This window comes from Micromonospora sp. NPDC005237 (genome assembly GCF_040607775.1).
In the GTDB taxonomy this organism is placed as follows: domain Bacteria; phylum Actinomycetota; class Actinomycetes; order Mycobacteriales; family Micromonosporaceae; genus Micromonospora.
In genome coordinates this window covers 56,753-114,043 of record NZ_JBEXHJ010000003.1, presented here as the reverse complement: position 1 = coordinate 114,043, position 57,291 = coordinate 56,753, and the positions used below count along the sequence as shown (strand labels likewise).

The 57,291-nt window shown below is 72.1% G+C and carries 50 protein-coding genes (2 of these 50 only partly in view); 29 read left to right on the top strand and 21 right to left on the bottom strand.

Annotated features, from left to right (window positions below):
* On the top strand, positions 1-279 hold the final stretch of the coding sequence (polA, locus tag ABZT87_RS09400) for a DNA polymerase I (protein WP_355134734.1). Its footprint begins 2,421 nt before the window's first position; 279 of the gene's 2,700 nt are visible here — the last part of the coding sequence; its start codon lies off the left edge, out of view; the stop codon is at positions 277-279.
* Between the two features lie 170 nt (positions 280-449).
* Here the strand turns inward: polA and ABZT87_RS09395 are convergent, their stop codons facing one another.
* The 4 genes from ABZT87_RS09395 to ABZT87_RS09380 form a co-directional block, all read right to left on the bottom strand.
* On the bottom strand, positions 450-797 hold the full coding sequence (locus ABZT87_RS09395) for a DUF3140 domain-containing protein (protein WP_354863268.1): 348 nt from the start codon (positions 795-797) through the stop codon (positions 450-452).
* A complete protein-coding gene (locus tag ABZT87_RS09390) occupies positions 784-1,002 on the bottom strand; it encodes a DUF2945 domain-containing protein (RefSeq protein ID WP_354863267.1) in 219 nt (72 codons plus the stop codon). Before ABZT87_RS09390 ends, ABZT87_RS09395 begins: the two co-directional genes overlap by 14 nt.
* Positions 1,003-1,038: 36 nt before the next feature.
* A complete protein-coding gene (locus tag ABZT87_RS09385) occupies positions 1,039-1,590 on the bottom strand; it encodes a Uma2 family endonuclease (protein WP_354863266.1) in 552 nt (183 codons plus the stop codon).
* Between the two features lie 108 nt (positions 1,591-1,698).
* Positions 1,699-2,505: a class I SAM-dependent methyltransferase gene (locus tag ABZT87_RS09380; protein WP_355068195.1), complete on the bottom strand. Its 807-nt coding sequence runs from the start codon at positions 2,503-2,505 to the stop codon at positions 1,699-1,701.
* A 470-nt stretch (positions 2,506-2,975) separates the two neighbouring features.
* Between ABZT87_RS09380 and rpsA the strand changes: the two genes are divergently transcribed.
* Together rpsA and coaE are read left to right on the top strand one after the other, a co-directional pair.
* Positions 2,976-4,475 (top strand): 30S ribosomal protein S1, encoded by a 1,500-nt coding sequence (rpsA, locus tag ABZT87_RS09375; RefSeq protein ID WP_109819865.1) that lies wholly within the window; start codon positions 2,976-2,978, stop codon positions 4,473-4,475.
* A gap of 458 nt (positions 4,476-4,933) precedes the next feature.
* Positions 4,934-6,118, top strand: a complete 1,185-nt coding sequence (gene coaE / locus ABZT87_RS09370) for a dephospho-CoA kinase (RefSeq protein ID WP_355134732.1) — start codon at positions 4,934-4,936, stop codon at positions 6,116-6,118.
* Between the two features lie 31 nt (positions 6,119-6,149).
* Here coaE and ABZT87_RS09365 read toward each other — a convergent pair whose 3' ends face one another.
* A complete protein-coding gene (locus tag ABZT87_RS09365) occupies positions 6,150-7,712 on the bottom strand; it encodes a hypothetical protein (RefSeq protein ID WP_355134730.1) in 1,563 nt (520 codons plus the stop codon).
* Positions 7,713-8,081: 369 nt separating this feature from the next.
* Between ABZT87_RS09365 and uvrB the strand changes: the two genes are divergently transcribed.
* Together uvrB and ABZT87_RS09355 are read left to right on the top strand one after the other, a co-directional pair.
* A complete protein-coding gene (gene uvrB, locus ABZT87_RS09360) occupies positions 8,082-10,190 on the top strand; it encodes an excinuclease ABC subunit UvrB (protein ID WP_355134728.1) in 2,109 nt (702 codons plus the stop codon).
* 141 nt (positions 10,191-10,331) lie between these two features.
* The gene (locus ABZT87_RS09355; RefSeq protein ID WP_355134726.1) at positions 10,332-11,189 is read left to right on the top strand and encodes a helix-turn-helix transcriptional regulator; all 858 of its coding nucleotides are present in this window, start codon (positions 10,332-10,334) and stop codon (positions 11,187-11,189) included.
* Positions 11,190-11,302: 113 nt separating this feature from the next.
* Here ABZT87_RS09355 and ABZT87_RS09350 read toward each other — a convergent pair whose 3' ends face one another.
* Positions 11,303-11,596 (bottom strand): antibiotic biosynthesis monooxygenase family protein, encoded by a 294-nt coding sequence (locus ABZT87_RS09350; protein ID WP_354861409.1) that lies wholly within the window; start codon positions 11,594-11,596, stop codon positions 11,303-11,305.
* A gap of 387 nt (positions 11,597-11,983) precedes the next feature.
* Here ABZT87_RS09350 and ABZT87_RS09345 point away from each other — a divergent pair, with 387 nt between their 5' ends.
* Positions 11,984-12,982 carry a TerC family protein gene (locus ABZT87_RS09345; protein WP_355068201.1) on the top strand — a complete coding sequence of 333 codons (999 nt, stop codon included), beginning with the start codon at positions 11,984-11,986 and terminating at the stop codon, positions 12,980-12,982.
* A 37-nt stretch (positions 12,983-13,019) separates the two neighbouring features.
* Here ABZT87_RS09345 and ABZT87_RS09340 read toward each other — a convergent pair whose 3' ends face one another.
* Positions 13,020-13,937: an NlpC/P60 family protein gene (locus tag ABZT87_RS09340; RefSeq protein WP_355134724.1), complete on the bottom strand. Its 918-nt coding sequence runs from the start codon at positions 13,935-13,937 to the stop codon at positions 13,020-13,022.
* Positions 13,938-13,996: 59 nt separating this feature from the next.
* On the bottom strand, positions 13,997-15,094 hold the full coding sequence (locus ABZT87_RS09335; protein WP_355134722.1) for a dipeptide epimerase: 1,098 nt from the start codon (positions 15,092-15,094) through the stop codon (positions 13,997-13,999).
* Positions 15,095-15,138: 44 nt separating this feature from the next.
* On the opposite strand from ABZT87_RS09335, the gene ABZT87_RS09330 reads away from it, so the two are divergent.
* Complete coding sequence (locus tag ABZT87_RS09330; RefSeq protein ID WP_355134720.1) at positions 15,139-15,936, top strand: tyrosine-protein phosphatase; 798 nt, start codon at positions 15,139-15,141, stop codon at positions 15,934-15,936.
* Here ABZT87_RS09330 and ABZT87_RS09325 read toward each other — a convergent pair.
* The 3 genes from ABZT87_RS09325 to typA all read right to left on the bottom strand — a co-directional run bounded on the left by ABZT87_RS09325 (position 15,905) and on the right by typA (position 19,495).
* Positions 15,905-16,606 carry a lysoplasmalogenase gene (locus ABZT87_RS09325; RefSeq protein WP_355134718.1) on the bottom strand — a complete coding sequence of 234 codons (702 nt, stop codon included), beginning with the start codon at positions 16,604-16,606 and terminating at the stop codon, positions 15,905-15,907. The two genes, ABZT87_RS09330 and ABZT87_RS09325, sit on opposite strands and share 32 nt — an antisense overlap.
* A gap of 55 nt (positions 16,607-16,661) precedes the next feature.
* Positions 16,662-17,513 (bottom strand): serine hydrolase, encoded by an 852-nt coding sequence (locus tag ABZT87_RS09320; protein ID WP_355134716.1) that lies wholly within the window; start codon positions 17,511-17,513, stop codon positions 16,662-16,664.
* A gap of 113 nt (positions 17,514-17,626) precedes the next feature.
* Positions 17,627-19,495, bottom strand: coding sequence for a translational GTPase TypA (gene typA / locus ABZT87_RS09315; protein WP_354861421.1), 1,869 nt, complete (start codon positions 19,493-19,495; stop codon positions 17,627-17,629).
* A 132-nt stretch (positions 19,496-19,627) separates the two neighbouring features.
* On the opposite strand from typA, the gene ABZT87_RS09310 reads away from it, so the two are divergent.
* Both ABZT87_RS09310 and ABZT87_RS09305 read left to right on the top strand, forming a co-directional pair.
* Complete coding sequence (locus ABZT87_RS09310) at positions 19,628-21,043, top strand: DedA family protein (RefSeq protein ID WP_355134714.1); 1,416 nt, start codon at positions 19,628-19,630, stop codon at positions 21,041-21,043.
* Between the two features lie 33 nt (positions 21,044-21,076).
* Complete coding sequence (locus tag ABZT87_RS09305) at positions 21,077-21,961, top strand: lytic transglycosylase domain-containing protein (protein WP_355134712.1); 885 nt, start codon at positions 21,077-21,079, stop codon at positions 21,959-21,961.
* A 58-nt stretch (positions 21,962-22,019) separates the two neighbouring features.
* Here ABZT87_RS09305 and ABZT87_RS09300 read toward each other — a convergent pair whose 3' ends face one another.
* Positions 22,020-24,146, bottom strand: coding sequence for an efflux RND transporter permease subunit (locus tag ABZT87_RS09300; RefSeq protein ID WP_355134710.1), 2,127 nt, complete (start codon positions 24,144-24,146; stop codon positions 22,020-22,022).
* 122 nt (positions 24,147-24,268) lie between these two features.
* Here ABZT87_RS09300 and ABZT87_RS09295 point away from each other — a divergent pair, with 122 nt between their 5' ends.
* From ABZT87_RS09295 to ABZT87_RS09275, 5 genes are all read left to right on the top strand, one after another.
* Positions 24,269-24,784 carry a MarR family transcriptional regulator gene (locus tag ABZT87_RS09295; protein WP_354861427.1) on the top strand — a complete coding sequence of 172 codons (516 nt, stop codon included), beginning with the start codon at positions 24,269-24,271 and terminating at the stop codon, positions 24,782-24,784.
* A gap of 56 nt (positions 24,785-24,840) precedes the next feature.
* Positions 24,841-26,466 (top strand): CocE/NonD family hydrolase, encoded by a 1,626-nt coding sequence (locus tag ABZT87_RS09290; protein WP_355135376.1) that lies wholly within the window; start codon positions 24,841-24,843, stop codon positions 26,464-26,466.
* A gap of 161 nt (positions 26,467-26,627) precedes the next feature.
* Positions 26,628-27,509 carry a hypothetical protein gene (locus tag ABZT87_RS09285; RefSeq protein ID WP_355134708.1) on the top strand — a complete coding sequence of 294 codons (882 nt, stop codon included), beginning with the start codon at positions 26,628-26,630 and terminating at the stop codon, positions 27,507-27,509.
* A gap of 108 nt (positions 27,510-27,617) precedes the next feature.
* The gene (locus ABZT87_RS09280; RefSeq protein WP_355134706.1) at positions 27,618-28,193 is read left to right on the top strand and encodes a metalloregulator ArsR/SmtB family transcription factor; all 576 of its coding nucleotides are present in this window, start codon (positions 27,618-27,620) and stop codon (positions 28,191-28,193) included.
* On the top strand, positions 28,190-29,470 hold the full coding sequence (locus ABZT87_RS09275; protein ID WP_355134704.1) for an MFS transporter: 1,281 nt from the start codon (positions 28,190-28,192) through the stop codon (positions 29,468-29,470). Before ABZT87_RS09280 ends, ABZT87_RS09275 begins: the two co-directional genes overlap by 4 nt.
* A 48-nt stretch (positions 29,471-29,518) precedes the next feature.
* Here the strand turns inward: ABZT87_RS09275 and ABZT87_RS09270 are convergent, their stop codons facing one another.
* On the bottom strand, positions 29,519-29,722 hold the full coding sequence (locus ABZT87_RS09270) for a cold-shock protein (RefSeq protein ID WP_007462771.1): 204 nt from the start codon (positions 29,720-29,722) through the stop codon (positions 29,519-29,521).
* Positions 29,723-29,917: 195 nt separating this feature from the next.
* Between ABZT87_RS09270 and ABZT87_RS09265 the strand changes: the two genes are divergently transcribed.
* Together ABZT87_RS09265 and ABZT87_RS09260 are read left to right on the top strand one after the other, a co-directional pair.
* Complete coding sequence (locus tag ABZT87_RS09265) at positions 29,918-30,601, top strand: 50S ribosomal protein L11 methyltransferase (RefSeq protein ID WP_354863203.1); 684 nt, start codon at positions 29,918-29,920, stop codon at positions 30,599-30,601.
* Between the two features lie 101 nt (positions 30,602-30,702).
* Positions 30,703-31,311: a VTT domain-containing protein gene (locus ABZT87_RS09260; RefSeq protein ID WP_355134702.1), complete on the top strand. Its 609-nt coding sequence runs from the start codon at positions 30,703-30,705 to the stop codon at positions 31,309-31,311.
* A gap of 311 nt (positions 31,312-31,622) precedes the next feature.
* Here the strand turns inward: ABZT87_RS09260 and ABZT87_RS09255 are convergent, their stop codons facing one another.
* Positions 31,623-32,276 (bottom strand): MBL fold metallo-hydrolase, encoded by a 654-nt coding sequence (locus tag ABZT87_RS09255; RefSeq protein ID WP_355067594.1) that lies wholly within the window; start codon positions 32,274-32,276, stop codon positions 31,623-31,625.
* 294 nt (positions 32,277-32,570) lie between these two features.
* On the opposite strand from ABZT87_RS09255, the gene rsgA reads away from it, so the two are divergent.
* From rsgA to ABZT87_RS09230, 5 genes are all read left to right on the top strand, one after another.
* Positions 32,571-33,641 carry a ribosome small subunit-dependent GTPase A gene (rsgA, locus tag ABZT87_RS09250; RefSeq protein ID WP_354862803.1) on the top strand — a complete coding sequence of 357 codons (1,071 nt, stop codon included), beginning with the start codon at positions 32,571-32,573 and terminating at the stop codon, positions 33,639-33,641.
* Positions 33,642-33,821: 180 nt separating this feature from the next.
* Positions 33,822-36,767 (top strand): excinuclease ABC subunit UvrA, encoded by a 2,946-nt coding sequence (uvrA, locus tag ABZT87_RS09245; protein ID WP_355134700.1) that lies wholly within the window; start codon positions 33,822-33,824, stop codon positions 36,765-36,767.
* 160 nt (positions 36,768-36,927) lie between these two features.
* The gene (locus tag ABZT87_RS09240; protein WP_354862806.1) at positions 36,928-37,413 is read left to right on the top strand and encodes a Rieske (2Fe-2S) protein; all 486 of its coding nucleotides are present in this window, start codon (positions 36,928-36,930) and stop codon (positions 37,411-37,413) included.
* Positions 37,414-37,553: 140 nt separating this feature from the next.
* On the top strand, positions 37,554-39,542 hold the full coding sequence (gene uvrC, locus ABZT87_RS09235; protein ID WP_355134698.1) for an excinuclease ABC subunit UvrC: 1,989 nt from the start codon (positions 37,554-37,556) through the stop codon (positions 39,540-39,542).
* A gap of 1,124 nt (positions 39,543-40,666) precedes the next feature.
* Positions 40,667-41,326, top strand: coding sequence for a C39 family peptidase (locus ABZT87_RS09230; RefSeq protein WP_355134696.1), 660 nt, complete (start codon positions 40,667-40,669; stop codon positions 41,324-41,326).
* 60 nt (positions 41,327-41,386) lie between these two features.
* Here the strand turns inward: ABZT87_RS09230 and recQ are convergent, their stop codons facing one another.
* On the bottom strand, positions 41,387-43,228 hold the full coding sequence (gene recQ / locus ABZT87_RS09225; RefSeq protein WP_355134694.1) for a DNA helicase RecQ: 1,842 nt from the start codon (positions 43,226-43,228) through the stop codon (positions 41,387-41,389).
* A 70-nt stretch (positions 43,229-43,298) separates the two neighbouring features.
* Positions 43,299-43,634 (bottom strand): hypothetical protein, encoded by a 336-nt coding sequence (locus ABZT87_RS09220; protein ID WP_355134692.1) that lies wholly within the window; start codon positions 43,632-43,634, stop codon positions 43,299-43,301.
* 211 nt (positions 43,635-43,845) lie between these two features.
* On the opposite strand from ABZT87_RS09220, the gene rapZ reads away from it, so the two are divergent.
* The 8 genes from rapZ to ABZT87_RS09180 all read left to right on the top strand — a co-directional run bounded on the left by rapZ (position 43,846) and on the right by ABZT87_RS09180 (position 50,958).
* Entirely contained in the window at positions 43,846-44,751 is a 906-nt protein-coding gene (gene rapZ, locus ABZT87_RS09215; RefSeq protein ID WP_234588457.1) for an RNase adapter RapZ, read from the top strand.
* Positions 44,748-45,803 (top strand): 2-phospho-L-lactate transferase CofD family protein, encoded by a 1,056-nt coding sequence (locus ABZT87_RS09210; protein WP_355134690.1) that lies wholly within the window; start codon positions 44,748-44,750, stop codon positions 45,801-45,803. Before rapZ ends, ABZT87_RS09210 begins: the two co-directional genes overlap by 4 nt.
* 54 nt (positions 45,804-45,857) lie before the next feature.
* Entirely contained in the window at positions 45,858-46,838 is a 981-nt protein-coding gene (gene whiA, locus ABZT87_RS09205) for a DNA-binding protein WhiA (protein ID WP_354860370.1), read from the top strand.
* 261 nt (positions 46,839-47,099) lie between these two features.
* A complete protein-coding gene (gene gap, locus ABZT87_RS09200; RefSeq protein ID WP_354860371.1) occupies positions 47,100-48,104 on the top strand; it encodes a type I glyceraldehyde-3-phosphate dehydrogenase in 1,005 nt (334 codons plus the stop codon).
* Positions 48,101-49,324 carry a phosphoglycerate kinase gene (locus ABZT87_RS09195; protein ID WP_354860373.1) on the top strand — a complete coding sequence of 408 codons (1,224 nt, stop codon included), beginning with the start codon at positions 48,101-48,103 and terminating at the stop codon, positions 49,322-49,324. Before gap ends, ABZT87_RS09195 begins: the two co-directional genes overlap by 4 nt.
* Before the next feature lie 2 nt (positions 49,325-49,326).
* The gene (tpiA, locus tag ABZT87_RS09190; RefSeq protein WP_354860375.1) at positions 49,327-50,118 is read left to right on the top strand and encodes a triose-phosphate isomerase; all 792 of its coding nucleotides are present in this window, start codon (positions 49,327-49,329) and stop codon (positions 50,116-50,118) included.
* Between the two features lie 95 nt (positions 50,119-50,213).
* Positions 50,214-50,474, top strand: a complete 261-nt coding sequence (gene secG / locus ABZT87_RS09185) for a preprotein translocase subunit SecG (protein ID WP_354860376.1) — start codon at positions 50,214-50,216, stop codon at positions 50,472-50,474.
* A gap of 139 nt (positions 50,475-50,613) precedes the next feature.
* The gene (locus ABZT87_RS09180) at positions 50,614-50,958 is read left to right on the top strand and encodes an RNA polymerase-binding protein RbpA (protein ID WP_354860378.1); all 345 of its coding nucleotides are present in this window, start codon (positions 50,614-50,616) and stop codon (positions 50,956-50,958) included.
* Positions 50,959-50,991: 33 nt separating this feature from the next.
* Here ABZT87_RS09180 and pgl read toward each other — a convergent pair whose 3' ends face one another.
* The 5 genes from pgl to tal all read right to left on the bottom strand — a co-directional run.
* Positions 50,992-51,762: a 6-phosphogluconolactonase gene (gene pgl / locus ABZT87_RS09175; protein WP_355134688.1), complete on the bottom strand. Its 771-nt coding sequence runs from the start codon at positions 51,760-51,762 to the stop codon at positions 50,992-50,994.
* Between the two features lie 134 nt (positions 51,763-51,896).
* Entirely contained in the window at positions 51,897-52,913 is a 1,017-nt protein-coding gene (locus ABZT87_RS09170) for a glucose-6-phosphate dehydrogenase assembly protein OpcA (RefSeq protein ID WP_354860381.1), read from the bottom strand.
* Positions 52,910-54,460: a glucose-6-phosphate dehydrogenase gene (gene zwf / locus ABZT87_RS09165; RefSeq protein ID WP_354860403.1), complete on the bottom strand. Its 1,551-nt coding sequence runs from the start codon at positions 54,458-54,460 to the stop codon at positions 52,910-52,912. The genes ABZT87_RS09170 and zwf overlap by 4 nt, the downstream gene beginning before the upstream one ends.
* Before the next feature lie 63 nt (positions 54,461-54,523).
* Positions 54,524-56,173: a glucose-6-phosphate isomerase gene (locus ABZT87_RS09160; protein ID WP_354860383.1), complete on the bottom strand. Its 1,650-nt coding sequence runs from the start codon at positions 56,171-56,173 to the stop codon at positions 54,524-54,526.
* 37 nt (positions 56,174-56,210) lie between these two features.
* A protein-coding gene (gene tal, locus ABZT87_RS09155; RefSeq protein WP_355134686.1) for a transaldolase crosses the window boundary here: on the bottom strand, positions 56,211-57,291 show its 3' portion. Its footprint extends 95 nt past the window's final position; the window shows 1,081 of its 1,176 coding nt (coding positions 96-1,176); its start codon lies off the right edge, out of view; it ends in the stop codon at positions 56,211-56,213.

Sequence of the window (57,291 nt, the reverse complement as noted above, 5' to 3'; positions counted from 1 at the left end):
ATCGCCGAGCGGATGGCTCTCAACGCCCCCATCCAGGGGTCGGCCGCCGACATCATCAAGGTGGCGATGCTGCACGTCGACACCGCGCTCGCCGACGCCGGCCTGCGCTCCCGGATGCTGCTACAGGTGCACGACGAGCTGGTCTTCGAGGTCGCCCCGGGTGAGCGGGAGGCGTTGGAGGCGCTGGTGCGGCGTGAGATGGGTGGGGCGTACCCGCTGTCGGTGCCGCTGGAGGTGTCGGTCGGCGAGGGCCGGGACTGGAACAGCGCTGATCACTGATCTGGTTGTTGGTTGCGGTGGGGGGTTCCGGGGCAGCCCGACCCGCTCCGGGCGGTCAGGCTTGATCCCTGCGCGGGTCGGGCTGCCCCGGAACCCCGACCGGGTCGCCCTGGTCGGGGTCGCCGGCCTCGCCCTTAATGTGATCTTGAAAGTGATCCTTGGTCGCTGGGTTACTTCATGGGGTCGTGGCCCCAGTTCATGAGGGACCAGCGCCACTTGGTGTCGCGGACGTCGCCAGAGGGGCGCTGGGCCATGTGCCGGCGGACGTAGCCGACCACCTTGCGCATGTGCTTGTAGTCGCCCTCGGACAGGTCGGCGCGCTTTCGACGCAGCAAGTCGACGATCTTCCGACCCGAGTCGTGGCCGACGGACTCGCCACCGCCGGAGCGGCCACCCTTGTGCCAGCCGACCTGCTTCGACTCGTCGGTCTCCAGCCAGGTCGACAACTCGCGGGGCTTCATGTTCACCGCCTCGGTGAACTCCCGGTAGGTGTCCCGGCCGTCGTCACCTCTGCTCATGGCGCAACGCCTCCGGTCGGTGGGCCACGTCGCGGCCCGTACCGTCACTGCGGACCCGGTACTGCGGGTCGTCGGGAGCCGCGTTCACGGCCCGCCCCCGGATCCGAATCCGGTCGGTGATCTCCTCCTGCACCACGCCGTACGCGCGGCTTCCGTGGGCCGACCAGGAGACGTGGTCGCCCGTGTGGAACCTCTGCTCGGCCATGCGCCTCGGCTACCCGACCCGGTCGGGGTGAAACGGCTACGGGGTGATCTCGGCGATGGGCAGCTTGATGTCGAACGGCTCAGTCAGCTCGATCACGTCAGGCCCGTCGGCGACCAGCTCGTACTGCCGCTCACCGCCCGGCCCGACCCGGTCGCCGATCCGGTACGCGTACACGTGCACCGGGTCCTGCTCGATCCGCCAGTAGAACGCGATGCCGGCGGCGGCGTACTCCCCGGGCTTGGCGAACCGGTCGATCCGCCGCGTGCCCGGCGAAACGACCTCGACGGCGAGCACCACATCCTTCGGTTGCAGGATGGAATGGACGGACGCCACGCCGGCACGGTGCAACAGCACGTCGGGCTGTCGGCTCGTGTTGTGGCTGAGCTTGACACCGATGGCTTGGGCGGCGCCGAGGTGCTGCGGTGCGTGGCTGTGCAGCCAGAGCCACAACAGGCTGGAGATGTTCTGGTGGCCCAGGGTGGGGGAGGGGGTCACCTGGATAACTCCGTCGACGAGTTCGACGCGGGGGGCGTCGTCCGGCAGGGCGAGCAGGTCCTCCAGCGTGTAGTCGGCACGCTGCTGCCGCATCGGATCCGGACACCAGGGGCCAGGTGATGTCGGGATGGGCTCGGCGCTCATGCAGCCGAGCCTACCGGCGATCGATGGTATGCAGGTCGGACCACGGGTGCGACGCGGTCAATCGAGCGGCTTCTCGGTGACGAAGATGGCGGTGCCGGGGAAGAGCCGTCCGCGCAGCGGGCTCCACTGCCCCCAGATCCCCTCGTGTCCCTCCGGCCACTCCGGCTCGACCAGGTCCAGCAGCCGGAACCCGGCGCCGACCAGCTCGCGGATCCGGTCGCCGAGGGTGCGGTGCTGCTCGACGTAGGTGGCGACGCCGGTCTCGTCCTGCTCGACGTAGGGGGAGCGGTCGAAGTACGAGTGCACGGCCGTCAGACCGCCCTCGCCGGGATCGTCGAGGAAGATCCAGCGCATCGGGTGGGTCACGGAGAACACCCACCGGCCGCCCGGGCGCAGCACCCGGTGCACCTCGGCGAGCAGGGTCGCCGAGTCGTCCACGAAGGGGATCGCGCCGAACGCCGTGCAGGCCAGGTCGAACGAACGGTCGGCGAACGGCAGGGCGAGCGCGTCGGCCTGCACCAGCGGTACGCGTACCCCGGTGCGGTCGGCGGCCTGCGCGGCGTGCCGCAACATGCCGGCGGACAGGTCGAAGGCGATCGGACGCGCGCCCTGGGTGGCGAGCCAGCGGGCGGCGGCCGCGGCGCCGCAACCCACCTCCAGCACCCGCCGCCCCGACACGTCGCCGAGCAGGCGGGCGTCGGCCTCGCGCAGCCCCTCCGGACACCAGACGAAGTCCACGTCGCCGAGGAACCCCCCGTGCTCGGCCTGGTAGTCGTCGGCGTCGGTGTCCCACCAGCCGCGGTTGGCCCGCCGGGCTTCGGCGTCACCCACCCGGCGCCGGGTCACCCGGCTGTCGTCATCCACGCGCCCACGCTAGGCCCCGGTCAACCCGATGGGGGCGGCGGCGCGGCCTGATCGACTCGGTTTCCGCGAAGTCGTGGTGCCCGGGCCGGTGGGAAGCGCTGATTTTCCGGAAACCACGTCGATGAGGCGTGGTGCGCGGCCCGTCCGGCCGGCCCGCCCGGCGGGGTGCCTGGGGCCCCTGTGACGTACGAGACAGGAGGGGTCGTTTCCGGGCGATTGTTCGGCTTTCGCAGGTCATGGTGCGGCGACGAGTCGGGAGGGCTTGCACGCTGTGGTAATGCGCACGGTAGGCTAGACGATGCGCTCGCGGATCGTGTGTCTCGGCAGGGAGCAGGTGCGCGGTCGACGGAGCACATCATGATCCCACTAGGTGATCGTTCGGTGTGCCCGGCGACGGATCCGCTGGCGCGAACAGGTCACCGCGACACCAGCCTGCTGTGACAACCCATCCGACCGGAGCAACCGCCCACATGACGAGCAGCATCGAGGCCCCCTCGAGCGCCACCCGGGTCACCCACGACGATCTCGGTTCCGAGGAGGCATTCCTCGCCGCGATCGACGAGACCATCAAGTACTTCAACGACGGCGACATTGTCGAAGGCACCGTCGTCAAGGTCGATCGGGACGAGGTCCTGCTCGACATCGGCTACAAGACCGAGGGTGTCATCCCCTCTCGGGAGTTGTCGATCAAGCACGACGTGGACCCCGCCGAGGTTGTGACGGTTGGTGACCACATCGAGGCCCTGGTCCTCCAGAAGGAGGACAAGGAGGGTCGTCTGATCCTCTCCAAGAAGCGGGCGCAGTACGAGCGGGCCTGGGGCACGATCGAGAAGATCAAGGACGAGGACGGTGTCGTCCGCGGCTCGGTCATCGAGGTAGTCAAGGGTGGCCTCATCCTGGACATCGGGCTGCGCGGCTTCCTGCCCGCGTCCCTGGTCGAGATGCGGCGCGTGCGCGACCTGCAGCCGTACGTCGGGCGTGAGCTCGAGGCCAAGATCATCGAGCTGGACAAGAACCGCAACAACGTGGTCCTGTCCCGCCGGGCCTGGCTGGAGCAGACGCAGTCCGAGGTGCGCACCGAGTTCCTCAACAAGCTGCAGAAGGGCCAGGTCCGCAAGGGCGTCGTGTCCTCGATCGTCAACTTCGGCGCCTTCGTGGACCTCGGCGGCGTCGACGGTCTGGTGCACGTCTCCGAGCTGTCCTGGAAGCACATCGACCACCCGTCCGAGGTCGTCGAGGTCGGCCAGGAGGTCGAGGTCGAGGTTCTGGACGTCGACCTGGACCGCGAGCGCGTCTCGCTGTCGCTGAAGGCGACGCAGGAGGACCCGTGGCGGCAGTTCGCCCGCACCCACGCGATCCAGCAGATCGTGCCGGGTAAGGTCACCAAGCTGGTGCCGTTCGGTGCGTTCGTCCGGGTGGACGACGGCATCGAGGGCCTGGTCCACATCTCCGAGCTGGCCGAGCGCCACGTGGAGATCCCGGAGCAGGTCGTCCAGGTTGGCTCCGAGGTCATGGTCAAGGTCATCGACATCGACCTGGAGCGCCGCCGGATCTCGCTGTCGCTGAAGCAGGCCAACGAGGGCTTCGTCGAGGGCGAGGAGCACTTCGACCCGACCCTCTACGGCATGGCCGCGACGTACGACGCCGAGGGCAACTACATCTACCCGGAGGGCTTCGACCCGGAGACGGGCGAGTGGCTCGAGGGGTACGACAAGCAGCGCGAGACCTGGGAGAACCAGTACGCCGAGGCCCGTCAGCGTTGGGAGGCCCACACCAAGCAGGTGCAGACCTCTCGCGCCGCCGACGCCGAGGCCGCTGCCAACCCGACTCCGGCCGTTCCGGCCGCCGGTGGCGGCACCACCTCCTCGTCCAGCCCGGCCCCGAGCCGGCAGGCCGAGGAGCCGGCCGGCACCCTGGCCACCGACGAGGCGCTCGCCGCTCTGCGGGAGAAGCTCGCCGGCGGTAAGTGACCCGCTGAACGACGACGGGCCCCGTCCCCGCGATCTTTCCGATCGCCGGGGGCGGGGCCCTCGCCATACCCGCACCCGCTCAACGCTGGCCGCCCGCGCCTCGCGCCCGCGCCCGCGCGTCGCGCTCGTGCCCGGCACTCCGCGCTGTAGTGGCCTTGCGGCAAGATCGCGCTCGATCGTGGATGTAGGGGCCTCTGAGCGGTCGGGATGCCACTACTTCCTGGATCGAGCGCGATCTTGCGGGCGGCGGGCGGCCGGCACACGGCCGGGACGGCCGTGTGGGGAGCACGGGAGCGCGTGGGCGGCACGGGGGCGCGTGGGCCGCGCGTCGATGACACGGTGCGCGCGGGCGGCGTTGGCGCGGGCCCTGCGGGCCAAACCGGCCTACGGGGGCCGTGGGCTGGGGACGGGTGCGGGTGGGTTTGGCGGGGAGGCTCGTGATCCGGTTGACTGGTCGGGTGCTGAGGGTGGGTTTGACCGGCGGAATCGGGTCGGGCAAGAGCGCGGTGGCCGCGCGGCTGGTGGAGTTGGGCGCGGTGCTCGTCGACGCGGACCAGATTGCCCGGGAGGTCGTCGCGCCGGGCACGGAGGGCCTCGCGGAGATCGTCGCCACCTTCTCGGAGAAGGTGCTGGGCGCCGACGGCGCGCTGGATCGCGCCGCGTTGGGCGCCGTGGTGTTCTCCGACGAGGCCGCCCGCCGCCGGTTGGAGGCGATCACCCATCCCCGGGTGCGGGCGCGTACGGCCGAGCTGGTCGCCGCGGCGGCACCGGACGCGATCGTGGTCAACGACGTACCGCTGCTGGTGGAGGTGGGGCTCGCGCCGACGTACCACCTGGTGGTCGTGGTGCAGACGGCCGTGCCGACCCGGCTGGAGCGGCTGATGCGCGACCGGGGGATGGACCGCGCGGAGGCCGAGCGGCGGATCGCCGCGCAGGCCGACGACGCCCGTCGGCGTGCCGCGGCGGACGTGGTGCTGACCAATGACGGCAGTCTGGTGGCGCTGCACGCCGCGGTGGATTCGCTGTGGCGGCAGCGGCTGCGACCCTACGAGCACAACCTGCGGCAGCGGCGGGTCGTGCCGCTGCCGAGCCGAGGCGACGGGGTGGAGGCTGATCCGAGCTGGCCCGAGCAGTACGCGCGGCTGGCCGCCCGGATCCGTCACGCGCTGGCCCCGGCGGATCTGCGGATCGACCACATCGGTGCGACCGCGGTACCCGGGCTCGCCGCCGACGACGTCATCGACGTGCAGGTGGCCGTGCCCAGCATCGCCGACGCCGACGGGCCGTTGGCCGACCGGCTGGCGAACGCGGGGTTTCCCCGCGTGCCGGGGCACTGGTGGGACGATCCGCGCCCGGCCGGCCGAGGTCGGTGGGAGAAGCGGCTGCACGGCAGCGCCGACCCGGATCGCCCGGTGCGCCTGCACGTGCGGGAGGTCGAGTCGCCCGGCTGGCGGTATGCGCTGCTCATGCGTGACCACCTCCGCGCCGACCCGGATCAGCGGGGCAGGTACCTGCTGTTCAAGCGGGATCTGGTCGACGCGGCGCCGCACGTCGGTGGCTCCGGCACGGCCCGCGATCCCTGGTTCGACGAGGAGTACCTGCGGGCCGAGCAGTGGGCCACGCGGACCGGCTGGCGACCCTGAGAGCCGTGCCACCACACCCGAGTGCGTGTGGTCAGCGTGCTCCGGGTCGGGGCGGGCGGCTCGGTGCTGTGGCGCGCGGCGGCGGGCTGAGGCGGGGCACCACGGCGGGGCTGAGGTCCACCTGCGCCCACGCGCCGGGGCCGGTGTGCAGTTCCACCCGGCGCAGCGACCCGTCGCGGTCGATCCAGTAGCGCAGGCGCGCGTCGGCCGTGCGAAGTTCCACGACGTCCACGGTCCGTCCGGCGGCGAGGTCCTCGCGTACCCGCACGGCCGCGCCGCGCCGCGTCACCGGTCCGGCGGCGGCCACTGCGGCGTCGACCAGCAGGTCGAGGTCGTCGCGGGGGGACCGGGTGGGCCGCCACGACCCGGCCGGGACCGGAAACGGCGGCCGGCCCGGGGCCTCGGCGGTGCCACCGCCACCGGTCTCGGCCGGCACGTCCGTCCGGGACAGGCCGGTGGCGTCGCGGTGCAGCAGGGTCCGGCGGCCCGGTACGCCCAGGTCGGCGACCGCCACGTACGCGGTGCGGGCGGCCCAGCTCAACCAGCCGGCACCCCGCAGGTTGGTGTCCGTGCCCACCGGCGCGGTCAGCGTCAGCGTGGCACCGCCCTGGCCGCGCAGCCGGGCGGCCAGCCGGTCCAGCCGGCGCTGCTCCGCGTCCGTGAGCGCGCGCGGCAGCCCGGGTCGGCCGCCGAGCGCGTCGACCGGGCGCAGCGTGGGACGGTCGATCCGGTTGAGGAGGACCGTGACCGGCCCGACGCCGGGCAACCGGGTCACCAGTTTGTGCAGTCGGCCGTCCCGGTCGAGCCAGTAGCGGGTCGACCCGTCCGGCCCGGTCGCCGCCGTGCCGCCCGTCGCGGCGCTGCCGGGGCTGGGTGGGGTCGGGGCGGGAAACGGCGCCTGCAGGACGTCGACCGGCCCGGCCGCGACCACGTCCCGGGCGACCCAGCGGGCTTCGCCGCCGTCCATCGCCGGGGTCGGGTCCGGCCGGTCGGCGGCGAGGCCGAGGAGCAGGTCGAGGACCGGTGCCAGGCCCGCGCCGGGCGTCAGGTGGTGCAGGCGCCAGCGGTCCGCCGGTGGCACCAGAGGCGGCGCGGCCGGGGTGGGCACGGCCGCCGGGTCCGGTCGGGTGACCAGCACCGACCCGGCGCTCTGCAGCAGGCCACGCTCGGCCCCCGCCCCAGGCCCGCCCACATCCAGGTAGAGCAGGGGCCGCGACCAGTCCACCCACCCCACCAGTTCGGTACGGGCGGCGCCGGCGCCGACCGTGACCTGGACGCCGGCGCGCAGGTCCCGAAGGTTGGTGACCCGCATGGCGGCCAGCCGCTCGGCCTCGGAGAGGGTCAGCGGTCGGGCCGGCGCGGGTGGGTCGGGAGTCCAGCTCAGCAGCCCTGCCACCAGCGCCGTCGCGGACGTCACAGCGGTCAGGGCGAGCAGCAGCAGCACCGTACGCCGACGACGGCCAGCTCGGGAGGGTCGGGCGCTGCCGGTGTCGGGGGCGGCCGTCTCGCGCGGGTGCCCGTCGGTGCGGACTGCGTTGCCAGCGCGGGTGGTGTCGGGGGAGGGGCCGCGCGCCGGGGCCGGAGAGGTGTCCACGGATGTGAAACGGGCGGGACGGCACGGGGTGACGAGCTGGGGGTGACGAGCTGGGGGTGACGAGCTGAGGGTGACGAGCTGAGGTGACGCGGCAGGGGGTGACGCGGCAGGGGCGCTCGCGGCGGCCGGTCTGCGCCTCGAGCGCGACCACACGGGTGCGCACGCCGGACGAGCCGGGTGCTGCGACCGCTGTGCCGGGGGCGGCCGGCCGTGATGACGGCCTGGCCTCCGGCCCGGTCGGCCGCCGCGAGCGGCCTACATGAAGAGGGTAGCCCCGGTGACATGGGCCACACAATGGGAATATCGAAGCCGATCACGCACCATGCGCGACGGCCGAACCTGTCGGACCTGCGGCGTACCGTTGAGGTCATGGCGCTCGACATTCCCCGGCTCGACGGCCGCTTCCAGGTCGTCAGTGAATTCCAGCCGGCCGGCGACCAGCCGGCCGCCATCGACGACCTTGAGCGCCGGGTGCGGCGCGGCGACCGCAACACGGTGCTCCTCGGCGCGACCGGCACCGGCAAGAGCGCCACCACCGCGTGGCTGATCGAGCGGCTGCAGCGCCCCACCCTGGTGCTCGCCCCGAACAAGACGCTCTGCGCGCAGCTGGCCAAGGAGTTCAGCGAGCTGCTGCCGCACAACGCGGTCGAATACTTCGTCTCGTACTACGACTACTACCAGCCCGAGGCGTACATTCCGCAGACCGACACCTACATCGAGAAGGACTCCTCGATCAACGAGGAGGTCGAGCGGCTGCGGCACTCGGCGACGATGTCGCTGCTCACCCGCCGCGACGTGATCGTGGTGGCGACCGTCTCGGCGATCTACGGTCTGGGCACCCCGGAGGAATACCTCAACCGGGCGGTCCGGGTCGAGGTCGGGCAGGATCTCGACCGCGACCAGCTGCTGCGCCGACTGGTCGACATCCAGTACACCCGCAACGACATGGCCTTCCAGCGGGGCACCTTCCGGGTCCGCGGCGACACGCTGGAGATCATCCCGGCGTACGAGGAGCTGGCGGTCCGCATCGAGCTGTTCGGCGACGAGGTGGAGAAGCTCTACTACCTCAACCCGTTGACCGGTGACGTGGTCCGTGAGGTCGACCAGCTGGTGATCTTCCCGGCGACGCACTACGCGGCCGGCCCGGAGCGGATGGAGCGGGCGATCCGCGACATCGAGGTGGAGCTGGCCGAGCGGCTGGCCGAGCTGGAGCGCCAGGGCAAGCTGCTGGAGGCGCAGCGGCTGCGGATGCGCACCACGTACGACATCGAGATGATGCGGCAGGTGGGCTTCTGCTCCGGCATCGAGAACTACTCGATGCACATGGACGGGCGGCTGCCCGGCAGCCCGCCGCACGCCCTGCTCGACTACTTCCCGGACGACTTCCTCACCGTGGTCGACGAGTCGCACGTGACGATCCCGCAGATCGGCGGCATGTACGAGGGTGACGCCTCTCGCAAGCGGATGCTCATCGACCACGGGTTCCGGCTGCCCAGCGCCGCCGACAACCGGCCGCTGCGTTTCGACGAGTTCCTGGAGCGGGTCGGCCAGATGGTCTATCTGTCGGCGACCCCGGGCACATGGGAGCTGGAACAGGCCCAGGGTGAGTTCGTCGAGCAGGTCATCCGCCCCACCGGGCTGGTCGACCCGCAGGTCGTGATCAAGCCGACCAAGGGGCAGATCGACGACCTGATGCACGAGATCAAGCTGCGGACCGACCGCGACGAGCGGGTGCTGGTCACCACGCTGACCAAGAAGATGGCCGAGGACCTGTCGGACTACCTCCTGGAGAACGGCGTCCGGGTGCGCTACCTGCACTCCGAGGTCGACACCCTGCGCCGGGTGGAGCTGCTGCGCGAGCTGCGTAAGGGCGAGTACGACGTGTTGGTCGGCATCAACCTGCTCCGCGAGGGTCTGGACCTGCCCGAGGTGTCGCTCGTCGCGATCCTCGACGCCGACAAGGAGGGCTTCCTGCGCAGCGGCCGGTCGCTGATCCAGACCATCGGGCGGGCCGCCCGGAACGTCTCGGGCCAGGTGCACATGTACGCCGACAAGATCACCCCGTCGATGGCGGCGGCGATCGACGAGACCGACAGACGTCGCGCCAAGCAGATCGCGCACAACGAGGCACACGGGATCAGTCCGGAGCCGCTGCGCAAAAAGATCCACGACATTCTGGACGACATCTACCGCGAGGCGGAGGACACCGAAAACTCCCGGGTCGGCGGCGCGGCGCGTCAGCTGTCCCGGGGCAAGGCGCCGGTCAAGGAGACCCGCAGCCGCAGTCGGTCCACCGCCACCACCCCGTCCCGGGAGGGGATGGCCCGCGCCGACCTCGCCCAGCTCATCCAGGAGCTCAACGACCAGATGCTGGCCGCCGCCCGCGAGCTGCAGTTCGAGCTGGCGGCGCGGATCCGCGACGAGGTCGCCGACCTGAAGAAGGAACTACGCGGCATGGACGCCGCAGGCGTGAAGTGAGGGCGGCCCGGCCGGCGTCGGCCGGGCTGCCCGAACGGCGTCCTCGCCCGGCCCGCCGGCCGACCGTTCGATTGCGGTGCGCAAGCGAAGTATTGCACTGGGTGATCGTCCTGCGTACGCTCCCTCGATGGGGAGGCCGGGATGCCGTTGCCAACAAGTCCTGTCATTCGACGCGCGCGGCTCGGCGCCGAGCTGCGCCAGTTGCGTCGGCGCGAGGCGCTGACCCTGGAGCAGGTCTGCGACCGGCTGGGCTGGGCGTCGACGTCGAAGCTGTCCCGCATCGAGCTGGGGCAGAGCCGTCCGGATCTCGCCGACGTGCTGGACCTGCTCGACATCTACCAGGTGCCGGCGTCGGCCCGCGACGCGCTGATCGTGATCGCGCGGGATGCGGCCACCAGTCGCGGCTGGTGGAAGACGCTCGGCGAGATGAGCGAGCGGCAGCGCATCTACGCCGAGTTGGAGGCGGGCGCGGCCGACATCGTCGAGTACCAGCCGGCGGTCGTGCCGGGGCTGCTGCAGACGCCGGCGTACGCCCGCTCGCGGGTCGCCGCCGGCGTTCTGCTCGCGCCGGAGGTCGACGTGGAGGCGGAGGTGCGCGCCCGGGCGCTGCGGCAGGAGGTGCTGCGCCGGGCCGAGCCGCCGCGCTACACGGCGGTGCTCGCCGAGACGGTGTGCGACCCGGCTGACCTGCCGGTCGAGGTCTGGCGTGAGCAGTTGCGGCACCTGGTGGCGGTGACCGGGTTGGCCCACGTGACGGTGCGACTTCTGCCCCGCGGGGCGGCCGGCAGCGGCCTGCACCCGCTCACCCCGTACTCCTGGTATGCCTTCCCCGACCCGGCGGATCCGCGGACGGTGATGCTGGAGGCGTTGACCACCGACGTCCGGCTGGCGACCGTGCTCGACGTCGACCGGTACGAGCGGATGACGGAGGCGCTGCTGGCGGCCGCCCTGTCACCGGAGGAGACGGTCACCGCGCTGGCCCGCCGCGTCGGCGAGTGAGGGCCGATGCGGTGCCGCCCGCGCGGCCCCCGGACCCGGCGCCCCCGAGCCCGTCGGGGCCGGTGGCCGGCGCGTGCGCAAGGCACGATAACCGCGGGGTACGACAGTTTCCGTCAGGCCGGTACGTCGTGGAAGTGCTCGACCAACGGTGGCCCGGCGAAGTGCGGCCCGATCAGCGCCCGCCATTGGGCGAACCGTTCGGTGTCCCGGAAGTTCTTCTCGTGCGCCTCGACCGAGTCCCACTCGACCAGCAGCACGAACCGGGTCGGGGACTCGATGCCCCGGGTCATCCGCACCGACCGGCAACCGGGCGTCCCGGCGAGCACCGGGTGACCCTGGGCGTACGCGGCGACGAAGGCGTCCTCGTGTCCGGGCAGTACGTCGATCAGCGCGACTTCAAGCACCATGCCGCAAAGCCTCCCACGGGCCAGGAGCGCAGGGGCGTGCGGGTGTAGCGGCGTCCACACACTAGCCTCCTAGGACGCCGGAGGGGGTGTGCCGGTATTCCCGGCGACCCGGGTGCGCGTTCACACCCAATGCCCGGGGTGTGATCACGGCGAGTGGTGGGCAACAATGGTCATCGAGGAGGGGAGTATTCCCCCGCGACGAAGTCGTCAGCACGGACGATCGCCGGCACCTCGGCGTTCGACCCGGCTTCGTCGGTCGCCGTCCCGTTCGCGGGTCGGGGGCGGAAGAGACCTCCGACAGTCACCAGAGTGAGCGACAGCGGCACGCCAGCCCTCATGGGGGCGTACGGTGTGCCCGACGCCGCGTGTCTGCCGGAGGAATGAACGTTGGACGTGTCCGGATTGGTGTGGGCGGGGACCCTCGTCGCACTGACTGCGGTGCTGCTCGTCGACCTGTTGATCATTGGTCGGCGCCCGCACGAGCCGAGCGTGCGCGAGTCGAGTCTCTGGGTCGCCTTCTACGTGGGCCTCGCTCTGCTCTTCGGCGTCGGCGTCTGGCTGACCGCCGGGGCCAGTTCGGCGGGGCAGTTCTACACCGGCTGGCTCACCGAGTACAGCCTCTCGGTGGACAACCTCTTCGTCTTCGTGATCATCATGGCCCGCTTCGGGGTGCCCCGGCAGTACCAGCAGAAGGTGCTGCTCATCGGCATCGTGCTGGCGCTGGTGATGCGCGGTGGCTTCATCGCCGCCGGCGCGGCGTTGATCTCGCAGTTCTCCTGGGTCTTCTACATCTTCGGCGCGTTCCTGATCTACACGGCGGTCAACCTGGCCCGCCAGGGTGAGCCGGACGAGGACGAGTTCTCGGAGAACCTGCTGATCCGGTGGAGCCGCCGGGCGCTGCCGATCTCCAAGGGCTACGACGACGCCAAGCTGATGACCCACGAGAACGGGCGTCGGCTGTTCACGCCGATGCTCATCGTGATGATCGCGATCGGCACCACCGACCTGATCTTCGCGCTGGACTCGATCCCGGCGATCTTCGGCATCACGCAGGAGCCGTACCTGGTCTTCACCGCGAACGTCTTCGCGCTGATGGGCCTGCGGCAGCTCTACTTCCTGCTCGGCGGCCTGCTCGACCGGCTGATCTACCTGAGCTACGGGCTGGCCGTCGTGCTGGGCTTCATCGGCGTCAAGCTGGTGCTGGAGGCGCTGGCCGACAACAACCTGCCGTTCATCAACGGCGGGGAGCACGTCGGGTGGGCGCCGCACATCCCGATCTGGCTGTCCCTGCTGGTCATCCTCGGCACGCTGGGCATCGCCACCATCGCCAGCCTGGTCAAGTCCGCCCGGGACCGGCGCCGCGAGCTGGCCGGGGTCCGGCGCTGAGTCACCGCCGGTCGGGCCCGAAGAGGGGCCCGACCGGTCAGACCCGGTGGACGCCGACGAGGGTGGCGGCCCGATCGGCCGGTAGCTGTTCCTCCAGCACCCGTCGCCGCCGGTAGCAGGCGTGCAGCATCCGCCGGTCCGTCGGGTCGTCGGCGACGGCGGTGACGATGCCGATGTGGTGGATCTTGCGGCCGGGGCGGGCGAAGAAATAGAGGTCGCCGGGGCGTTCCGCGCCGAGGGGCAGCGGGGTCGTGGCGACGGCCTGGTCGTCGGCGTCGCGGGGCAGCAGCACGCCGAACCGGCGCCAGGCCAGGTGGACGAGGCCCGAGCAGTCGATGCCGTACGCGGAGAGCCCGCCCCAGATGTAGGCGACGTCCAGCAGCCGCTGGGCCACCGCGAGCGCGTCGGCGGCGGTGGGCGGCTCAGACGGCACCGGGACGAGCTGCCCGTCGGGCAGCCAGAGCGGCGTGGCCTGGCCGGGGACGTGGACTTCTCGCCAGCCGTCGCGGGCCGGGCCGGCCGGGACGAGGCGCGTGCCGACGACGACGCCCGCCAGCGCCACCGGTCCGCCCGGGGCGGCGTGCAGCCCGGTGACTGTGGCGTCCACGACCAGCGGGTCGCCGCTGACGCTGGGATCCACGGTGGTCAGCTGGTCGGCGGGGAGCCAGCCCGGGTAGCCGCGGGGATCGAGCTTGGCGGCCGGCTGCTCGACGGCGACGACCCGTGCCCAGCCGTCCGGGCGCAGCTCGTCGATCAGCACCCGTTCGCCGAGCAGGAGCTGGCTCAGCACGCAGTCGCCGACCTGCTGGTCGGTGTCCATGCCGCGAACCCAGGTCGGGATGTCGGCGCCGGCGGTGAGCGCGGGACCGTCGACCGGCCGGACCGCCTCGGGGGAGGACCACAGCGTCGCGACGGCGACCCGGACGATGGCCTCGCGGCCCGGTTGCAGCTCCACGTCAACCCCCAGCTCGTGTCGGCTGTTCAGGGGAACCCTATGAAAGAAACCAACGGTCATCAACCGCGGGTCTGCATCTTTACTTCAGCCAGGCCGGAGATGCCCAGGCCAGGCGCATCCGGCAGCACCACGGTCGGCCCCTCGTAGCGGATTCCTCCCTGGACCGGCGACCAGGCCAGCCACCAGGCGGCGTCCAGGTCGGCGACCGCCGTGGTGCCGTACGCGGCGACCAGGCTCGCCGCCGCGCCGATGCCGACCTGACTCTCCATCATCGACCCGACCACCGTGCCGAGCCCGTGCGCGGTGGCCAGCTCCAGCAGGGTGCGCGCCGGTTGCAGGCCGCCGCACTTGGCCAGCTTGACGTTGACCAGGTCGGCGGCCCGGCGACGGATCACCTCGACCAGGTCGCGGACCCCGAAGACCGCCTCGTCGGCCAGGATCGGCACGGACACCCGGTCGCTGACCCAGGCCAGCCCGTCCAGGTCCCAGCGGGCCACCGGCTGCTCGACCAGTTCCACGTCCAGCCCGGCGTCCTCGATGCCACGGATCACCCGGACCGCCTCGCGTGGCGTCCAGCCCTGGTTGGCGTCGAGTCGGATCCGGACCCCGGCGCCGACCGCCGCGCGGACCGCCCGTACCCGGTCCAGGTCGCCGGCCGCGTCCGTGCCGACCTTGAGCTTCAGCACGCCGAAGCCGTCGGCCTGCCGCTGGCGCGCGGCCGCCGCCAGGTCCACCGCGTCGCCCGCGGCGAGGGTGACGTCCGTCGGAACCCGCAGGGTGGTGCCGCCGAGCAACCGCACCAGGGGTACGCCCAGCCGCTGCGCGGCCAGGTCGTGCAGGGCCACGTCCATGGCCGCCTTCGCCGCCTCGTTGCCGACCACCGCGCGCTGCACCTCGGCGCAGCGGGCCACCAGGTCGTCCGGGTCACGTCCGGTGAGCAGCGGGCCGAGCAGTTCGCGTACGCACGCCTGCGCGCCGGCGACCGACGCGCCGGTGACCTGCCACACCTGCGGCGCCTCGCCGAAGCCGGACCGACCGTCGGCATCGACCAGTTCGACGATCAGGGTGTCCACGGTGGTGGTACTTCGCAGCGCGGTGACGAACGGGGTGTGTAAGGGGGCAGAAACCCGGTGGGTGCGTACCGCCGAGATCGTCATGTGGGGCACCCTATACGCAGGCACGCGGCGAGAGGGGACACCGGATGGTCGTGCGGGACTGGGAGCTGGTGGGCGCGCCGAACGCCCGTGACCTGGGCGGGCTGCGCGGCGTCGACGGCCGGAAGGTGCGCGCCGGACGGCTGATCCGCACTCCGGCTCTGGGTCGGCTCACCGACGAGGATCTGCCGGTGCTCGCGAAGCTGGGGCCGGCCTGCGTGCTCGACCTGCGCGCCGCCGCGGAGATCGCACTCGCCCCGACCGATCGGCTGGCGGGCGAGCCGCGGGTCGTGCACCTGCCGGTGCACGACCCGGAGCACCCGGTCTTCACGTACGTCTCGGCGGTGCTGCTCGGCCACGACCTCGACGCGTACGCGGAGCTGGCCCGGCAGGGCACGGCGGGAGCGATGGCCGAGATCTACCGATGGTTCGTCACCGGCGAGTCGGCCCGGGTCAACTTCGGCGCGGCGGTGCGGCTGGCCGCCCAGCCGGAGAACCTGCCGCTGCTCTACCACTGCTCCGCCGGCAAGGACCGCACCGGCTGGCTCACCGTCATCCTGCTCACCGCGCTCGGTGTGGACGAGGCCGCGATCCGCGCCGAGTACCTGCGCAACAACGCGCTGACCGACAGCCTCCGCGCGGTGATCATCGAGGCGATGCGACGCCGGCAGCCCGGCCTGGACGTCGACGCGGTGCTGCCGGTGCTGGAGGTTCGCGCCGAGTACCTCGACGCCGCCTACCAGGAGGTGCGCCGGGTGCACGGCTCGTTCGACGGCTACCTGCGCGACGGGTTGGGGCTGACCGACGAGGTCCTCACGGCGCTGCAGGCGCAACTGCTGGAGTGACCGCCACGCCGGGCGGCACGTCGGCGCGGGCGACCCGCCCGATGACGATCAACGCCTGGCCGGCCGCGTACGTCGCCATCACGAGCACCGGCGCGCCGGGCGGCTGGGCCACGTCGGCCACCCCGGCGGCGATCAGCAGATCGGAGCCGAGGAACAGCGCGGCGCCCACACCGACCCGCCAGCCCTGGGTCACGGCGGTGGTGGCCATCGCCGCCAGCGCGACGGCGTAGCCGGCCACCGGCACGGCCAGCCCGGCCTCGGTCAGCCCCGCCCACATCCAGGCCAGCGCGGCGACGGTCAGCACCGCGTACACCAGCGGCATTGCGACCAGCGGCGGACGACGCAGCCGCGTCGCGGCGCCGTGCCGGGTGAAGGCCACGAGGTAGCAGACGTGGGCGGCGAGGAAGCAGACCATGCCGGCCATGAACCAGCCGGTGCCGGAGGCCAGCAGCGCCACGTCGCCGGCCGTGGAGCAGGCCAACGCGGCGAGCACCAGCCGGTCCGGCCGGGCGCCGCGTTCGGTGGCCGCCCGCCAGAGGTACGCGGCCAGCAGCGGCATCAGCAGCGGCTTGGTGAGCAGCTCGGCCACTGGACTGTCGACGGCGTTGGCCACCAGGTTCGCCGCCGTCACGACCAGGAAGACGACGAGCAGGGTACGGCTGCGAGGCATCAGCGGCTCCGAGGTGGGGGTGGCAGCAGCCTAGCCGGATCGGCGGGCGCCGGCCTCAGAGCCGGTGGCGGGCGGCCCAGACCTGCGCCGAGACGTGCGCGATCAGGCGGCAGGCGTCGTCGACGACCCCCTCGTCGCTGTCGGCCAGGTCGGTGGTGGTGCACACGGCGATGACGTACGGCGGGGCGTCGTCGGGCAGCACCACGCCGACGCTGTGGCGCACGCCGCGCACCCAGCCGTTCTTGAGCGCGACGCGGGTGCCCTCGGGCAGGCCGGCGGCCAGGTCCTCGCGGTGCTCCTGGGCGAGCAGCACGTCCAGCATGGCGGCGCAGCCGGCCGGCGAGGCGAGGCGGCCGGGAGTCGTGGCGCCGCTGGCCAGCGCGCCCAGCAGGGCGGCCAGGTCGGCGGCGGTGACGGTGTTGGTGATGCCGGCCTCGCGGGCGGCGAAGTCCTCGATGCCCCGGCCGGTGACGCTGTTGCGGGCGCCGGCGAGCCTCCACACCTCGGCCACCGCGGGCAACCCGACGTGCCCGATGACCAGGTTGGTGGCCAGGTTGCTGGACCGCACGATCATCCGCTCGGCGAGCCAGCGCAGGGGCGCGGTGCCGCCGAGCCGGTCCCACACGGCGTCGTCGTTGTCGTAGTGCTGGGCGCAGGAGAAGCGGGGCGCGCCGGGTTGAGCCGAGTCGAACTCGTTGACCACCGGGACGTCGGCGTCCAGCTCCAGCGTGCCGGCCTCGGCGGCGCGGTGCAGCGCGGTCAGCACCCCCACCTTCATGGTGCTGGCGGCGTAGTGGCCGGCGTCGGCGTGGCGGGTCCAGGTCGGGGGCGCGTCGAGTCGACAGACGTACGCCGAGACGGTGCCCGGCACCCTTTCCAGATGGGCGTCGAGATCATCCCAGGTCATGCCGGTGACCGTAGCTGATCACGGGGCGGGCGGGCCCGCGTACCCCCGCCGGAAAGCGGACGGGCGCGCCGGCCGCAAGCGGCCGACGCGCCCGGTGCCGGGTGCTGGTGTCCTCAGCCGGCGTGCTTGCGGCGGGCGGCGGCCCGACCGCGCTGCTGCTGGTCGAGCACCACCTTGCGGATGCGCACCGCGGTCGGGGTGACCTCGACGCACTCGTCCTCGCGGCAGAACTCCAGCGCCTGCTCCAGCGAGAGCTTGCGCGGCGGGATCAGCTTCTCGGTCTCGTCGGAGGTCGAGGCCCGCATGTTGGTGAGCTTCTTCTCCTTGGTGATGTTGACGTCCATGTCGTCGGAGCGCGAGTTCTCCCCGACGATCATGCCCTCGTACACCTCGGTGGTCGGGTCGACGAAGAGCTGGCCGCGCTCCTGCAGGTTGATCATCGCGAAGGCGGTGACCGCGCCGGCCCGGTCGGCGACCAGCGAACCGTTGTTGCGGGTGCGCAGCTCGCCGAACCACGGCTCGTACGACTCGAAGACGTGGTGCAGGATGCCGGTGCCCCGGGTGTCGGTGAGGAACTCGGTGCGGAAGCCGATCAGGCCGCGCGCCGGGACCAGCCACTCCATCCGGATCCAGCCGGTGCCGTGGTTGACCAGCTGCTCCATCCGGCCCTTACGGGTCGCGAGGAGCTGGGTGATCGCGCCCAGGTACTCCTCGGGCGCGTCGATGGTCAACCGCTCGACCGGCTCGCAGGTCCTGCCGTCGATCTCCTTGGTGACGACCTGCGGCTTGCCGACGGTCAGCTCGTAGCTCTCCCGGCGCATCTGCTCGACCAGGATGGCCAGCGCCAGCTCACCACGGCCCTGCACCTCCCAGGCGTCCGGCCGCTCGGTGGGCAGCACCCGCAGCGACACGTTGCCGACCAGCTCCTTGTCGAGCCGGTCCTTGACCATCCGCGCGGTGACCTTGGAGCCCTTGACCCGGCCCACCAGCGGTGACGTGTTGGTGCCGATCGTCATCGAGATGGCCGGCTCGTCGACGGTGATCAGCGGCAGCGCGACCGGGTTCTCCGCGTCGGCGAGGGTCTCGCCGATCATGATGTCGGAGATGCCGGCGACCGCGATGATGTCGCCCGGACCGGCCGTCTCGGCCGGCTTGCGCTCCAGGCCCTCGGTCATCAGCATCTCGGAGATGCGGACCCGCTGGGTGCTGCCGTCGGTGCGGCACCAGGCCACCGTCTGGCCCTTGCTGATCGTGCCCTGGCGGACCCGGCACAGCGCCAGCCGGCCGAGGAACGGCGAGGCGTCGAGGTTGGTGACGTGCGCCTGCAGCGGAGCGCCATCCTCGTACGCGGGGGCCGGGATGGTGTCCAGCAGGGTGCGGAACAGCGGCTCCAGGGAGGTGCTGTCGTCGGGCACCGAACCGTCGGCGGGCTGGGTCAGCGAGGCGACGCCGTCGCGGGCGCACGCGTAGACGATCGGGAAGTCGATCTGCTCCTCGTCGGCGTCCAGGTCGAGGAAGAGCTCGTAGGTGTCGTCCACGACCTCCTTGATCCGGGCGTCGGGGCGGTCGACCTTGTTGATCACCAGGATGATCGGCATCCGGGCCTGCAGCGCCTTACGCAGCACGAAGCGGGTCTGCGGCAGCGGGCCCTCGCTGGCGTCCACCAGCAGCACCACGCCGTCGACCATGGTGAGGCCGCGCTCGACCTCGCCACCGAAGTCGGCGTGGCCGGGGGTGTCGATGATGTTGATGGTGACCGGGTCGGAGCCGTCCGCCGGCAGGTAGCGCACACCGGTGTTCTTGGCCAGGATCGTGATGCCCTTTTCCCGCTCCAGGTCACCCGAGTCCATCACCCGCTCGGTGTTCTCGCCCCGGGCGCCGTACGCCCCGGCCTGCCGCAACATGGCGTCGACCAGGGTGGTCTTGCCGTGGTCGACGTGAGCGATGATGGCGACGTTGCGGAGGTCGGTGCGAAGCTGCATACCCTCTATCCTTCCGCCTGCGCGCGCGCAGGCTGCGTCGGGGTCACCCCCAGGTGCCCCTGATCTATGGTGAAACTGCTGTCCCGGTCGTTGCACCGGCTGGCATGCTGGCTCCCGGTCCCGGGGGCCTGAGTGCACGACCTGCTGACCTGGGTGCAAGGTCTGCCCACCCTGTGGATCTACCTGGTCGCCGCGCTGATCGTGGCGGGCGAGACCGCGGTGATCTTCGGCCTGCTGGTGCCGGGTGAGGCTACCCTGCTGCTCGTCGGCTTCCTCACCTACAACGGTACCTTGCGGCTCGGACCGGCGTTGCTCGCGATGATCGTCTCGGCGTTCGTGGGCGATGCGCTGGCCTTCCGCGCCGGGCGGCGCTTCGGCCCGAAGCTGCGTGCCGGGCTGGGCCACCGGGTCGGGCCCGAGCGGTGGCGCCGGGCCGACGCGATGCTCGCCCGGCTGGGCGGCCGGGGCGTGTTCGCGGCGCGCTGGGTGGCCTTCGCCCGCACCCTGGTGCCCCGGCTGGCGGGGTCCGCCGGCATGTCGTACCGGCGGTTCGCGCCGTGGAACGTGGCCGGCATCGTCACCTGGGTCGGCTGCTCGGTGCTGCTCGGCCACCTCGCCGGTGAGTCGTACGACACGGTCTCCCGGCTGCTCGGCCGGGCCACCGGCGCCGCACTGGCGTTGCTGGCGGGGCTGCTGGGGGTGGTGCTCTCCGGGCGGTGGCTCGGCCGCAACCCCGACCCGGTACGCGCGCTGCTGTCCCGGGCCGCCGCGCTGCCGCCGGTGCGCTGGCTCAGCGCCCGCTACGGGGTGCTGTTCTTCCTGGTGGCCATGCGGATCGGGCCGGCCTGGACGCTGCTGCTCAACCTGGCCGCCGGGCTGCTGCTGCTCTTCGCCGCCGGGCTGGCCATCGCCGGCCTGCTCGCCGTCGTGGTGCGCAACAGCGGGCTGGCGGCGCTGGACGGGGCGATCGGTGCCTGGTTCACCGCCCGCCGGACCCCGGACGCCGCCGACGCCACCCTGGTCGTGGTGTCGTTGGTACGCGGGTGGGTGCTGATCGTGTTGGTGGCGCTGGTGGCGGCGGTGCTGGCGTGGCGGAACCGCCCCTGGCGCGCGGATCTGCTCAGTGTGGTCGGCACCGTGGGCGCGTTCGTGCCGCTTGTGGTGCTGGCCGTGGTGGCCGAGTTGACGCCGACGCCCGGTGGCGGTCCAGGTGGGCACGAGGCCGTCCCCTTCTCGACCCAGAACGCCGTGGTCGCGGCGAGCCTGTGCACCCTGGCGTGGCTGGTGTCGCGCAGCGCCCACTGGCCGGTGGCGGTGGCCGCGTGGACGGCCGCCGCCGCGGGCGTGCTCGGGGTCGGCGCCGCACGGCTCTACCTCGGCCTGGACACGGCGAGCGGCACTGCCGCGGCGGTGCTGCTCGGGGTGCTGTGGACTGTGGTGTTCATGGTCGCCTGGGCCACCAGGGACCGGGCGGTGGGCCACCGGGCGCAGCCGGCCGACCCGGCCCGGCCGCCGCAGGGGCCCCGTCGTCCGGTCGAACCTTGCTAATCTGCGGCGACTGTCAGACGGGGGAGGACCACCATGCGTGAACGGACCGGTCGGGTGGGCGCACTCGTGCTCGCCGGGCTCCTGCTCGCCGGCGGGGCGGTCGGCTGCGCCGGTAAGGGGGAACGCCCGCAGGACCAGGCCGCCCCCGTCTCGGTTACCGAAGCGCCGACGGAGGAGACCCCGATCGACGAGGCCGCTGGCGAGCCGAGCCCCTCGCCGAGCGCGGTGGCGGCGATGGGTGCCGCCCCGAGCCGCAGCGCCTCGGCCTCCCCGACGCCCTCGAAGAAGCCGACCCGTACGACGGCGGCCCCGAAGCCGCGCGCGGTCGCCAAGCCGCCCACCGAGACGCAGGTCCCGCCGGCGCCGCCGAAGCCCGCCCCCTCGTCCTGCAAGCCCAGCTACAAGGGCACCCAGGCGAGCCGCGCCGACGTGAAGGCGGCGCTGACCGATGCCGCCAGCCGCACGTACTGGCCCGGCTCCGCACCGGAGCTCAAGATCCCGCTCAACCTGGTCAAGGCGACCGCCTGGCAGGAGAGCGGCTGGCAGTCCAACATCTACGCCTGCGACGGTGGCGTCGGGCTGATGCAGGTGATGCCGGGCACCGCCACCTGGATGAACCAGCGGTTCGAGCAGAGCTACGACATCGCCGACTACCGGGACAACGCGTACCTGGGTGCCAACTACCTGGCCTGGCTGACCAAGTACATCGGCGACATGTACTTCGAGTCCGACTTCCGACTCGACGCGGACCTGTGCACCGCCGAACTCGACTCCTGCCTGCTCAACGCCGTCATCTCCGCGTACAACTACGGGCACGGGGCGGTGGCGCAGGAGGGCGAGCCCCTCGCCATCCCCAATCCGTCGTATGTGCGCAACGTGCGGGCGTTGATGACCGAGTGCGTCTGCCTGGGGTACTGAACACGTCGACGGGGGCGGGGTCGGGTGGTTCCCGGCCCCGCCCCCGTCGCGTGGGCGGTCAGTCCCGCGCGGCCACCGGCTCACGCGTCGTCGGGACGTCGACGCCCGGGTGGGCGTCGACGCGGCCTGGCCACCAGAAACGGTCCCCGAGCAGGAACGCCAGCGCCGGCACCAGGACCGTGCGGACCAGCAGCGTGTCCAGCAGGACGCCGATGCAGACGATGATGCCGATCTGCGTGAGCGTGATCAGCGGCAGCACACCGAGCACGGCGAACACCGCGGCGAGCAGCACTCCGGCGCTGGTGATCACACCTCCGGTGACCCGCAACGCGGACAACATCCCGGCTCGGGTGCCCGTGCTGCGGGCGTCCTCCCGAGCACGGGTGACCAGGAAGATGTTGTAGTCCACGCCGAGGGCGACCAGGAACACGAAGGCCAGCAGCAGCACGCCGCTGTCGAGCGCCGGGAAATCGAGCACGTGGTCGAAGAGCAGCCACGCCGCGCCGAGGCTGGCGAAGAACGACGCGATCACGGTGAGCACCAGCAGCACCGGCGCCAGCAGCCCCCGCAGCAGCAGCACGAGCACCGCGCCGACGAGCAGCAGGATGATCGGCAGGATCAACCGCAGGTCGCGGTCGTTGGCCTGCTCGGAGTCGTACGTGGCGGCCACCGAACCACCGACGATCGCCCCGGCGGGCGCGTCGGCGCCGGCGACGGCCGGGGGAGCGGAGTCGGGAACGGCGGCGACCGCGTCGCGCAGCGCCTCGATCGTGCGGTCCGAGGCGGTCGTGCCGGGTTCGGCGTCCAGCACCACGTCGACCTGGGCGACGGCCTCGCCGGCGTCGCCGGGTCGCGCGGAGGCGACGCCGGGAACGGCGGCGGCGACGTCGGTGACCGCCCGCACCGCCGCCGGGGTGGTGAGCACGGCCACCGGTTGGGTGCTGCCGGCGGGGAACGCCCGGGCCAGGGTCTGCGCGCCGGTCACCGCCTCGGGCTGGGCCCGGAACTGCTCGGTCTCGGACAGGCCGGTGCGGATCCCGAGCCCACCGAGCGCCAGGCCGCCGAGCAGCAGGGTGGCCAGCACCGCGACGACCACCGGACGGCGTTGCACGGCACTGCCGAGCCGACCCCAGAGCCGGCCCTCGCGCACCGGGCCGCCGACGCGGGGTACGAAGGGCCAGAACAGCCCGCGACCGAAGAGCACCAGCACGGCGGGGAGCACGAACAGCGCCGAGAGCATGGCGAAGACCACACCGGTGGCGCAGGCCACGGCCAGTGCCCGGTTCGTCTCCTGCTCGCTGAGCAGCAGGGTGAGCACACCGAGCACCACGGTTCCGCCGCTGGCCAGGATGGGCTCCGCGGTACGCCGCAGCGCGGCGCGCATCGCCGCGAAGCGGTTCTCCTCGCGCCGCAGCTCCTCCCGGTAGCGGGCGATGAGCAGCAGGGCGTAGTCGGTGGCGGCGCCGAAGACCAGCACGCTGGCGATGCCGGTGACCTGGCCCTCTTGGAGGTTGATGCCGACGGCCGGCACGATCGTGTCCACCGCGCGCAGGGTGAGCTGCTCGGTCGCCGCGACCACGAGCAGCGGAACGATCCACAGGAACGGGCTGCGGTACGTGATCAGCAGCAGCAACGCGACCACGGCGGCGGTCACCGCGAGCAGGGTGACGTCGGCGCCCTCGAAGACGGACGACAGATCCGCGGTGAAGGCGGGGGCGCCGGTGACCTCGGCGGCCAGCCCGTCGGGCAGGTCCGCGAGCGTGTCGCGCAGCTGGGTGACGGTCTCGGTGACCGCCTCCTGGCCGCCGGCCGTGTCCAGCGGCACGGCGACGAGCGCGACAGTGCCGTCCGGGGAGACCTGCGCAGGGCTGGCCCGACCGCCCACCGCGAAGCGACCCAGGTCGCCGGAGCGGGCGGCGAGGGCGGCCCGGTCGGCCTCGTTCAACGCCGCACCGTCGCCCCGACTGACGACCACGATGGCCGGCTGGACGTCGCTGGACGGCAACTGGTCCTGGAGGCGCTGCACCTGGGTCGACTCCCACTGCACGGACAGGCCGGTGGCGGAGACCGGCGCCGGGTTGTCCGGTCGGGGTATCCCGAAGACGGCCGCGCCCACGACGAGCGCGGCGGCCACGGTGAGCCAGGCGGCCAGCCGGCCCCGCGCGACCCTGGTGAAGACAGACATCGGTGACCCCTAGATCTTTCGAGAGTCGAGTATCTTGATAGGCGAGATTATCGGCGGCTGTTCTATGCTGCAACCCGGGGACCGACGACGGGGAGAAGCGGCGCGAGGTGGCGACTCACGGCATGTACCGGCGGCGCGACACGCGCCGCGATCAGCTGGTCGCGGAGATCACCAACAACCTCCGGCGGTACGCGGTGGACGCCCAGCAGGTCGGCCACGCCTTCGCCAACCTGCACGGCCTCAACCCGACCGACCTGAACGCGCTGATCGCGGTCATGGACGCCGAGCTGTTCGGTGACCCGATCACCCCCGGCCGCCTCGGCGAGCAGCTCAACCTGTCGTCCGGGTCGGTCACCGCCCTGATCGACCGGCTGGAGCGGGCCGGGCACATCCGCCGGGACCGGGACACCGTCGACCGGCGCAAGGTGCTGCTGCACTACGCCGACCAGGGCGCCGCGCTGGCCATGGAGTTCTTCCGGCCGCTGGGCGCCCGCACCGACACGGTGATGGACCGCTTCGGCGAGGACGAGCTGGAGGTGGTGCACCGGTTCCTGGCGGAGATGGGCGAGTCGCTGCGGGCGCACCGCGACGCGGTCCGCGCCGCCCGGCCCGAGCCGCCCCGCCGGACGACGGGCTGAGCGTGCCGGGCCGGCTCGTCGCCCGCCTCGCCGCTGCCGCGCTGCGGCTTCCCGCCGTGCGCCCCGGCCCGGTGCGGGTCACCCGCGACATCCCGATCCGGGTACGTGACGGCGTCGTGCTGCGGACCGACCACTACGCCCCGGCCGACCGGTCCGCCCCGACCGTGCTGATCCGCACCCCGTACGGGCGGGGCGGGCCGTTGCGGCTGCTCGGCCGGTTGCTCGCCGCGCGCGGTCGACACGCGGTGATCCAGTCCTGCCGGGGCACGGGCGGCTCCGGTGGCACGTTCGCCCCACTGGTGCACGAGCGCGACGACGGGGTGGACACCCTGGACTGGCTGCGCCGCCAGCCCTGGTGGTCCGGAGCGCTCGGCATGTTCGGCGTCAGCTACCAGGGCTTCGCCCAGTGGGCGCTGGCCGCCGACGCCGGCGAGGACCTGCGCGCGATGGTCGCGGTGGTGACCGCGTCGTCCACCCGGGACTCGACGTACGCGGGGGAGTCGTTCGCCCTGGACACCGTGCTGACCTGGGCCGAGCTGCTGCACGCCCAGACCGTGTCGAGGCTGGCCCGGCAGTGGGAACTCAAGCGTGGGCAGCCCCGCTTGGCTGCCGCACTGGATCACCTGCCGCTGGCCGGAGCGGACCGGGTCGCCACCGGCGTCACCATCGGGTTCTTTCAGGAGTGGCTGCGCCACCACGATCCCGACGCCGCGTACTGGAAGGGCCGGGTCTTCAACGACCGGGTGGCCCGCGTGCGCGCACCCGTCGTCATGGTCACCGGCTGGCACGACATCTTCCTGCCCGCCCAGCTCGACGACCACGCCACCCTGCGCGCCGCGGGCGCCCGGCCGCGGCTGGTGATCGGACCGTGGACGCACGGCAGCCCCGGTCTCTTCGTGGCCGCGTTGCGCGAGGGACTGGCCTGGCTGGACGAGCATCTGGGCGGGTCTGCGGCCGACGAGCGGCGGCCCACCGAGGTGTCCCGCGGGGCCCCGGTCCGGCTGCACGTGGGCGGTCCCGACGGCGGCTGGCGGGACCTGCCGGACTGGCCACCACCGGCCACCGACACCCCGTGGCACCTGCACCCGGGAGGCGAGCTGGCGATCCGCCCGCCGAACCCCTCGGCCCCGGACGAGTTCCGGTACGACCCCGCCGACCCCACCCCGTCGCTCGGTGGCCCGCTGCTGGTCGCCAAGCGGGCCGGCCCGGTGGACAACCGGCACGTCGAGGCCCGACCCGACGTCCTGACGTACACCAGCGCTCCGCTCACCGAGCCGGTAGAGGTGATCGGCGGCGTACGCGCGGAGATCCACGTCCGCAGCGAGCTGGCGTATCTGGACGTCTTCGTTCGACTGTGCGATGTGGACCGGCGAGGGCGCTCTCGCAACGTGTGCGACGGACTGGTCCGGGTCGCACCCGGCCGGTTCGCCCTCGACGGGTCCGGGGCGCTGCGGGTGCCGGTGCCGCTCTGGCCGACCGCGTACCGGTTCGCGGCCGGGCACCGACTGCGCGTCCAGGTCGCCGGCGGCGCCCACCCGCGCTGGGCGCGCAACCCGGGCAGTGGGGAGCCCCTCGGCACGGCCGTTACGCTGCGTGCCGGCTGGCGGCAGGTTCTGCACGATCCGGCGCATCCCTCGGCGCTGTGGCTGCCGATCGTCCACACTGCCCCGCGCAGCATCTGAAACGAAGATACCCCCTCTGAGCTGGGCGTTCATGTTTTGTGCGGGCTATGGTTGGGTCAACGCCCGGCGCCGTGCACCAGTAGGCCGGGCTCGCCTGAAGCCCAGCACCGCGTACGCGGTGTGACGTCATGTCCGGCCCCCGTCAATCGGAAGGGGGCCCCATGACCCGGGCTCCGGCGAACCTGTTGGCCGTCCGAAGTCTCCTTCTCACGCACCTCAACGTCGACCCGAACACCGTTCGCGACGCCGACCTGGAACCGGCGGAGGTCGGGATCGTCGGTGACGCGGCCCACCGGGGCGGCTACCACTGCGGATCGGACCGGGTGGTGACCAACGACTACTCGGTGGTGGAGTCGTCGCGGGACCGCAACGGTCTGACCCTCGACGCGGCGGCGCTCGACGTCGGCGGCTTCGAGGTCCGTTCCGGCGGACGTACGCACACCCTGCCCAGCTTCTCGCTCTGGTGTGTGGGTCAGTGCACCGCGAACGCGGCGGACACCCGGGACATCCGCGAGATCATCTACAGCCCCGACGGTACGACCGTGAAGCGGTGGGACCGGCTCGGCAAGCGCAACAGCGGCGACGACACGCACCGCTGGCACACCCACTTCAGCTTCTTCCGTGACGCCATCAAGGCCGGCCGTGACCAGCGGCCACTGTTCCGCCGCTACCTCAGCTCCATCGGACTCCTGAAGGACGACGACATGACCCCCGAAGAACACAACTGGCTGGCCACCGTCCACAAGAACCTGACCGTGCTCGACGGTCGTAACCCGATCGGTCAGGTCTACCTGCGCCTGGCCGAGGGGCGGGACGACACCGGAGCGCCGGTGACCGGCCACCCGAACCTCAAGAGCCTCGGCGTGCAGATCACCGCCATCCAGACGGCGCTGAACACGCTGGCCGGGCGCGACTTCACCGACGAACCGGCGATCATCGCGGGCGTGCTGGCCGGCCTGACGCCGGAGAAGATCGCCGCGGCCATCCCGCCTTCCATCGCCAAGCAGGTCGCCGACGAACTGGCCCGCCGGCTCGTCGCCTGAGCGAGGGGCGGCTCGTCCCCACCGGGCCGCCCCTCCCCACCACTATCCGCAAGAACGATTGGGCAATAGTCGTTGCGCAACTGCCATTGCGGATGCGATGCTCGCGCCATGGACACACCCGACGTACGCCAGGTCACCGACTCGCGAGTGCTGGCCGCCATGGCCCACCCGCTGCGCCGCCGACTGATGGACGTGCTCAAGGTGCACGGCCCGTCGACCGTCGGCCTGCTCGCCGAACGCACCGACCAGGCGCCGGCGAACGTCAGCCACCACCTCAAGGTGCTCGCCGCCGCCGACCTCGTCACCGAGGCTCCCGAGCTGGCCCGCGACCGCCGCGAACGGTGGTGGCAGCTCGTCACCCGGGGAGTGCGCTGGTCCAACGCCGACTTCGACGCCGACCCGGCGGCCCGGGCCGTCGCCGACGCCGCCACCTCACTCAACCTGGACCGGCACGTCTCCCTGGCGCGCGCCTGGCACGCCAGCGACGAGTCGGCGCAGGCCGCCTGGGCCGACGCGCCGTTCTCGACGGACAAGTGGCTGCACCTCACGCCCGAGGAACTGGCCGAGCTGAGCCGCGAGATGATCGACCTGCTGGATCGCTGGGCGGCCCGACCGCTGCCCGACGACGGCCGCGAACGCCAGCCCGTCTTCGTGTTCGTCCACGGCGTACCGGCCCGGCCGTGACGGCGGCCACCCGCACCGACCCGAGCCCGCTCCGACCGGCCGGCGGGCTGCTGCGGCATCGCGACTTCCGCCTGCTCTGGGCCGGGCAGACGGTCAGCAGCATCGGCAGCAACGTCACCACTGTCGCGCTGCCCCTGGTGGCGGTCGCCGTGCTCGACGCCGGCACCTTCCAGGTGGCGGTCCTCACCGCCGCGGCCTGGCTGCCCTGGCTGCTGATCGGCCTCCCGGCCGGCGCGTGGGTGGACCGGCTGCCACGCCGGCCCCTGATGGTGGTCTGCGACCTGCTCTGCGCCCTGGCGTTCCTCAGCGTGCCGGTGACCGCCGCCCTGGGCCACCTCACCGTCGAGCAGTTGCTGCTTGTGGCGCTCGGCGCCGGCGCCGCACGGGTCTTCTTCGAGACCGCCGACCAGGTCTACCTGCCGGTGCTGCTGCGGCCCGAGCAACTGCCCGAGGGAAACGCGAAACTACAGGCCACGCAGACCGTGAGTTACGTCGTCGGGCCCGGCATCGCGGGCCTGATCGCCCAGCTCACCGGGGCGGTCGCCGCGTTGCTGCTGGACGCGCTGACGTTCCTGTTCTCGGCGGTCCTCCTGCTGCGCATCCGCACCGCCGAGCCGTGCCCCGCCCGGCCGGACCGGTCCCGGTCGCTGCGTCGGGACATCGTCGAGGGACTGCGCTTCGTCATCCGCGACCCGTACCTGCGGGTGCTGACCGTCTTCGGCGCGGCCAGCAACATTGGTCTGACCGGCTACCAGGCGGTCCTGGTGGTGTTCCTGGTGCGTGAGCTGCGGCTCGCACCGGGCCTGGTGGGCGTGCTGGTCGGAGTGATGAGCGCCGGGGGAATCATCGGCGCGCTGCTCGCCACCGCCCTGGCCCGCCGGTGTGGCACCGCGCGCGCCATGCTCATCGGGGCAGCGCTCACCGGCCCGCCCGCCCTGCTCATCCCGTTGGCCGCACCCGGCGTCGGGCTGGTCTGGCCGGCCCTCGGCGGCGTGCTGATCGGCCTCGGAGTGGCCATCGGCAACGTGGTCAAGGGCGCCTTCCGGCAGACGTACACACCGCACCACCTGCTCGGCCGCGTGACGGTGAGCATGCACCTGCTCAACTTCGGTGCCATCCCGCTGGCGGCCGTGCTGGCCGGAGCCCTCGGCGCGCGCTACGGCGTTGGCACGGCGATCGGCGTGATGACCGCCTGGTTGGCGATCACCCCGCTGATCATGCTGATAGGGCCGCTCCGGCGGCGGCGGGACCTGCCCGCCGCCCCGGCAGCGTCTTGAGTGCACTGCGACGGCGGCCGGGGACCGACCGCCGTCACCGGCACGGAACTACATCGGGCGGACGTTGTCCGCCTGCGGGCCCTTCTGGCCCTGGGTCACCTCGAACTCGACCTTCTGGCCCTCGTTGAGCTCGCGGTAGCCGCTCGAAGCGATGGCGGAGTAGTGGACGAACACGTCCGGCCCTCCACCGTCCTGCTCGATGAAGCCGAAGCCCTTTTCCGAGTTGAACCACTTAACCGTGCCGGTTGCCATGCATCTCTCCCTGTTCAAAGCGGCGGACCACCGGCCTGTGGCCGATGGTCGCCCGTACCTGTTCGACAGTAGCGGGCGAAGCCGCAATCTGCCGGCCGAAGTGCCGTAGGTGTTTACTCGAACTCAGATGAACTCTGTGCGCGCCGGCACGCGAAAGCCGCCCCGACCACCCTCCGCTACGGCATGCTTGCGCCGATGAGGGGTGCCGCAGCCACTGCGCTGTCCGAGCTGGAGCGCGAGATCGACGCGCCCGGTTCCGGCCTGGACCGGCTTCAACTGGTGCCCACCCCGTTCGTCCCGGAGGTGCGGCTGCACCTCGCCGAGGACGCGATCGTCTGGTGGGCCCGGATGGAGGCGCTCGCCGGTCACGCCCTGCCACCGCCGTACTGGGCCTCCGCCTGGGCCGGCGGCCAGGCCCTGGCCCGGCACCTGCTGGACCATCCGGAGCTGGCCGCCGGACGCCGCGTCCTCGACCTCGCCGCCGGCTCGGGTCTGGTGGCCATCGCCGCCGCGCTGGCCGGCGCCGCCGACGTCGTCGCCAACGACATCGACCCGTACGCCGTGGCGGCCATCATCGTCAACGCGCGCGCCAACCGGGTCACCATCGACGCCAGCGGGGACGACCTGCTCGACAGCGTCGGCGTCGACGCCGATCTGGTGGTCGCCGGGGACGTGTTCTACAGCCGCCCGATGGCCGAGAGGATGCTGCCGTTCCTGCGACGGGCCGTCGCCTCCGGCGCCGAGGTCCTGGTCGGGGACCCCGGTCGGGGGCACCTGCCCGCCGACGGGCTGCGGGTGCTGGCCGACTATCCGGTGCCCACCACCGAGCCGTCGGTGGACTCGTCGCTGCGCCGGGTGCAGGTGCTGCGACCCGCGTGACGCGCGGGCCCTCTCAGGGGCGACCCCGAGGCGGATACCAGGGGGCGCTGGGGGCTGTGACCTGATGTCCACGGTGGTGCGGCGGCCATAGCGTACGAGGCATGACGCAATGGCTGGCCCAGATCGGAGAACTGCCCATCCTGGTGCTGATGGGCGCGCTCGGGCTGGTCATGCTCTTCGACGCCGTACCGTTGCTGGGTGTGCTGATCCCCGGTGACGTGGCGATCCTGGCCGCGGTCGGGGTGGGCCGCCCGGCCACCGGGCTGGCCACCTTCGCCGCGGTGCTGGCCGGCTGCCTGGCCGGCTGGTCGCTGAGTTTCCTGGTCGGTCGCCGCTACGCCGAGCGCCTGCGCCACAGCCGGATCGGGGGCTGGATCGGTGAGTCGCGCTGGAGCGCGGCGGAGGGGATCCTCAGCCGCGGCGGTGGCCGGATGATGATGATCGCGCCGTTCCTGCCGGTGTTCAACGCGCTGCTGCCGCTGGCCGCCGGCGGGCTGCGGATGTCGTACCGCCGGTTCCTCGGCTGCGCGACCCTCGGCGCGGCGGCCTGGGCCGGTCTCTACCTGGCGCTGGGCACCGCGTCGCGGTCGCTGGCCGGGCTGCTGCCGGGGGCGCCGAGCCCGCTGCCGGTGACCATGGGGGTGGGGCTGGCGCTGGCGTTCGTGGTGCTGGTGGGGGCGCGGCGGCGGTTCTCTGCTCTTGCTGGTTGAGCTGTGGCTGGTTGGGCTTGCCGTGGTTGCGGTGGGGTGCGGGGGCCTGCCGTGCCCGGCTCCGGGCGGTCAGGCTTGATCCCTGCGCCGGGCACGGCAGGCCCCCGCACCCGTCGTGGGGGCGGTTCGTCCGGTGGTGTCGCGATCCGCCGGTGGGTTGGATCTTCAGTGGTGTTTGGTCAGCGTTGGGTGACCATCGTTCGGGGCCTCGGGGCCTCGGGGCCTCGGGGCCTCGGGGCCTCGGGGCCTCGGGGCCTCGGGGCCTCGGGCTCGGGGGTTGGGCGTTGGGGCTTGGGGGTGGGGCTGGGGGGTTACCAGCCTCGGGCTCGCCACTGGGGGAGGGATGGGCGTTCTGCTCCCAGGGTGCTGTCCTTGCCGTGGCCGGGGTAGAACCAGGTGTCGTCCGACAGTTGGTCGAACAGCTTGTGCTCGACGTCGTCGATCAGCGCGGCGAAGCGCTGCGGGTCCTGATCCGTGTTGCCAACGCCGCCGGGAAAGAGGCTGTCGCCGGTGAACAGGTGGCCGGTGCCGCTCGGGTCGCGGTAGAGCAGCGCGATCGAACCCGGCGTGTGGCCCTTGATGTGGATGACCTCCAGCGCGCAGTCACCGACCGCCACGGTGTCGCCATCGGCCAGCTGCTCCGCCTCGATCGGCAGCCCGGCCGCGTCGTCGGCGTGCACGAGCGCCCGCGCGCCGGTCTTGGCGACCACCTCCTCCAGCGCCACCCAGTGGTCCATGTGCTGGTGGGTGGTCACCACGGCGGTCAGACCACCGTCGCCGATCAGCTCCAGCAGCCGGGGCGCCTCGTTGGCGGCGTCGATCAACACCTGGTCGCCGGTGCCGGTGCAGCGCAGCAGGTAGGCGTTGTTGTCCATCGGGCCCACCGACAGCTTGCTGATGGTGAGCCCGTCCAACTCCCGTACCGCCGGCGGGCCGCCGTGGGTGACATCTCCGCTGTAGGTCATGACGTGTCCATATCCGTTCCGGTGGAGTAGGCAGGGGGACCGTCGGGGTCGACGGCGAACGTGGCGGCCGGTGGTGTCGTCCGCCGCGCCCCCGAGCGGCAGCGGACCCGTGGTCACGCGTCGACCCTAGCGGGCCCGCGCCGCGCCGTCGTCGCGGAAATCGCTTTCGGCGCGTCGCCCCGCGCCCTACCGTCGGCCTCACAAGCGGCACCGGGACGTCGGACGGAGGTGGTGTTCATGCCGGACGTGGCACGCGTGTTCCGCCATCACCAGCTCGACACCGATGAGGATGCCATGACGATCGATCTGACCGCCCTCGGCTGGGACGCCGACCGGGCGGCGTACGCCGCCCGACGCGGCGAGCACCACCCCGGCCGGGTGGCCCGGGTGGACCGGGGGGTCTGCACGGTGCTCACCGCCGGCGGCCCGGTCCGGGCCAGCCTCGGCCCGTCCGTGCTGGCCGCCGCCGTCCAGGACCCCTCGGCACTGCCCTGCGCGGGGGACTGGGTGCTGCTCACGCACTGGCCGGACCGCCGGATCACCGTGGCGGCCGTGCTGCCCCGGCGGGCCGCGCTGATCCGCCGTACCGCCGGCAAGGACGCCAGCGGCCAGGTGCTGGCCGCCAACCTCGACGCCGCCGCCGTGGTGGAGCCGGTGCACCCGGAGCCGGATGTCGGCCGCATCGAGCGGCTGCTCTCCCTGGTCCACGAGTCCGGGGCCCGGCCGCTCGTGGTGCTGACGAAGGCCGACCTCGCGGCCGACCCGGCCGCGCTGGCCCGCCAGCTCGCCGTGATCGCCCCCGGTGTGCCGGTGCTGTCGGTCAGCGCCGAGCGCGGCACGGGGCTGGACCCGCTGCGCGCCGAGGTCGCGCCGGGTCGCACGCTGGGGCTGCTCGGGCCGTCCGGCGCCGGCAAGTCGAGCCTGGTCAACGCGCTCGCCGGCGCGGTGATGATGCCGACCCAGGCGATCCGTCGGGTCGACGGCAAGGGCCGGCACACCACCACGTGGCGGGCCCTGGTGCCGATCCCGAACGGCGGCGCCGTCATCGACACACCCGGCGTACGGGCGGTCGGCCTGCTCGACGGCGTGGCCGGGCTGGACCGGGCGTTCGCCGACATCGCCGGGCTGGCCGAGGGCTGTCGGTACGCCGACTGTCGGCACGACGGCGAACCGGCCTGCGCGGTCCGCGACGCGTTGCGGACCGGTGAGCTGTCGACCCGTCGGTGGGAGAGCTGGCGGCGTCTGCAGTCGGAGGTCACCCACGAGAGCCGGCGGCGCGAGGCGCGGCTGGCCGCCGAGCGGCGCGGCGGGTGGCGATCGGCGCGGCGTCGGGCGGCCCGGCCGCCGTCGCCCGGAGGTTACTGACGGGCGGTCGTGCGCGGCGCGGCCGACCGGGCTGAGCTGGGGGAATGTGCGGGCGGGGAAAACTGTCACACCTCGGGGCTAGAGTTGCCGAGGCGTGTTTTCCGCGCCCGCACGACCGCTCGAAATCCCCCAGAGCGGGACAGATCCTTCGCTTCGTCTTCTCCCGGGAGTACACGCACTGTGGCCGACCGACTGATCATCCGTGGCGCGCGCGAGCACAACCTGCGTGACGTCAGTCTCGACCTGCCCCGGGACGCTCTCATCGTGTTCACCGGGCTGTCCGGGTCGGGCAAGTCGAGCCTGGCCTTCGACACGATCTTCGCCGAGGGGCAGCGTCGCTACGTCGAGTCGCTCTCCTCGTACGCCCGGCAGTTCCTCGGGCAGATGGACAAGCCCGACGTCGACTTCATCGAGGGGCTGAGCCCGGCCGTCTCGATCGACCAGAAGTCCACCTCGCGCAACCCGCGCTCGACCGTCGGCACCATCACCGAGGTCTACGACTACCTGCGGCTGCTCTTCGCCCGCATCGGTGAGCCGCACTGCCCGGTCTGCGGCGAGCGGATCTCCCGGCAGAGCCCGCAGCAGATCGTCGACCGGGTCCTCGCGATGGCCGAGGGCACCAAGTTCATGGTGCTCGCGCCGGTGATCCGCGGCCGCAAGGGCGAGTACGTCGACCTCTTCGCCGAGCTGCAGGCCAAGGGCTACGCCCGGGCCCGCGTCGACGGCGTGGTGCACCCGCTGACCGAGCCGCCGAAGCTCAAGAAGCAGGAGAAGCACACCATCGAGGTGGTGATCGACCGGCTCACCGTCAAGCCGAGCGCCAAGCAGCGGCTGACCGACTCGGTCGAGGCCGCGCTGGGCCTGTCCAGCGGGCTGGTCCTGCTCGACTTCGTCGACCTGCCGGAGGACGACCCGGACCGGGAGCGCCGCTACTCCGAGCACCTGGCCTGCCCCAACGACCACCCGCTCGCGATCGAGGATCTCGAGCCCCGGGTCTTCTCCTTCAACGCGCCGTACGGCGCCTGCCCGGAGTGCACCGGCCTGGGCACCAAGAAGGAGGTCGACCCGGAGCTGCTGGTCCCCGACCCGGAGCGCAGCCTGCGCGAGGGCGCCATCCAGCCCTGGTCCACCGGGCACAACCTGGAATACTTCCTGCGCCTGCTGGAGGCGCTCGGCGAGGCCCAGCACTTCGACGTCGACACCCCGTGGCGGGCGCTGCCGGCGCGGGCGCAGAAGACGATCCTGCACGGCTCCGACGACCAGGTGCACGTGCGCTACCGCAACAAGTACGGTCGCGAGCGCTCCTACTACACCGGGTTCGAGGGCGTGGTGCAGTGGATCGAGCGCCGGCACTCCGACACCGAGTCCGAGTGGTCCCGCGACAAGTACGAGGGCTACATGCGCGACGTGCCGTGCGCGGCGTGCGGCGGCGCCCGGCTCAAGCCCGAGGTGCTCGCGGTCACCCTCGCCGGCAAGAGCATCGCCGAGGTCTGCAACCTGTCGGTGGGGGAGTGCGCCGACCTGCTCGCCGGCATCGAGCTGACCGACCGGCAGAAGATGATCGCCGAGCGCGTCCTCAAGGAGATCAACGCCCGGCTGCGGTTCCTGCTCGACGTCGGCCTGGACTACCTCTCGCTGGACCGGCCGGCCGGCACGCTGTCCGGCGGCGAGGCGCAGCGCATCCGGCTGGCCACCCAGATCGGCTCCGGCCTGGTCGGCGTGCTCTACGTGCTCGACGAGCCGTCGATCGGTCTGCACCAGCGCGACAACCATCGGCTGATCGAGACCCTGATCCGGCTGCGCGGTCTGGGCAACACGCTGATCGTGGTGGAGCACGACGAGGACACCATCCGCGTCGCCGACTGGATCGTCGACATCGGGCCCGGCGCTGGCGAGCACGGCGGCAAGATCGTGCACAGCGGCTCGGTGCCGGCCCTGCTGAAGAACAAGGAGTCGATCACCGGGGCGTACCTGTCGGGGCGCCGGTCGATCCCGACACCGACGGGCCGCCGCCCGCAGGATCCGGCCCGCGAGCTGGTGGTGCACGGCGCGCGCGAGCACAACCTGCGCAACCTGACCGTCTCGTTCCCGCTGGGCCAGCTCATCGCGGTCACCGGGGTCAGCGGCTCGGGCAAGTCGACGCTGGTCAACGACATCCTGTACGCCGTGCTGGCCAACCAGATCAACGGCGCTCGGCTGGTGCCCGGCCGGCACACCCGGGTCTCCGGTCTGGAGCACGTGGACAAGGTCGTCGGCGTGGACCAGTCGCCGATCGGCCGTACCCCGCGCTCCAACCCGGCCACCTACACGGGGGTCTGGGACCACGTCCGCAAGCTCTTCGCCGAGACCACCGAGGCCAAGGTCCGGGGGTACGGGCCGGGCCGGTTCTCGTTCAACGTCAAGGGCGGTCGCTGTGAGGCGTGCTCCGGCGACGGCACCATCAAGATCGAGATGAACTTCCTGCCCGACGTGTACGTCCCCTGCGAGGTCTGCAAGGGCGCCCGGTACAACCGGGAGACCCTGGAGGTGCACTACAAGGGCAAGACCGTCTCGGACGTGCTGGAGATGCCGATCGAGGAGGCCGCGGAGTTCTTCTCCGCGATCCCGGCCATCCACCGGCACCTCAAGACGCTCGTCGACGTCGGCCTGGGGTACGTCCGCCTCGGGCAGCCCGCGCCGACCCTCTCCGGCGGCGAGGCGCAGCGGGTCAAGCTGGCCTCCGAGCTGCAGAAGCGCTCCACCGGGCGGACGGTCTACGTGCTCGACGAGCCGACCACCGGTCTGCACTTCGAGGACATCCGCAAGCTGCTGATGGTCCTGGAGGGCCTGGTCGACAAGGGCAACACGGTGATCACCATTGAGCACAACCTCGATGTGATCAAGACGGCCGACTGGCTGATCGACATGGGTCCGGAGGGCGGCCACCGGGGCGGCATGGTGCTCGCGACCGGCACCCCGGAGGAGGTCGCCGAGGTGCCCGAGAGCCACACCGGCCAGTTCCTGCGTCAGGTGCTCAAGCTCGACGGCGAGGCCAAGGGCGCGGCGGCGGCCACCACCCGCGCCGCCAAGGCCAACGGCGCCACCAAGACGCGGGCCAGCCGCAAGGTGCCGGCCGGCGCGCGCTGACCGCGACGCAACTCTTTCGGGGCGGGTCGGATGACGACCCGCCCCGACCCTTTTGCGGGGTGTCGCACCGATGTCGGGGTGAACTATCCGGCACAGTTGCCCGTGGAGAGAAGTGTGGCCGGCTTTTGGACCGGCGCACTGGGCGAGAGAGAGGCGAGGCATGAGCGACGATCAGGCGCTGACCGGTCCGGGTACGCAGACCCGTCGTACCCTGCTCACCGGCGTCGGGGCCGTCGGCGCGGCCGTCGTCCTGGCGGCCTGCGGCAGTGACGACGACGGCAGTGGCAGCGGTGCCCCCACCAGCGGCGGCCCGGCGGTGCCCAGCACCGGGGACGCCGGCGGCGGGGATCGGCAGAACGCCCAGTCGCTGGCCACCACCGCCGACATCCCGGTCGGCGGCGGTAAGGTCCTCGCCGCCGAGGGCGTCGTGATCACCCAGCCCACGGCCGGTCAGTTCAAGGGCTTCAGCCCGATCTGTACGCACCAGAACTGCCCCGTGACGAACGTCGACGGCGGCACCATCAACTGCACCTGCCACAACAGCAAGTTCTCGATCGAGGACGGCTCGGTGAAGGCCGGCCCGGCCACCAAGCCGCTGCCGCCGAAGGACATCAAGGTGACCGGGGACCAGATCTCCCTCGCCTGACCCGCGCGGCTCGACGGCTTGATCGACTCGCGTTCCATGAAGTCGGGGTGTCGGTAGGCATCGGACACCCCGACTTCCCGGAAACCGAGTGGATCAAGTGCTCGCGGTGGGTGTCGGGGGTGCGGACTAGGCTTGTCGACGTGGCTGACCCCTCGACCTACCGTCCCGCACCCGGCACCATCCCGGAGTCACCGGGGGTCTACCGCTTCCGCGACGGCACCGGCCGGGTGATCTACGTCGGCAAGGCGAAAAACCTGCGCAGCCGGCTCAACTCCTACTTCGGCGACGTGTGGAACCTGCACGAGCGCACCCGCCAGATGGTCACCACGGCCGAGTCGGTGGACTGGATCACCGTCGGCACCGAGGTCGAGGCGCTCCAGCAGGAGTTCACCTGGATCAAGCAGTACGACCCCCGGTTCAACGTCCGCTACCGCGACGACAAGTCGTACCCCTATCTCGCCGTCACCCTTGACGAGGAGTACCCGCGACTCCAGGTGATGCGCGGCGCGAAGCGCAAGGGTGTGCGCTACTTCGGTCCGTACTCGCACGCCTGGGCCATCCGGGAGACCCTGGACCTGCTGCTGCGGGTGTTCCCCGCGCGCACCTGCTCGGCCGGCGTGTTCAAGCGGGCCGGCCAGGTCGGTCGTCCCTGCCTGCTGGGCTACATCGGCAAGTGCTCGGCGCCGTGCGTCGGCACCGTCTCCGCCGACGAGCACCGTGCGATCGTCGACGGCTTCTGCGACTTCATGGCCGGGCGCACCGACACCATGGTCCGCAAGATCGAGCGCGAGATGACCGAGGCGAGCGAGCACCTGGAGTTCGAGCGGGCCGCCCGGCTGCGCGACGACGTGGCCGCCCTGCGCCGGGCCATGGAGAAGCAGACCGTGGTGCTCGGCGACGGCACCGACGCCGACGTGGTCGCGTTCGCCGACGACCCGCTCGAGGCGGCCGTGCAGGTCTTCCACGTCCGCGACGGCCGGGTCCGCGGCCAGCGCGGGTGGGTGGTGGAGAAGACCGAGGACCTGACCACCGGCGACCTGGTGCACCACTTCTGCACCCAGGTGTACGGCGGCGAGCACGGCGAAGCCGACGTGCCCCGCGAACTGCTGGTGCCCGAGTTGCCCGCCGACGCCGACGCGCTGGCCGAGTGGCTCAGCAGCCACCGGGGCAGTCGGGTGTCGCTGCGCGTGCCGCAGCGCGGCGACAAACGTTCGCTCATGGAGACGGTGGAGCGCAACGCCAAGGATGCGCTGGCCCGGCACAAGCTCAAGCGGTCCGGCGACCTGACCACCCGCGGCAAGGCGCTGGACGAGATCACTGAGGCGCTCGGCATGCGTACCTCGCCGCTGCGCATCGAGTGCTTCGACATCTCGCAGATCCAGGGCACCGACGTGGTCGCCAGCATGGTGGTCTTCGAGGACGGGCTGCCCCGCAAGAGTGAGTACCGGCGGTTCATCGTGCGGGGCGCCACCGACGACCTGTCCGCCATGTCCGAGGTGCTACGCCGCCGCTTCGCCCGTTACCTCGACGCGCGGGCCGAGACGGGCGAGGTGGGCGTGGAGTCCGCCGACGACCCGACCGCGCCCGGCGGCGCCACGGATCCGCAGATCGGCATCCTGGTCGACCCGACCACCGGCCGGCCGCGGAAATTCGCGTACCCGCCACAACTGGTGGTCGTCGACGGCGGCGCCCCGCAGGTTGCGGCGGCCGCCCAGGCCCTCGCCGATTTGGGCATCGACGATGTCGCGCTGTGCGGCCTCGCCAAGCGGCTGGAGGAGGTGTGGCTCCCCGACGACGAGTTCCCGGTCATCCTGCCGCGCACCTCGGAGGGTCTCTACCTGCTGCAACGGGTCCGCGACGAGGCGCACCGCTTCGCCATCACGTTCCACCGCCAGCGTCGCTCGAAGCGGATGACCGAGTCGGCGCTGGACAATGTCCCCGGCCTGGGCGAGGTACGCCGCAAGGCGCTGCTACGGCACTTCGGCTCGCTGAAGCGACTCTCGACGGCGACCGTCGAAGAGATCACCGAGGTGCCCGGGGTGGGTCGACGCACCGCCGAGGCGATCCTGGCCGCCCTCGACAAGGGCGCAAAAGCGGACGACAGCGCCGAGTCGACGCCCAGCGCGTAGGCGACGCCCAGCGCGGAGGCGACCCGCAGCGCGGGGGGCGACGCCCTGCGCGGGGGCGACCCGCAGCGCGGGGGGCGACGCCCTGCGCGTAGGCGACGCCCTGCGCGTAGGCGACGCCCTGCGCGTAGGCGACGCCCAGCGCGTAGGCGATCCGCAGCGCGGGGGCGACGCCCAGCGCGTAGACACACCGCGACAATCCTCGCGCCCCACATGATCGTGCTCGATCCAGGATGTAGTGGCCTAGTTGGCAGGGTGAGGCCCCTGTTTCCTGGATCGAGCGCGATCATCCGGTGGCGGTAGGGCCGCGCGGAGGTGATCGACTCGGGTTCGCTGATGTCGGGGTGTCCGGCGCGCCCGGATACCCCGACTTCGCCGAAGTCGAGTCGATCAACCCCCGGGGTGGTGGCGCGACCCCGAGGTCGCCGTGCGACGGCGTGCCGCCCACTCGACGGACGCCGTGCACGGCACGTTCCGGCGGGCATGATCGTGCTCGATCCTGGATGTAGTGGTCTCGCCCGCGTGGTGAGGGGCCTGTTTCCGGGATCGAGCACGATCATCCGGTGGCGGTGGGGCCGCGTGGAGGTGATCGACTCGGGTTCGGTGATGTGGGGGTGTCCCGGGCGCCCGGATACCCCGGTATCGCCGAAGTCGAGTTGATCACCGCCGGGTGGTGGCGGGTGTCCGTTTCCGGTGGGTGGTTTGTCCGGTCCGGGTGTTGGCGTCCCGTGGTCGGTGCCACCCTGGTGGCGGAATCGGGGACCCGGCGGGGTCGTTATACCTGGCATGCCGCCGCGAGCCTCGGCTTCGGTGGCGCGGCAGCCGTCGGGAACATCCGCCCGGTCGCCGCGGTTACACCCCCCGCACGGCCCGGCTCGTGTGGCGGCCGTCGGGAACACCCGTGCGGTCGCCGCGGTTACATCCCCGCACGGCCGAGCACCACCGGCCGGCGTGGTCCGGAATGCGGAATGAGTCGCTGCCCCGGGCCGTTGCACCACCCTCCGGGACATCCCCCGTGCAGGCCCCCGGGCCGCCGGGCCAGGTCCCCCGTGAACTTTCCCGCTCGGCACACCGCCCCCGCTTGTGTGTCGTTGCGTTTTCCCCCACATGCAGAGGAGCACGCCATCATGCGTACCGATCTGATTCGTAAGACCGCTCTGACCGCTGCTGGCCTCGCCTTCACCGGCGGCGCCATCGCCGGCCCCGTCACCGCCGCCTACGCGGCGTCGCAGGCCAAGCCCGCGTCGCAGACCCAGGCCGACCGCAAGCCCTCGGGTGAGCGTCAGCTGGGTGTGCGCTACGAAGCCCAGCCGAACTTCTACTACTGCGGCCCCGCCGCTGCCCGTAACGCCCTGTCCGTGCAGGGCAAGGACATCAGCGTGGACGCGATGGCCAAGGAGATGGGCACCACCGAGGCCGGCACCAACAGCATCAACGACATCACGCCGGTGTTGAACAAGGAGACCGGTAAGGCCGACGCGTACCGCAGCGTCGAGATCAGCAAGCCCGACGCCGACGCCAAGCAGACCGACAAGCTGCGCGCCGACATTGTCAAGACCGTCGACGACGGTCGGGCGGTGGTGGCGAACATCGCGGGCACCAGCGTCGACACTGATGGCAACACCCACTCGTTCGAGGGCGGGCACTACATCAGCGTCGTGGGTTACCGCGACAACGGTGACGTTGTGCGGATCGCTGATTCGGCCGATGCGAACACGGCCGCGTACGACATCACGGTCGAGCACCTCGCCGACTGGATCGCCACCCGCGGCTACGCCACCAGCTGAGAACCACACACCGACAAGGGCCGGACCCCACCACAGGGGTCCGGCCCTTTCGGCATGCAGTCAGTCGGTCGCGAGGACGGCCAGGATCTGCTCGCCGTACTTGGCGAGCTTGTTCTCGCCGACCCCGCTGACCCGCGACAGCTCGGCCAGCGAGGTGGGCGCGTCACCTGCGATCTGCCGGAGGGTGGCGTCGTGGAAGATGACGTACGCCGGGACGCCCTGCTCCTTGGCGGTGGCCGCCCGCCAGGCGCGCAGCCGCTCGAAGACCGACGCGGCCGCCGGGGTGAGCTCGGCGACGACGGTGGCCGCCCCGCGCGGCTTCGACGACCGGCTCGACGCGGGCCGCTCCGGCTCGCGGCGCATCGTGACGGTGCGGCGGCGGCCCAGCACGTCGGCGCTGGCCTCGGTCAGCGCGAGGGTGCCGTAGTCGCCCTCCACGGCGAGCAGCCCCTCGGCGAGGAGTTGCCGGACCACGCCCCGCCACTCGGCCTCGCTCAACTCCGTGCCGATGCCGAAGACGGTAAGCGAGTCGTGACCGTACTGGCTGATCTTGTCGGTCTGCTTGCCGAGCAGGATGTCGATGCAGTGCCCGGCGCCGAACCGCTGGTTGCGCTCGCGGTCGAGGCGGAACACGGCGGAGAGCAGCTTCTGGGCGGCCACGGTGCCGTCCCAGGACTCCGGTGGGTTGAGGCAGGTGTCGCAGTTGCCGCAGGCCGTCGGGGTCGTCTCGCCGAAGTACTCGAGCAGCTGCACCCGTCGGCAGCGGACCGTCTCGCAGAGCGCGAGCATCGCGTCCAGGTGTGCGGCGAGGTTGCGCCGGTGCGCGAGGTCGCCGTCGGACGTCTCGATCATCTTGCGCTGCTGGACCACGTCCTGCAGGCCGTACGCCAGCCATGCGGTGGACGGCAGCCCGTCGCGGCCGGCGCGGCCGGTCTCCTGGTAGTAGCCCTCGACGGACTTGGGCAGGTCGAGGTGGGCGACGAAGCGCACGTCGGGCTTGTCGATGCCCATGCCGAAGGCGATGGTGGCCACCATGACCAGGCCGTCCTCGCGGAGGAAACGTTGCTGGTTGGCGGCGCGGGTGGCCGCGTCCAGACCGGCGTGGTACGGCAGCGCGGCGACGCCGTTGGCGACGAGGAACTCGGCGGTCTTGTCCACCGAGGCGCGCGACAGGCAGTAGACGATGCCGGCGTCGCCGGGGTGCTCGTCGCGCAGCAGGGCCAGCAGCTGCTTGCGGGGCTCCCGCTTGGGCACGATCCGGTACTGAATGTTGGGCCGGTCGAAGCTGGCCACGAAGTGCCGCGCGTCGTCGAGCGCCAGCCGACTGGCGATCTCGGTGCGGGTGGCGCTCGTCGCGGTGGCGGTCAGCGCGATGCGGGGGACCTGCGGCCAGCGCTCGTGCAGCATCGACAGCGCCAGGTAGTCGGGCCGGAAGTCGTGCCCCCACTGGGACACGCAGTGCGCCTCGTCGATCGCGAACAGGGAGATGCGCCCCCGGTCCAGCAGGGCGAGGGTGGACCGGACGCCGAGCGCCTCGGGCGCCAGGTAGAGCAGGTCCAGTTCGCCGGCGACGAACGCGGCCTCCACCCGCCGCCGGGCGTCCAGGGTCTGGGTGGAGTTGAGGAAGCCGGCGCGGACACCGACCGCGGTGAGCGCGTCCACCTGGTCCTGCATGAGCGCGATCAGCGGGGAGACGACGACCGCGACACCGTCGCGGACCAGGGCCGGGATCTGGTAGCACAGCGACTTGCCGCCACCGGTGGGCATCAGTACCAGCGCGTCGCCACCGGCGACGACATGGTCGATGACCTGCTGCTGGAAGCCGCGGAAGGCGTCGTAGCCGAACACCCGGCGCAGCACCGGCAGCGCGTCCTCGGTACGCAGGTCGGTGGGGGAAGCCATTCGCGGAGTCTACGAGCCGACCCCGACACCGCTCGCCCGGCGCACCCGGGCACACCGGACGAGCGTGCGGTCAGCTGGACCGGTTGGCCAGGCCGCGCGGCGGGGCCTTCATCCCGACGACGATGTCGACGATCTCGATGTAGCGGGCCTTGGCCCCCATCCGGAACGCGGTGGCCGCGGCGTTGATCTCCTCGAGGGTGTCGGCCTCCACCATCGTCACCTGGTCGTACTTCCCGTTGACCCCGGTGCAGACGACGTGGGTGAGCTGCTTGGCAAAGCGGCCCAGATCCCGGGCGTGCTCGGCGGAGACCTCGTGGATGCCCTCCCGGCCGAGGGCGAAATACTCCGGACTGATCCGCATGAACAGGAAACCGACGTACTTGTTCTTGTCCGCCAGATCGTGCATCGCACCCTCCCAGATGTCGGCCTTGACCTGCGGCGATCACGAGGAGCGTATAGACGATTACTGATCGTCATCAAGGGCGGAGGCTGTCGGGAGGGCGACCCGCGGTCCCCGGGTGCGGACGCGCCCGACCCGACGCCGGCCGGCGGGATAGAGTCGCTGATTGACCAATCGCGGCCGATGGCGGCCGCGGCGCCACGGCTTGGGGGTACGGGTGAGCGAGGCGCACACAGCCGGTGACGGGCAGCCGGCGGCCGAGTCGGAGACCACCCTGGTGGTGGTCACCGGGCTGTCCGGTGGTGGTCGCAGCACCGTCGCCCGGGCGTTGGAGAACGTCGGCTACTACGTCGTGGACAACCTGCCACAGGCGCTCATGCTCGACATGGCCGAGTTGGCGTTCAAGGCCGGCGGCGCGGCCCGGCGTACCGCGATGGTCCTGGACGTGCGCTCGCGGGCCTTCTCCACCGACCTGGCCGGGGCGATCCGCGAGCTGAAGGAGCGGGGCTTCTCGCCGCGGGTGGTGTTCGTCGACGCCGACGACGAGGTGCTGATCCGGCGTTTCGAGAGCGTTCGGCGTTCGCACCCGTTGCAGGGCGACGGGCGGCTGGCCGACGGCATCGCCGTGGAGCGCGGGCTGTTGGAGGAGGCCCGCGACCAGGCCGACGTGATCATCGACACCAGCCACCTGAACGTCAACCAGCTGCGCCGGCGCATCGAGGAGCTGTTCGGCGGCGAGGACGCCCGCCGGCTGCGGGTCACCGTGCTGTCGTTCGGCTTCAAGTACGGCCTGCCGCCGGACGCCGACTTCGTGCTGGACGCCCGGTTCCTGCCCAACCCGTACTGGGTGCCGGAGCTGCGCGAGCACACCGGGCGGGAGGAGGCGGTCAGCGCGTACGTGCTGGGTCAGGAGGGCGCGGACGCCTTCGTCGCCTCGTACGCCGACCTGGTCAACGCCACCACCACCGGGTTCGAGCGGGAGGGCAAGCGGTACCTGACGGTCGCCGTGGGCTGCACCGGCGGCAAACACCGCAGCGTGGCCATCGCCGAGGAGCTGGCCGGTCGGCTGCGCCAGTCGGGGCTGGCCGCCAACGCGCAGCACCGCGACCTGGGGCGGGAATGACGGCGCGTCGGGTGGTCGCGTTCGGCGGAGGGCACGGGTTGTCCGCGTCGCTGCGCGCGTTGCGTCACTGCGCCCCCGAACTCGACCTGGCCATCACCGCGGTGGTCACGGTCGGTGACGACGGCGGTTCCAGCGGTCGGCTGCGCGCCGAACGGGGCGGCCTGCCCCCGGGTGACCTGCGCCAGGCGCTGGTGGCGCTCGCCGGAGACCACCCCGCCACGCGACGCAGCGCCGGGCTGTTCCAGCACCGCTTCGCCGCCGTGCCGGCGCTCGGCGTACCCCCGGACGGGGGGACCGACGCGGACCCGGCGGCGGCGGGCGGCCCGGAGCCGCGCGGCGCGGACCCGACGGCGGCGCGCACCGACGGCCTGGCCGGGCACGCGGTGGGCAACCTGGTGCTCTGCGGTCTCATGGAGCTGCTCGGCGACCCGGTGGCCGCGCTGGAACACGCCGGGGCCATGCTCGGCACGGTCGGGCGGGTCCTGCCGATGTCGCGCCAGCCGGTCGGCATCGAGGCGCGGGTGCGCGGCGCCGACCCGAGCGCCCCCGACGAGGTGCGCACCGTACGCGGTCAGCACCAGGTGGCGGTCACCACCGGGCGGGTCGAGTCGCTGCGCCTCACCCCGGCCGCCCCGGCGGCCTGCGCCGAGGCCCTGGCGGCGATCGGCGCGGCGGACTGGTTGATCTTCGGGCCGGGCAGCTGGTACACGAGTGTGCTGCCGCACCTGCTGGTGCCGCAGCTGGCCGACGCGATTGTGTCCAGCTCGGCCCGGCGGCTGGTCACGCTGAACCTGGCCGCGGAGAAGGAGACCCTCGGCCTCTCGGTCGCCGATCATCTGGCGGCGTTGCGCTGGTACCTGCCCGAGCTCAAGGTTGATCTCGTGCTCGCGGACGCCAAGGCGGTGGGTGACCCTGAACCGGTCGAACGTGCGGCAGAATCGCTGGGTGCCCGCCTGGTCCTCGCCCCCGTCGCCGTCATCGACGGCACTCCCCGCCATGATCCGGCTGCCCTGGGCGCCGCGCTGGTGCCTGTCCTGGGCGCCGATCGTTAGACACGTACGTAATCTCCGGCGACACGCCGGAACAGGTCCGTGAGGGGACGCACAATGGCGATGACGGCTGCGGTCAAGGACGAGCTGAGTCGGGTCGACGTGCCCAAGCCCTGCTGTCGGCGGGCGGAGATGGCGGCGCTGCTGCGCTTCGCCGGCGGGCTGCACATCGTCTCCGGCCGGGTGGTGGTGGAGGCTGAGCTGGACACCGGCGCGGTGGCGCGCCGGTTGCGCCGGGAGATCGCCGAGGTCTACGGCTACCCCAGCGAGATCCACGTGCTGGCGTCCGGTGGGCTGCGCAAGGGCAGCCACTTCATCGTCCGCGTGGTCAAGGACGGTGAGGCGCTCGCACGGCAGACCGGCCTGCTGGACGTGCGCGGCCGGCCGGTGCGCGGGCTGCCTCCGCACGTGGTGGCGGCCAACGTCTGCTGCGCGGTCTCGGCATGGCGGGGCGCGTTCATGGCGCACGGCTCGCTCACCGAGCCCGGCCGCTCCAGCGCGCTGGAGATCACCTGCCCGGGGCCGGAGTCGGCGCTGGCGCTGGTCGGCGCGGCCCGGCGGATCGGCATCACCGCGAAGAACCGCGAGGTGCGCGGGGTGGACCGGGTGGTGGTCAAGGACGGCGACGCGATCGCGGCGCTGCTCACCCGCATCGGCGCGCACTCCAGCGTGCTGGCCTGGGAGGAGCGTCGGGTCCGCCGCGAGGTGCGGGCCACCGCCAACCGGCTGGCCAACTTCGACGACGCCAATCTGCGCCGCTCGGCGCGCGCCGCCGTCGCCGCCGCCGCCCGGGTGACCCGGGCGCTGGAGATCCTGGCCGAGGAGGCGCCCAACCACCTGACCGACGCCGGGCGGCTGCGCCTGGAGCACCGGCAGGCGTCGCTGGAGGAGCTGGGCGCGCTGGCCGAGCCTCCGCTGACCAAGGACGCCATCGCCGGACGGATCCGCCGTCTGCTCGCGCTGGCCGACAAGCGGGCCCGGGACCTCGGCATCCCGGATACCGAAGCGGCCGTCACGCCCGACATGCTCGTGGTCTGATAGGACGGTGGGGCCGTACGGTGCGCCGGGAGCACGACCCGGCGCGGCGTGGTCTCACGCGCTCGGATAAGGTCGCTGAGTACGGCAAGGGGGCCGACACGGGCACTCCTCGTCGTGCTTACCGCCTCGGGCGGTCAGGTCCTCAGACCGCGGCGGGGTGCCGAGACGAACCGTCAACGGCCGGCTCCAACGGTCGGCGCACACCACTCCGCCGGCCCGTTGTCTGAAGCCGGCAGACCAGAACGCGAGGAGATGGGACCTGTGACCATCCGGGTTGGCATCAACGGCTTCGGCCGAATCGGCCGGAACTTCTTCCGGGCAGTGCTGGCGTCCGACGCCGACATCGAGGTCGTGGCGGTGAACGACCTGACCGACAACGGCACGCTCGCCCACCTGCTCAAGTACGACAGCATCCTCGGTCGCCTGCCGTTCGAGGTCAAGGCCACCGCCGACGAGATCACCGTCGGTGGCAAGACCATCAAGGCGTACGCCGAGAAGGACCCGGCGGCGCTGCCGTGGGGTGAGGTCGGCGCGGACGTCGTCATCGAGTCGACCGGCTTCTTCACCGACGCCACCAAGGCCAAGGCGCACGTCGACGGCGGCGCCAAGAAGGTCATCATCTCCGCTCCGGCGAAGAACGAGGACGTCACCGTCGTCATGGGTGTCAACCACGACACCTACGACCCGGCGAAGCACACCATCATCTCCAACGCCTCGTGCACCACCAACTGCCTCGCGCCGATGGCGAAGGTCCTGCACGACACGTTCGGCATCCAGCACGGTCTGATGACGACGATCCACGCGTACACCCAGGACCAGAACCTGCAGGACGCCCCGCACTCCGACCTGCGCCGCGCCCGGGCCGCCGCGCTGAACATCGTGCCGACCTCGACCGGCGCCGCGAAGGCCATCGGCCTGGTGCTGCCGGACCTGAAGGGCAAGCTCGACGGGTACGCGCTGCGGGTGCCGATCCCGACCGGCTCGGTCACCGACCTCACCGTCACCGTGGGTCGTGAGACCACCGTGGACGAGGTCAACGCCGCGCTGAAGGCCGCCGCGGACGGCCCGCTCAAGGGCATCCTCGTCTACAACGAGGACCCGATCGTCTCCACCGACATCGTCACCGACCCGGCGTCGTGCATCTTCGACGCGCCGCTGACCAAGGTCGTCGGCAACCAGGTCAAGGTCGTCGGCTGGTACGACAACGAGTGGGGCTACTCCAACCGCCTGGTCGACCTGGTCAAGCTGGTCGGTTCGTCGCTGTGAGCATCCGGACCCTCGACGACCTGCTCGCCGAGGGGGTGTCGGGTCGGCGCGTGCTGGTGCGCGCCGACCTGAACGTCCCGCTCGACAAGCAGACCGGTGCGATCACTGATGACGGACGCATCCGCGCGGTGCTGCCGACGCTCGGCGCGCTGGTCGAGGCCGGCGCGAAGGTGGTCGTCTGCTCGCACCTGGGCCGCCCGAAGGGCACGCCGGACCCGCAGTTCAGCCTGAGCCCGGTCGCCGGGCGGCTCGGTGAGCTGCTCGGCGCTCCGGTGCACTTCGCCACCGACACGGTCGGCGACTCGGCCCGCTCCACCGTCGCGGGCCTGGCCGACGGCCAGGTCGCCCTGCTGGAGAACCTGCGCTTCAACGCCGGTGAGACCAGCAAGGACGAGGCCGAGCGGGGCGCCTTCGCCGACCAGCTCGCCGCGTTCGGCGACGCGTACGTCGACGACGCGTTCGGCGCCGTGCACCGCAAGCACGCCAGCGTGTACGACGTGCCGGCGCGGCTGCCGCACGTGGCCGGCCGGCTGGTGCTGCGCGAGGTCGAGGTGCTCGGCAAGCTGGCCGGCGACCCGGAGCGCCCGTACGTCGTGGTGCTGGGTGGTTCCAAGGTCTCCGACAAGCTGGCGGTGATCGAGGCGCTGCTGCCGAAGGTCGACCGGCTGCTCATCGGCGGCGGGATGTGCTTCACGTTCCTCAAGGCCCAGGGCCACGAGGTGGGCACCTCGCTGCTGGAGGAGGAGATGGTGGAGACCTGCCGCAACCTCCTGGAGCGCTCCGAGGGCAAGATCATGCTGCCGGTCGACGTGGTGGCCGCGACCGCCTTCTCCCCGGACGCCGATCACGACGTCTTCCCGGCGGACGGCATCCCGAGCCACCGGATCGGGCTGGACATCGGCCCGGAAACGGTCGCCGGCTTCGCCGCCGCCCTGAAGACCTCCGCGTGTGGAGATCCCGGAAACGCGCGGACGATCTTCTGGAACGGGCCGATGGGCGTGTTCGAGATGGCGCCCTTCGCCGCGGGCACCCGGGGCGTCGCCGAGGCCATCGCCGATTCCGACGCGTTCAGCGTGGTCGGCGGCGGTGACTCGGCGGCCGCGATCCGGCTCCTCGGCCTGGATGAGAAGGCGTTCGGGCACATCTCCACCGGCGGTGGCGCCTCCCTGGAGTACCTGGAGGGCAAGACCCTCCCCGGCATCGCGGCCCTGGAGAACTGAGCATGGCGAGCACGACCCGCCGGCCGTTGATGGCCGGCAACTGGAAGATGAACCTCAACCACCTCGAGGCCAACCTGCTCGTGCAGAAGCTGGCCGCGAGCCTCACCGAGAAGCAGCTCACCGAGGTCGAGACGGTCGTGCTGCCGCCGTTCACCGCCCTGCGCACCGTGCAGACGGCGGTGGACGGCGACAAGCTGCTGATCGGCTACGGCGGGCAGGACCTCTCCCCGCACACGGCGGGCGCGTACACCGGGGACATCTCCGGCGTGATGCTCGCCAAGCTCGGCTGCACGTACGTGGTGGTCGGGCACTCCGAGCGGCGGGCCTACCACCACGAGGACGACGGGTTGGTCAATGCGAAGGTGAAGGCGGCGCTCACGCACGGCCTGACCCCGATCCTCTGCGTGGGGGAGGGGCTGGACATCCGCGAGCAGGGCACCCACGTGGCGCACTGCGCCGACCAGCTCGACGGGGGCCTCGCCGGGCTCACCGCCGAGCAGGTGCGCCAGGTCGTCATCGCGTACGAGCCGGTCTGGGCGATCGGCACCGGCAAGACCGCGACGCCCGAGGACGCCCAGGAGGTCTGCGGTGCGGTCCGCCAGCGGCTGGCGGAGCGCTTCGACGCCGAGACCGCCGACGCGGTTCGGATCCTCTACGGCGGGTCGGTCAAGGCGTCCAACGTCGCCTCGATCATGGCTCAGCCGGACGTGGACGGGGGCCTGGTGGGCGGCGCCAGCCTGGACGCGGAAGAATTCGCGCAGATCTGCCGGTTCCCCGAGCACATCGCTCGCTGATCGCTCGCTATCCTGGACACCGCCCGTCCACCGGCCGGTGCCACCGTGCCCGACCTGTCCGGGCGAGGATCGCTACGAGAGGACTGCCCCCAGCCATGCCGATCTGGTTCGCATACACGTTGATCGTGTTGCTGGTCATCACGAGCATCCTGCTCACCATGCTCATCCTGCTGCACCGCGGTAAGGGTGGCGGGTTGTCGAGCATGTTCGGCGGTGGCGTCAGCTCCAGCCTCGCCGGCTCCTCGGTGGCCGAGAAGAACCTGGACCGTTACACCGTTCTGGTGGGTGTCGTCTGGTTCGCGGCGATCGTCGGGCTGGGGCTCTGGCTCCGTCTCCAGTTGAACAGCGGCTCCTGAGCAGGCCCGCGAAGTCGTACAATCTGCGCGCGGTCCGTCACTCGACGGGCCGCGCGCAGTCTTTTCTCCGCTGCACCGCGTCGCCCGCCGCCCATCCCCGACGGCGGCGGGTCCCCTCCGACGACAGGAGCGAGCAGCCGTGCCCAGTGGCAACGTCATCCGCGGCGCCCGCGTCGGGTCCGCACCCATGCGCCCGGACGAGCGGCACCAACCCGCACCCCGACAGGACGTCACCTACTGGTGTCGCAACGACCACCAGACCGACATCCGCATCGCGGCCGACGCCACGGCGCCGCCGCTGTGGGACTGCCCCCGCTGCGGGCTCCCCGCCGGTCTGGACGCGCAGAACCCGCCCGGACGGGTCCGCGCCGAGCCCTACAAGAGCCACCTGGCGTACGTGAAGGAGCGGCGTACCGCCGAGGAGGGCGAGGCGCTGCTGGCGGAGGCGCTCGCCGCGCTGCGCCGCCGCCGGGGCGAAAGTTAGGCAAGGGCCCCACGTCGGAGCCCTTCCCGTCGTTCAGCGCAGGCTACGCAGCCGGGCGGGCACGTCAGCGGCCGCCGCGCGGTCCAGCAGCCAGCGGGTACGGTCCACGCCGTGCACCCCGGCGGCCGGCAGCTGCACCGGGCCGGCGCCGGCCAGCGCCATGCCCACCGCACGTGCCTTGTCGGCGCCGCCGGCCACCAGCCAGACCTCCTCGGCGGTGTTGATCGCCGACAGGGTGAGCGTGGTCCGCACCGGCGGCGGCTTCGGGCTGCCCCGCACCGCGCTGACCGGCCGCGTCTCGTAGTGCACCGGGTGCCCGGGGAAGACCGACGCGACGTGCCCGTCCTCGCCGACACCCAGCATCAGCACGTCGAAGTGCGGCAGCGCGGCGTGCCCCGGCCGGGCGGCGCGGGCCAACTCGTCGGCGTACGCGGCGGCGGCCGCCTCGGGGTCGTTGCCGGCCGGGCCGTCGGAGGCCGGCATGGAATGCACCCGGGCCGGGTCCAGCGGCACCACGTCCAACAGGGCGGCGCGGGCCTGGGTCTCGTTGCGCTCCGGGTCGCCGGCGGGCAGGAACCGCTCGTCACCCCACCACACGTCGACCCGGGACCAGTCCACCGCGTCGCGGGCCGGCAACTGCGCCACCGCCCGGTACACGGCCGCGGCGACGCGCCCACCGGTGAGCACGATCGCGGCCTCACCCCGGTCGGCCTGCGCGTCGAGCAGCTTCACCAGCAGCCGGGCCGCCACGGCCTGCGCCAGCAGGTCGGCGTCGGCGTGAACGGCGACACTCGCCTCACTCATGGGTTGTGCCTTCGTTTCCCGACCGCTGGGCGGTCGCTGTCGCGTCGTCTCCGGGCCGGTACGCCCAGAGGTGCTCCGGTGGAGGGCCGGAACCATCCCGGCCCTCCCGTTCGTCGTGCTGCGGACGTTCCGGCTCAGCTCTCGCCGCTCGTGCCGGTGTGCGCGGTGACCCCGGCCTCGGCGCGCTGGGCCGTGGCCGGATCCTTCCAGACGTGCACCCGCTGCGGGGGGCGCTGTTCCAGACCCCGCAGCCCGGCGGTCGCGCCCAGCGCCTCCGCGTACACCTGGTCCGCGTCCAGCCGGCGCAGCTCCTCGGCCAACTCGTCGCCGAGCGGCCGACGGACCAGCGGCAGGGCCCGGTCGTCCTGACCGGTCCGCCGGAACACCGCCAGGCTGTCCTCGCGGGTCAGCGTCAGGCGGTCGCCGTTGGCGCAGGTCAACTGCACCTCCCGCATCCGGGGGAACTCGTTGGTGTCGACCCGGCGCGGGGTGATGCCCAGCCGGCTGGACAGCCAGCCGACCATCAGCGCCGCCGTCGGGTCGGTGGGCGGCGCGACGACGGTCGCCTCGGTGACCTTCGCCTCGGTGGTGTCGAACGCCCCGGCGACCAGGGTCCGCCACGGGGTGATCCGGGTCCACGCCAGGTCGGTGTCACCCGGGGCGTAGTCCCGGGCGCGCTGCCGCAGCGCCTCCACCGGGTCCGTGGCCTGCGCCGTGTCGGTGATCCTCCGGTCGGCGACCACCCCGAGGAAGTCGGTGGCGATCTCCGCCGGCGGTTCGCCGTGCCACCAGGTGACCACCGGCACGTCCGGCACCAGCAGCGGCATCACCACCGACTCCGCGTGCAGGGCGAGCCGCCCGTACAACCGGGTGACCACCGCCTCGCAGGGGCCGAGTCGGCCACCGACCACGATCTCCGCGTCCAGTCGGTTGCGTTCCCGCTCGATGTCGGAGCGGACCACGACCACCAGCCGGCACGGGTGGGCGGCGGCGGCGATGGTCGCCGCCGCCTCCGCCTCGCGGACCCGCTTCTCGTCCACCACCACGATGAGGGTGAGCGCCATGCCGCTGGCCACACCACCGGCGCTGCGCCGCTCGGCAGCCAGCGCCTTGACCACCTCGTTGCCGGTGGTGTCCCACAGCCCGATCATGCTCTTCTCCAAGCGCGGCCCTCGCGGGCCAGCATCTCGTCGGCCGCCCGCGGCCCCCACTCGCCGGCGCGGTACGGCTCCGGCGTGGTGCCCTCCCAGGCGTGCTCCAGCGGGTCGATCACCTGCCAGCTCTGCTCGACCTCGGCCGCGTCCGGGAACAGGGTGCGGTCCCCGATCAGCACGTCCAGCACCAGCCGCTCGTACGCCTCCGGGCTGGACTCCGTGAACGCCTCGCCGTACTGGAAGTCCATCGCGATGTCGCGGACCTCCATGGTGGTGCCCGGCACCTTCGAGCCGAACTTGAGCACCACGCCCTCGTCCGGCTGCACCCGGATGACGAGCTGGTTGTTGCCCAGCGACTCCATGTCGGCGTCGTTGAACGGCAGGTGCGGCGCCTTCTTGAACATGATGGCGACCTCGGTGACCCGCCGGGGCAGCCGCTTGCCGGCCCGGATGTAGAACGGCACCTCGGCCCAGCGCCGGTTCTGGATGCCGAGCCGCACCGCCACGTACGTCTCCGTGGTGGAGTCGGGGGGTACGCCCTGCTCCTCCCGGTAACCGACCGCGCGTTCGCCGCCGACCCAGCCGGGCAGGTACTGGCCGCGGACGGTGTCCCGGGCGACGTCCTTCGGCAGGGTGATGGCCTTGAGCACCTTCAGCTTCTCGGCGCGGATCTCGTCGGCGTCGAAGCTCGTCGGCTCCTCCATGGCCACCAGCGCCAGGAGTTGGAGCAGGTGGTTCTGCAGCACGTCACGGGCGGTGCCGACGGTGTCGTAGAAGCCGGCCCGGCTGCCGATGCCGACGTCCTCGGCCATGGTGATCTGCACCGAGTCGACGTACTTCGAGTTCCACAGCGGCTCGAACAGGTTGTTGGCGAACCGCAGGGCCAGGATGTTCTGGACGGTCTCCTTGCCCAGGTAGTGGTCGATCCGGAAGACGTCCTGGCGGGTGAACACGTCGTCGACGAGGTCGTTGAGCGCCTTCGCCGACGGCAGGTCGTTACCGAACGGCTTCTCCACCACCACCCGGCGCCAACCGCCGGACTTCTCGTTGTCGGCCATCCCGGTGCGGGCCAGTTGCTTGAGCACGACGGGGAACGCGGCCGGGGGGATGGAGAAGTAGAACGCCGCGTTGCCGGCGATGCCGTGACTCTGCCGCAGGTCGTCCAGCGTCGAGGCGAGCTGGTCGAAGGCCGCGTCGTCGTCGAACGACCCGCCGACGAACTTGATGTTGCCGGCCAGTCGCGCCCACACCTCGTCCCGCCACGGGGTACGGGCGTGCTTCTTCGCCGCCTCGCACGCGAGGGTCTCGAAGTCGCCGTCACCCCAGTCGCGGCGGGCGAAGCCGAGCACCACGAAACCGGGCGGCAGCAGGCCCCGGTTCGCCAGGTCGTAGACCGCCGGGAGCAGCTTCTTGCGGGCCAGGTCGCCGGTCACCCCGAAGATCACCAGAGCGCACGGCTCGGGGATCCGGGGCAACCGGCGGTCCTGCGGGTCGCGTAGCGGGTTCGTCGAGCCACCTTCGGTTCGCGCCTCCGGGGCTCGCAACCCCGGCTCACTCCTCGCGCTCACGGTGCTCCCTCGCTTCCGCTTCTGTCACAGCGTCCATCCTCACGCCCGCAGCTCACCGGCCGCGTCGAGTAGTTGGGCGACGCCGGTTGCCCGGTCGGTCAGGTGCAGCCGCAGCAGCGGCCGCTTCCGACCCGCGAGGGCCTGCCGGTCGCCGGCGGCCTGTGCCGCCTGCAACTCACCGAAGGTGTACGGCTTGCCCGGCACCGCCAGGTCCTCGGTGACCGCGCCGGTCACCTGCAGGAAGCTGCCCACCTGCGGGCCGCCCTTGTGGTACTGGCCGGTGGAGTGCAGGAACCGCGGCCCCCAGCCGAAGGTGACCGGCCGACCGGACGCGCCGGCCAGCAGCGGCCGCAGCCGGGCCGCGTCGGCGTCGGCGAAGCGGTCCAGGTACGCCATGACGGCCAGGTAACCGTCGTCGCCGAGACCGTCGAGCAGCCAGCGCAGCACGCCGGCCAGGTCACCGGGCGCGCCCTGCGGCGCGTACACCTCGATCGCGCCCTCGGTGAACGACGGCGTCTCCGCCGGCAGGCCCGAGGCCAGGATCTTGTTGGTGTTCTCCTTGGACTCGGTGACGTTCGGCTGGTTGAACGGGTCGATGCCGAGCACCACGCCGGCCACCGCGGTGGCGTACTCCCAGGCCAGGAACTGCGCGCCGAGCGGGCCGTTGACGGCCACGTCCGGGTCGGCGCCGCCGCCCGGCACGTCACCGGGGGCCAGCGCGCCGCCGTAGCTGACGGTCAGCACGTCCGGCCCGGTGGCGCCGGGGCTCTGCGGGGACTCGACCACGACGGGCAGGATGCCCACTCCGGCCTTGCCGGTCGACTCGGCGATCAACTGCTCGGCCCAGTCACCCAGGCCGTCGATGCCGGTGCCGTCGGACACCAGGGCGACCTTGTCGCGGGCCAGCGTGGCCGCGGCGCCCAACGCGGCGCCCAGCGCCAGCGCCGGGTTGTCGCGGTCGGAGCCGAGCGACTCGGCCAACGCGTCGGCCTGGTCGATCAGCTCGGCGACCTCGACACCGGCCAGCGCGGACGGCACCAGCCCGAACGCGGTCAGCGCCGAGTACCGGCCGCCCACGTTCGGGTCGGCGAGCACGGTGAACGCGCCCATCTCGGCCGCGGTGGCCTCCAGCGGCGAACCCGGGTCGGTGACGATGACGAAGTGCCGGCCGGCCTCCGCCTCGGTCATTCCGGCGTCCAGGAACGCCTGCCAGTAGGCGCGACGGTGGCTGTCGGTCTCCACCGTCGAGCCGGACTTGCTGGCGACGACCACCACGGTGCGCTCCAGCCGGTCACCCAGGGCCGCCCGGACCTGGCCCGGGTCGGTGGTGTCCAGCACGGTCAACGGCCGGCCCAGGGTCCGCGTGATCACCTCGGGGGCGAGCGACGAGCCGCCCATACCGGCGAGCACCACGTGGTCCAGGTCGGCCAGCTCCGCGGTCAGCTCGGCGAGCTGCACCAGCAGCTCCCGGCTGCGCCGGTGGGTGTCCACCCAGCCGAGCCGGACCTTCGCCTCGGCCTCGGCGTCCGGGCCCCACAGGCTTGCGTCCTTGGCGGCCAGCCTGCCGGGGACGCCGGCCTTGACCAGCGCCTCCCGGGTCGAGGCGGGCGCGGACTTGTCGACCGCGTCCGCGCCGTACACAGCGAGTCCGGCGGCTGCCTCCACCGGCCCTGCAAGAAGATCGCTCATGCCGCCACTCCGCTTCGCTGCGTGCCGATTCGCTCGCTCACGCGCCACCCGCCTTCGCGGCGGCGTTCGCGTTGCCCTTGGCCGCCTTGTTCGGAGCACCCTTGCCGCTGCCGGCCGCCTCCAGCGACTTGCGGACGCCGTCGAGCAGCTCCTGCCAGCTCGCCTCGAACTTCTCCACGCCCTCGCGCTCCAGGGTGGCGATCACGTCGGCCATGTCCACCCCGACCGACTCCAGGTCCGCGAAGACCTTCCGGGCCGCGTCGTAGGCGCCGGTGATGGTGTCGCCGCGCGTCTCGCCGTGATCGGCGTACGCGTGGATGACCGACTCCGGCATGGTGTTGACCGTGCCGGGGGCGATCAGCTCCTCGACGTAGATCACGTCCCGGTAGTCCGGGTTCTTCGTCGAGGTGGAGGCCCACAGCGGCCGCTGCGGGTGCGCTCCGGCGGCCTCGAGCGCCTTCCAGCGGTCCGAGGAGAAGACCTCGGTGTAGCGCTCGTACGCCAGCTGGGCGTTGGCGATCGCGGCCTTGCCCTTCAGCGCCTTGGCCTGGTCGGAGCCGATCTTCTCCAGTCGCTTGTCGACCTCGGAGTCCACCCGGGAGACGAAGAACGACGCGACGGAGCCGATCTTCGACAGGTCGTGCCCGTTGGACTTGGCCTGCTCCAGACCGGTCAGGAAAGCCTCCATGACCGCCGAGTAGCGGTCCAGACCGAAGATCAGCGTCACGTTGACGCTGATCCCCTCGGCGAGCGTGTCGGTGATCGCCGACAGGCCCTCCTCGGTGGCCGGGATCTTGATGAAGAGGTTGGGCCGGTCGACCAGCCACCACAGCGCCTTGGCCTCGGCGACCGTCTTGTCCGCGTCGTGCGCGCTGCGCGGGTCCACCTCGATCGAGACCCGGCCGTCCACGCCGGCGCTGCCGTCGTACGACGGGCGCATCACGTCGCAGGCCCACCGTACGTCGTACGTGGTGAGCATCCGTACGGCCTCTTCCACGTCCACGCCACGGATGGCCAGGTCGCGCAACTGCCAGTTGTACTCGTCGGCGTCGCTCAACGCCTTCGCGAAGATCGTCGGGTTGGTGGTGACGCCCGCGACGTGCTTCTCACGGCGGAGC

Bases quoted from the DNA above. Each gene is read 5' to 3' on its own strand.
- ABZT87_RS09395 (WP_354863268.1), bottom strand. From the start codon at position 797: ATGAGCAGAGGTGACGACGGCCGGGACACCTACCGGGAGTTCACCGAG.
- ABZT87_RS09390 (WP_354863267.1), bottom strand. From the start codon at position 1,002: ATGGCCGAGCAGAGGTTCCACACGGGCGACCACGTCTCCTGGTCGGCC.
- ABZT87_RS09385 (WP_354863266.1), bottom strand. From the start codon at position 1,590: ATGCGGCAGCAGCGTGCCGACTACACGCTGGAGGACCTGCTCGCCCTG.
- rpsA (WP_109819865.1), top strand. From the start codon at position 2,976: ATGACGAGCAGCATCGAGGCCCCCTCGAGCGCCACCCGGGTCACCCAC.
- uvrB (WP_355134728.1), top strand. From the start codon at position 8,082: ATGGCGCTCGACATTCCCCGGCTCGACGGCCGCTTCCAGGTCGTCAGT.
- ABZT87_RS09355 (WP_355134726.1), top strand. From the start codon at position 10,332: ATGCCGTTGCCAACAAGTCCTGTCATTCGACGCGCGCGGCTCGGCGCC.
- ABZT87_RS09350 (WP_354861409.1), bottom strand. From the start codon at position 11,596: ATGGTGCTTGAAGTCGCGCTGATCGACGTACTGCCCGGACACGAGGAC.
- ABZT87_RS09335 (WP_355134722.1), bottom strand. From the start codon at position 15,094: ATGACGATCTCGGCGGTACGCACCCACCGGGTTTCTGCCCCCTTACAC.
- ABZT87_RS09330 (WP_355134720.1), top strand. From the start codon at position 15,139: ATGGTCGTGCGGGACTGGGAGCTGGTGGGCGCGCCGAACGCCCGTGAC.
- ABZT87_RS09325 (WP_355134718.1), bottom strand. From the start codon at position 16,606: ATGCCTCGCAGCCGTACCCTGCTCGTCGTCTTCCTGGTCGTGACGGCG.
- ABZT87_RS09320 (WP_355134716.1), bottom strand. From the start codon at position 17,513: ATGACCTGGGATGATCTCGACGCCCATCTGGAAAGGGTGCCGGGCACC.
- typA (WP_354861421.1), bottom strand. From the start codon at position 19,495: ATGCAGCTTCGCACCGACCTCCGCAACGTCGCCATCATCGCTCACGTC.
- ABZT87_RS09305 (WP_355134712.1), top strand. From the start codon at position 21,077: ATGCGTGAACGGACCGGTCGGGTGGGCGCACTCGTGCTCGCCGGGCTC.
- ABZT87_RS09300 (WP_355134710.1), bottom strand. From the start codon at position 24,146: ATGTCTGTCTTCACCAGGGTCGCGCGGGGCCGGCTGGCCGCCTGGCTC.
- ABZT87_RS09295 (WP_354861427.1), top strand. From the start codon at position 24,269: ATGTACCGGCGGCGCGACACGCGCCGCGATCAGCTGGTCGCGGAGATC.
- ABZT87_RS09285 (WP_355134708.1), top strand. From the start codon at position 26,628: ATGACCCGGGCTCCGGCGAACCTGTTGGCCGTCCGAAGTCTCCTTCTC.
- ABZT87_RS09280 (WP_355134706.1), top strand. From the start codon at position 27,618: ATGGACACACCCGACGTACGCCAGGTCACCGACTCGCGAGTGCTGGCC.
- ABZT87_RS09270 (WP_007462771.1), bottom strand. From the start codon at position 29,722: ATGGCAACCGGCACGGTTAAGTGGTTCAACTCGGAAAAGGGCTTCGGC.
- ABZT87_RS09265 (WP_354863203.1), top strand. From the start codon at position 29,918: ATGAGGGGTGCCGCAGCCACTGCGCTGTCCGAGCTGGAGCGCGAGATC.
- ABZT87_RS09260 (WP_355134702.1), top strand. From the start codon at position 30,703: ATGACGCAATGGCTGGCCCAGATCGGAGAACTGCCCATCCTGGTGCTG.
- ABZT87_RS09255 (WP_355067594.1), bottom strand. From the start codon at position 32,276: ATGACCTACAGCGGAGATGTCACCCACGGCGGCCCGCCGGCGGTACGG.
- rsgA (WP_354862803.1), top strand. From the start codon at position 32,571: ATGACGATCGATCTGACCGCCCTCGGCTGGGACGCCGACCGGGCGGCG.
- ABZT87_RS09240 (WP_354862806.1), top strand. From the start codon at position 36,928: ATGAGCGACGATCAGGCGCTGACCGGTCCGGGTACGCAGACCCGTCGT.
- ABZT87_RS09230 (WP_355134696.1), top strand. From the start codon at position 40,667: ATGCGTACCGATCTGATTCGTAAGACCGCTCTGACCGCTGCTGGCCTC.
- recQ (WP_355134694.1), bottom strand. From the start codon at position 43,228: ATGGCTTCCCCCACCGACCTGCGTACCGAGGACGCGCTGCCGGTGCTG.
- ABZT87_RS09220 (WP_355134692.1), bottom strand. From the start codon at position 43,634: ATGCACGATCTGGCGGACAAGAACAAGTACGTCGGTTTCCTGTTCATG.
- ABZT87_RS09210 (WP_355134690.1), top strand. From the start codon at position 44,748: ATGACGGCGCGTCGGGTGGTCGCGTTCGGCGGAGGGCACGGGTTGTCC.
- whiA (WP_354860370.1), top strand. From the start codon at position 45,858: ATGGCGATGACGGCTGCGGTCAAGGACGAGCTGAGTCGGGTCGACGTG.
- tpiA (WP_354860375.1), top strand. From the start codon at position 49,327: ATGGCGAGCACGACCCGCCGGCCGTTGATGGCCGGCAACTGGAAGATG.
- secG (WP_354860376.1), top strand. From the start codon at position 50,214: ATGCCGATCTGGTTCGCATACACGTTGATCGTGTTGCTGGTCATCACG.
- pgl (WP_355134688.1), bottom strand. From the start codon at position 51,762: ATGAGTGAGGCGAGTGTCGCCGTTCACGCCGACGCCGACCTGCTGGCG.
- ABZT87_RS09170 (WP_354860381.1), bottom strand. From the start codon at position 52,913: ATGATCGGGCTGTGGGACACCACCGGCAACGAGGTGGTCAAGGCGCTG.
- ABZT87_RS09160 (WP_354860383.1), bottom strand. From the start codon at position 56,173: ATGAGCGATCTTCTTGCAGGGCCGGTGGAGGCAGCCGCCGGACTCGCT.